This window comes from Sphaerospermopsis reniformis (assembly GCF_005402885.1).
Classification (GTDB): Bacteria; Cyanobacteriota; Cyanobacteriia; order Cyanobacteriales; family Nostocaceae; genus Sphaerospermopsis; species Sphaerospermopsis kisseleviana.
The window spans coordinates 1-42,344 of the sequence record NZ_BJCE01000016.1 but is presented as its reverse complement, the minus strand read 5'-3'; the positions used below and the strand labels follow the sequence as shown (position 1 = coordinate 42,344).

Annotated in this window: 35 protein-coding genes, 1 tRNA gene and 3 pseudogenes; 26 read left to right on the top strand and 13 right to left on the bottom strand. The window is 38.7% G+C overall.

Going from position 1 to position 42,344, the window contains the following annotated elements:
- The 4 genes from FFR48_RS04200 to FFR48_RS29260 all read left to right on the top strand — a co-directional run.
- Positions 1 to 695 (top strand): thiamine pyrophosphate-dependent enzyme (locus FFR48_RS04200; RefSeq protein ID WP_137666483.1); only part of this gene is annotated, 695 nt, incomplete at its 5' end.
- Positions 696 to 803: 108 nt separating this feature from the next.
- The gene (locus FFR48_RS04195; protein WP_137666482.1) at positions 804 to 1,673 is read left to right on the top strand and encodes an aldose epimerase family protein; all 870 of its coding nucleotides are present in this window, start codon (positions 804 to 806) and stop codon (positions 1,671 to 1,673) included.
- A 58-nt stretch (positions 1,674 to 1,731) separates the two neighbouring features.
- Positions 1,732 to 1,803, top strand: a tRNA-Lys gene (locus tag FFR48_RS04190).
- 117 nt (positions 1,804 to 1,920) lie between these two features.
- On the top strand, positions 1,921 to 2,148 hold the full coding sequence (locus tag FFR48_RS29260) for a hypothetical protein (RefSeq protein ID WP_228052002.1): 228 nt from the start codon (positions 1,921 to 1,923) through the stop codon (positions 2,146 to 2,148).
- Positions 2,149 to 2,209: 61 nt separating this feature from the next.
- Here FFR48_RS29260 and FFR48_RS04180 read toward each other — a convergent pair whose 3' ends face one another.
- Positions 2,210 to 4,585 carry a bifunctional serine/threonine-protein kinase/ABC transporter substrate-binding protein gene (locus tag FFR48_RS04180; RefSeq protein WP_137666481.1) on the bottom strand — a complete coding sequence of 792 codons (2,376 nt, stop codon included), beginning with the start codon at positions 4,583 to 4,585 and terminating at the stop codon, positions 2,210 to 2,212.
- Positions 4,586 to 4,829: 244 nt separating this feature from the next.
- Here FFR48_RS04180 and FFR48_RS04175 point away from each other — a divergent pair, with 244 nt between their 5' ends.
- The 5 genes and pseudogenes from FFR48_RS04175 to FFR48_RS04155 all read left to right on the top strand — a co-directional run bounded on the left by FFR48_RS04175 (position 4,830) and on the right by FFR48_RS04155 (position 8,611).
- Positions 4,830 to 5,282, top strand: a complete 453-nt coding sequence (locus tag FFR48_RS04175) for a tetratricopeptide repeat protein (RefSeq protein WP_137666480.1) — start codon at positions 4,830 to 4,832, stop codon at positions 5,280 to 5,282.
- 140 nt (positions 5,283 to 5,422) lie between these two features.
- A pseudogene (locus FFR48_RS04170) lies at positions 5,423 to 5,578 on the top strand (cation:dicarboxylate symporter family transporter); the annotation flags it as partial.
- 92 nt (positions 5,579 to 5,670) lie between these two features.
- Positions 5,671 to 6,321 carry a hypothetical protein gene (locus FFR48_RS04165; RefSeq protein WP_137666479.1) on the top strand — a complete coding sequence of 217 codons (651 nt, stop codon included), beginning with the start codon at positions 5,671 to 5,673 and terminating at the stop codon, positions 6,319 to 6,321.
- 48 nt (positions 6,322 to 6,369) lie between these two features.
- On the top strand, positions 6,370 to 8,115 hold the full coding sequence (locus FFR48_RS04160) for a VWA domain-containing protein (RefSeq protein WP_137666478.1): 1,746 nt from the start codon (positions 6,370 to 6,372) through the stop codon (positions 8,113 to 8,115).
- Positions 8,116 to 8,257: 142 nt separating this feature from the next.
- Complete coding sequence (locus FFR48_RS04155) at positions 8,258 to 8,611, top strand: hypothetical protein (RefSeq protein ID WP_137666477.1); 354 nt, start codon at positions 8,258 to 8,260, stop codon at positions 8,609 to 8,611.
- Here the strand turns inward: FFR48_RS04155 and FFR48_RS04150 are convergent.
- The 3 genes from FFR48_RS04150 to FFR48_RS04140 form a co-directional block, all read right to left on the bottom strand.
- Positions 8,601 to 9,797: an ATP-binding protein gene (locus tag FFR48_RS04150; RefSeq protein WP_137666476.1), complete on the bottom strand. Its 1,197-nt coding sequence runs from the start codon at positions 9,795 to 9,797 to the stop codon at positions 8,601 to 8,603. The genes FFR48_RS04155 and FFR48_RS04150 overlap by 11 nt on opposite strands.
- A gap of 105 nt (positions 9,798 to 9,902) precedes the next feature.
- Positions 9,903 to 11,954, bottom strand: coding sequence for an S-layer homology domain-containing protein (locus tag FFR48_RS04145; RefSeq protein ID WP_137666475.1), 2,052 nt, complete (start codon positions 11,952 to 11,954; stop codon positions 9,903 to 9,905).
- Positions 11,955 to 12,315: 361 nt separating this feature from the next.
- On the bottom strand, positions 12,316 to 13,671 hold the full coding sequence (locus tag FFR48_RS04140) for a UDP-N-acetylmuramoyl-tripeptide--D-alanyl-D-alanine ligase (RefSeq protein WP_137666474.1): 1,356 nt from the start codon (positions 13,669 to 13,671) through the stop codon (positions 12,316 to 12,318).
- Positions 13,672 to 14,185: 514 nt separating this feature from the next.
- Between FFR48_RS04140 and FFR48_RS04135 the strand changes: the two genes are divergently transcribed.
- The 3 genes and pseudogenes from FFR48_RS04135 to FFR48_RS04125 all read left to right on the top strand — a co-directional run.
- Positions 14,186 to 15,517 carry an ATP-binding protein gene (locus tag FFR48_RS04135; protein ID WP_137666485.1) on the top strand — a complete coding sequence of 444 codons (1,332 nt, stop codon included), beginning with the start codon at positions 14,186 to 14,188 and terminating at the stop codon, positions 15,515 to 15,517.
- 126 nt (positions 15,518 to 15,643) lie between these two features.
- Positions 15,644 to 17,035: a tetratricopeptide repeat protein gene (locus FFR48_RS04130; RefSeq protein ID WP_137666473.1), complete on the top strand. Its 1,392-nt coding sequence runs from the start codon at positions 15,644 to 15,646 to the stop codon at positions 17,033 to 17,035.
- Between the two features lie 15 nt (positions 17,036 to 17,050).
- A pseudogene (locus FFR48_RS04125) lies at positions 17,051 to 17,617 on the top strand (tetratricopeptide repeat protein); the annotation flags it as partial.
- A gap of 353 nt (positions 17,618 to 17,970) precedes the next feature.
- Here the strand turns inward: FFR48_RS04125 and FFR48_RS28885 are convergent.
- Together FFR48_RS28885 and FFR48_RS04120 are read right to left on the bottom strand one after the other, a co-directional pair.
- Entirely contained in the window at positions 17,971 to 18,108 is a 138-nt protein-coding gene (locus tag FFR48_RS28885) for a hypothetical protein (protein ID WP_187039622.1), read from the bottom strand.
- 293 nt (positions 18,109 to 18,401) lie between these two features.
- Complete coding sequence (locus tag FFR48_RS04120) at positions 18,402 to 19,313, bottom strand: histone deacetylase family protein (protein WP_137666472.1); 912 nt, start codon at positions 19,311 to 19,313, stop codon at positions 18,402 to 18,404.
- Between the two features lie 1,004 nt (positions 19,314 to 20,317).
- Here FFR48_RS04120 and gyrA point away from each other — a divergent pair.
- The 3 genes from gyrA to FFR48_RS04105 all read left to right on the top strand — a co-directional run bounded on the left by gyrA (position 20,318) and on the right by FFR48_RS04105 (position 24,783).
- Entirely contained in the window at positions 20,318 to 22,906 is a 2,589-nt protein-coding gene (gyrA, locus tag FFR48_RS04115) for a DNA topoisomerase (ATP-hydrolyzing) subunit A (protein WP_137666471.1), read from the top strand.
- A 64-nt stretch (positions 22,907 to 22,970) separates the two neighbouring features.
- Complete coding sequence (gene lnt / locus FFR48_RS04110; protein WP_137666484.1) at positions 22,971 to 24,458, top strand: apolipoprotein N-acyltransferase; 1,488 nt, start codon at positions 22,971 to 22,973, stop codon at positions 24,456 to 24,458.
- Between the two features lie 115 nt (positions 24,459 to 24,573).
- Positions 24,574 to 24,783, top strand: coding sequence for a hypothetical protein (locus tag FFR48_RS04105; RefSeq protein WP_137666470.1), 210 nt, complete (start codon positions 24,574 to 24,576; stop codon positions 24,781 to 24,783).
- A gap of 205 nt (positions 24,784 to 24,988) precedes the next feature.
- Here the strand turns inward: FFR48_RS04105 and FFR48_RS04100 are convergent, their stop codons facing one another.
- Positions 24,989 to 25,927, bottom strand: coding sequence for a phosphoribulokinase (locus tag FFR48_RS04100; RefSeq protein ID WP_137666469.1), 939 nt, complete (start codon positions 25,925 to 25,927; stop codon positions 24,989 to 24,991).
- A gap of 429 nt (positions 25,928 to 26,356) precedes the next feature.
- Between FFR48_RS04100 and FFR48_RS04095 the strand changes: the two genes are divergently transcribed.
- The 3 genes from FFR48_RS04095 to FFR48_RS04085 all read left to right on the top strand — a co-directional run bounded on the left by FFR48_RS04095 (position 26,357) and on the right by FFR48_RS04085 (position 28,782).
- The gene (locus FFR48_RS04095) at positions 26,357 to 27,019 is read left to right on the top strand and encodes a class I SAM-dependent methyltransferase (RefSeq protein ID WP_137666468.1); all 663 of its coding nucleotides are present in this window, start codon (positions 26,357 to 26,359) and stop codon (positions 27,017 to 27,019) included.
- 152 nt (positions 27,020 to 27,171) lie between these two features.
- A complete protein-coding gene (locus tag FFR48_RS04090) occupies positions 27,172 to 28,251 on the top strand; it encodes a D-alanine--D-alanine ligase family protein (protein WP_137666467.1) in 1,080 nt (359 codons plus the stop codon).
- Positions 28,252 to 28,422: 171 nt separating this feature from the next.
- Positions 28,423 to 28,782 (top strand): hypothetical protein, encoded by a 360-nt coding sequence (locus FFR48_RS04085; RefSeq protein WP_096571206.1) that lies wholly within the window; start codon positions 28,423 to 28,425, stop codon positions 28,780 to 28,782.
- Positions 28,783 to 29,335: 553 nt separating this feature from the next.
- Here the strand turns inward: FFR48_RS04085 and FFR48_RS04080 are convergent.
- The 3 genes and pseudogenes from FFR48_RS04080 to FFR48_RS04070 form a co-directional block, all read right to left on the bottom strand.
- The gene (locus FFR48_RS04080; protein ID WP_137666466.1) at positions 29,336 to 30,271 is read right to left on the bottom strand and encodes an alpha/beta fold hydrolase; all 936 of its coding nucleotides are present in this window, start codon (positions 30,269 to 30,271) and stop codon (positions 29,336 to 29,338) included.
- 266 nt (positions 30,272 to 30,537) lie between these two features.
- On the bottom strand, positions 30,538 to 31,041 hold the full coding sequence (locus FFR48_RS04075) for a DUF4112 domain-containing protein (RefSeq protein WP_137666465.1): 504 nt from the start codon (positions 31,039 to 31,041) through the stop codon (positions 30,538 to 30,540).
- A 54-nt stretch (positions 31,042 to 31,095) separates the two neighbouring features.
- Positions 31,096 to 31,581 (bottom strand): annotated as a pseudogene (locus FFR48_RS04070) (YihY/virulence factor BrkB family protein); the annotation flags it as partial.
- Between the two features lie 386 nt (positions 31,582 to 31,967).
- On the opposite strand from FFR48_RS04070, the gene FFR48_RS04065 reads away from it, so the two are divergent.
- Both FFR48_RS04065 and FFR48_RS04060 read left to right on the top strand, forming a co-directional pair.
- Positions 31,968 to 32,468 carry a hypothetical protein gene (locus tag FFR48_RS04065; RefSeq protein ID WP_137666464.1) on the top strand — a complete coding sequence of 167 codons (501 nt, stop codon included), beginning with the start codon at positions 31,968 to 31,970 and terminating at the stop codon, positions 32,466 to 32,468.
- A gap of 53 nt (positions 32,469 to 32,521) precedes the next feature.
- A complete protein-coding gene (locus FFR48_RS04060) occupies positions 32,522 to 33,106 on the top strand; it encodes a Uma2 family endonuclease (RefSeq protein ID WP_137666463.1) in 585 nt (194 codons plus the stop codon).
- A gap of 134 nt (positions 33,107 to 33,240) precedes the next feature.
- On the opposite strand, the gene thrC is transcribed toward FFR48_RS04060, so the two are convergent.
- Positions 33,241 to 34,332 (bottom strand): threonine synthase, encoded by a 1,092-nt coding sequence (thrC, locus tag FFR48_RS04055; protein ID WP_137666462.1) that lies wholly within the window; start codon positions 34,330 to 34,332, stop codon positions 33,241 to 33,243.
- 322 nt (positions 34,333 to 34,654) lie between these two features.
- On the opposite strand from thrC, the gene FFR48_RS04050 reads away from it, so the two are divergent.
- From FFR48_RS04050 to FFR48_RS04040, 3 genes are all read left to right on the top strand, one after another.
- Entirely contained in the window at positions 34,655 to 34,843 is a 189-nt protein-coding gene (locus FFR48_RS04050) for a hypothetical protein (RefSeq protein WP_096571218.1), read from the top strand.
- A gap of 654 nt (positions 34,844 to 35,497) precedes the next feature.
- The gene (locus FFR48_RS04045) at positions 35,498 to 35,815 is read left to right on the top strand and encodes a DUF2605 domain-containing protein (RefSeq protein ID WP_096571220.1); all 318 of its coding nucleotides are present in this window, start codon (positions 35,498 to 35,500) and stop codon (positions 35,813 to 35,815) included.
- Between the two features lie 227 nt (positions 35,816 to 36,042).
- Entirely contained in the window at positions 36,043 to 36,369 is a 327-nt protein-coding gene (locus FFR48_RS04040; protein WP_137666461.1) for a DUF2973 domain-containing protein, read from the top strand.
- A gap of 396 nt (positions 36,370 to 36,765) precedes the next feature.
- Here the strand turns inward: FFR48_RS04040 and FFR48_RS04035 are convergent, their stop codons facing one another.
- Both FFR48_RS04035 and FFR48_RS04030 read right to left on the bottom strand, forming a co-directional pair.
- The gene (locus FFR48_RS04035) at positions 36,766 to 36,936 is read right to left on the bottom strand and encodes a type II toxin-antitoxin system HicB family antitoxin (protein WP_137666460.1); all 171 of its coding nucleotides are present in this window, start codon (positions 36,934 to 36,936) and stop codon (positions 36,766 to 36,768) included.
- A gap of 179 nt (positions 36,937 to 37,115) precedes the next feature.
- Positions 37,116 to 39,344, bottom strand: coding sequence for an amylo-alpha-1,6-glucosidase (locus FFR48_RS04030; RefSeq protein ID WP_137666459.1), 2,229 nt, complete (start codon positions 39,342 to 39,344; stop codon positions 37,116 to 37,118).
- On the opposite strand from FFR48_RS04030, the gene FFR48_RS04025 reads away from it, so the two are divergent.
- From FFR48_RS04025 to FFR48_RS04015, 3 genes are all read left to right on the top strand, one after another.
- Positions 39,343 to 39,537: a hypothetical protein gene (locus FFR48_RS04025; protein WP_137666458.1), complete on the top strand. Its 195-nt coding sequence runs from the start codon at positions 39,343 to 39,345 to the stop codon at positions 39,535 to 39,537. The two genes, FFR48_RS04030 and FFR48_RS04025, sit on opposite strands and share 2 nt — an antisense overlap.
- A 216-nt stretch (positions 39,538 to 39,753) precedes the next feature.
- A complete protein-coding gene (locus FFR48_RS04020) occupies positions 39,754 to 41,754 on the top strand; it encodes a DICT sensory domain-containing protein (RefSeq protein WP_137666457.1) in 2,001 nt (666 codons plus the stop codon).
- A 128-nt stretch (positions 41,755 to 41,882) separates the two neighbouring features.
- Positions 41,883 to 42,344 (top strand): DMT family transporter (locus FFR48_RS04015; RefSeq protein WP_137666456.1); only part of this gene is annotated, 462 nt, incomplete at its 3' end.

Sequence of the window (42,344 nt, the reverse complement as noted above, 5' to 3'; positions counted from 1 at the left end):
CAATGCATATGTTTTCTGCTGAACATCGTTTATTAGGTGGCTATGCTTTCGTAGCTGAAGGTATTCCCGTCGCATCTGGGGCAGCTTTTCAAAGTAAATACCGTCGGGAAGTCTTGGGAGACAAAACAGCAGATCAAGTAACTGCTTGTTTCTTTGGTGACGGTGCTGCTAACAACGGGCAATTTTTCGAGACCTTAAATATGGCAGCACTTTGGAAACTGCCAATTATTTTTGTGGTAGAAAATAATAAGTGGGCGATCGGCATGGCTCACGAACGGGCAACATCAGATCCCGAAATTTACAAAAAAGCCAGTGTGTTTAACATGGTAGGCGTGGAAGTAGACGGGATGGATATTTTAGCAGTGCGCCAAGTCGCCCAAGAAGCCGTAGCCCGCGCCCGTGCAGGGGAAGGACCCACCCTCATTGAAGCCCTCACCTATCGCTTCCGTGGTCACTCTTTAGCAGATCCCGACGAACTCCGCAGCAAAGAAGAAAAAGATTTTTGGTTTTCTCGTGATCCGATTAAAAAGCTAGGTGCTTATTTGGTAGAACACAACCTAGCTACAGAAGCAGAACTCAAAGACATTGAAAAGAAAATTCAGGGTGTGATTGAGGATGCGGTGAAATTCGCAGAAAGCAGTCCCGAACCAGATGCGAGCGAATTATATCGCTTTATCTTTGCAGAAGACGAATAGGTTGGGGACTGGGGACTGGGAAAGAAGCAGGGGAGCAGGGAGCAGGGGAGCAGGGGGAAATTATTTGTATTTTCCCAATCACCAATCACCAATCACCAATCACCAAATATGTTTACCATTACTGAACAACAACAACAATACAAAACCTACATCCTCGCGGATACTACTGCTGGTTCTCATCTGGAAGTAGTACCAGAAAGAGGGGGTATTATTACTCGTTGGCGTTTGCAAGATCAGGAAATTCTCTATTTAGATACGGAAAGGTTCGCTAACCCAGAGTTAAGTATTCGCGGTGGTGTACCAATTTTGTTTCCTATCTGTGGGAATTTGCCTGATAATACTTACACCTACAACGGTAAACAATATACTCTGAAACAGCACGGCTTTGGGCGAGATTTACCTTGGGAAGTGACAAACCAAGTTACTGAAGGTAAGGTTAGTTTAAGCGTAGTTCTCAAAAGTAATGAGGTAACACGCGCTGTTTATTCTTTTGATTTTCAGCTAACTTTTACCTACACGCTACAAGGTAATTCTTTGGTCATCGATCAGGTTTATCAAAATCTGTCTAATGTGCCGATGCCGTTTTCGGCTGGGTTTCATCCCTATTTTCAGTGTGGTGATAAGTCCCAGTTAGAGTTTAATATTCCCTCTGGACAGTATCTAGACCAGAAAACCAAGGAAATGCACCCGTTTAACGGTCATTTCGATTTTGCAAGGGATGAGATAGATTTTGCTTTTGGTCATTTGCGGAGTCAGTCAGCAGCAGTTACAGATCATAGCCGCAAGTTGAAATTGACCCTTGACTATGATGATATCTATGCTATGCTGGTCTTCTGGACGTTGAAGGGTAAGGATTTTTATTGTCTTGAACCTTGGACGGCTGGACGCAACTCGCTCAATACTGGTGAAAACCTAACTGTGTTAGCGCCAGGAGCAAGCAAAACTACCTCGGTGAAATTAACTGCGGATTTTTTCTAAAAAACAGTTGACAATCTAGAGAGAGTTTGTTATATTAAAAAAGTTGCGAAACGCAAAAGGGTCGCTAACTCAACGGTAGAGTACTCGGCTTTTAACCGATTAGTTCCGGGTTCGAATCCCGGGCGACCCATAAGAAGCCAAATAATGATGATATTTTGTCTGAATCAGGATTTAAGGATTTACAGGATTTTGTATTTTGTCTGAATCAGGATTTCCAGGATTTAAGGGTTGTTGGAGATAATGAACTATGCTAAAGACTGTTCAAGGAATCTACCGGAATGGTAAAATCGAGTTAACTGAAATTCCAGCAAATATCATAGAAAGTCCAGTTTTAATAACTTTTATAGAAACTCCAACTCCAGAAAATATAACCATCAAAAGTTCCACAGAAGAATTATTTTCTCCCTTACGAGGTAAAATCAAATACTTTGAAGATATCACCACACCCACAACGGAAGAATGGGGTGAAATATGACAATTAGTCCCGACAGCTTTTAGTCTAGGGATAGGTGGCGTTGTAGTTCGCCCTGTCGGAGTTATTCCCGGCAAATGAAAGGTATGAGATCTTTGTCTATGTTTTTTGGAACTATAAATACAAAACCACTGGAATGACAATTAGGTTGTAGTTTCACCATTGTGATTTTCCCATTGTTGGGTTCGCTGTCAACAAAACGCACCACTCCAGTCGCACCTGCAACGGAAAAGTTGGAGCTAGACAACACTTGCTGAATACCCTTCCGTGTAGGGTTTTGCTCTAAAGCTTTACTTAATACCAACACAGCATCATAGCTATTGACACTGCGCCAAGTAATCTCTGTGTTGGTGGGGAAATTAGTGATTTTCCACAAAGTTTGAGCTTGCTCTGCAAACGCGGAGTTAATTTCGTTCATGGGATGCCAAGGTATTGCCCAAACTGTGCGTTTAATTCCTGGTGAAGATGTAATCTGATCTGATGTTAATAATTCAGGATTGTAGAGACTATTACCTGCAATTATCCAAGATTGGTTGACGTTTGATTGAATGACTTCTAAGGCTTTTTTAATGCTATCACGCAATCCCACACCAGCATCAGGAATCAGGACAATTGCCGTTGCTTTTTGCCTTTGGGCTTGATTTAATGCTATTTTGGCATCAAATTTATTGCTAGCGAGATTAAAAGCTGGTTGGTGGTCAATCACATGACCAGATAACGACTTTGCTGATGCTCGGAACTGACTTGCTAGAGATTCAGCATACTCACTACCTTCACTATAAAAAACCGCTGCTTTGCGTTGTTTTAGTTCGGAAAATACATAAGTTGCCATTCTTGGTCCGGCAACAGCAGTACTAGAGACGGTCCGGAAAAAAAAGGAACCTTTGAGATTATGGGAGGTTGCAGTAGGAGAAACTAACACTAATTTTGCTTTGCTATAAATAGGCAAGGTTTGTTTAGTGGTGTCGCTGGTATAGTGACCAACAACAGCTAGTAAATCACGATACTTTACCAAACGCTGGGCAACTTTGCGGGCAGTATTGAGGATTGCACCTTTAGCATTTGGACGATTACTATCATCAGCAATGATAATTCGCAGAGGCTGACCTTTTTCTAGTGCCTCAGTTTGAGCTTGAGCCGCACCCCTGAGTATTTGTAGACCCATAGCAGTAGAACGTTCTAGGGAAACTGCAACGGCAATTGTATAAATCTTATTGGCTGGGAATTGGATTTGAATTTTGGCATTATTGAGGTAGATTAAAGTTTCTGCATCTGCTTCTTGATTGAAAGCGTCTTGAAATAAAATCACAGCCTTCGCAAAATTTTGCTGGCGATATTTTTCAATAGCTAATTGTTTGGCTGGTGGAGGCTGACCATTTCCCCAAAAACTACTAGGAATCAGACTTTCTTCGCCGCAACTGAGATGATCGTATAGTATTTGGTCACAAGTGCGAGGCATAGTAATTTCTTGATATATTTGTTTACCACCAATTAGCAGCAAAACACCACAAGTTGTTGTTAATAATAATTTTTGCCATTGCAGGTGGGGATGTTTTTCAAGCTGCGTGATTTGCTCAAGAATAACTTGCGCGTTTTTTGGGCGTTGCTTATAGTCAGCAACGGTCATTGTTTGAATTAGGGTAATTAATTTTCTCGGAGTTTTTGGGTCTGTGATATATTTAGACCAATTACGTAAATCTTGATAGTTATCGCTGGCTGGGTCAATACCTGTCAGTAAATAAATCAAAGTCCGACCCAGTGCATAAAAATCTGATTGTAAAACAGCGTAACCGTCACGTTGTTCGGGAGCAGTGTAACCAATGGAATGAATAACTGTCACCTGCTTACCGTTAACAATAGTTTGGGTTAATTTCCGTGCAGTCCCAAAATCAATTAACACTAATTTGCCATCAGGACGAAGCATAATATTTGCAGGTTTAATATCCCGATGGAACAACTTCTGCTCATGAACGAATTGCAAAATCTCCGTTATTTGGATCAGCCAATTTAATGCTATTTTATAAGATGTTAAATATTTATTTTTAGATAGCCAAGTTTGTAAATCTTGTCCTGGTATTTTCTCCATGACAAAACAGCGTAATTGGCGATTTGTATTTAAAACAAGCGGAAATATCACTTCACCAACAGGTAACCCAGGATGTCGTAAACTGATCAGAATTGATGCTTCTTGCTCAAAGAGTCTCTCTAGTTCTGGTGAGACTTCCTTGAGAGATTTAAGAACTTTCGGCTTTTCTGGGTTAACTAAATCTTGAATTTCAAATACTTCTGTATACCTTGTATAGTTATCTTGTTCAGCTTGCAAGGGATGTTTGATTAAATAGCGATTTTGTAGTATCAGCGGCGTTTGACAGTTTTGACATACGGCACAATTATCAGGATTTTTGCGCCGTGAACAATCGGGATTGATGCAATAAGCCATAAACTCAGGACGATAACCAAATAATTAAGCAAATAATACAGATATTTTAAATGGAATTACGCAAAAGTACCAAAAAGCTTACGTACCGTAACGAAATCATGTCATCCTTGGCGCTCAATAATGGCTAATCAATAATTTGTCAAGCTCACTTTTATATTAGTGACTGAGTGAGCCAAAACTGGACTAGCGCACACCAACTAATTCAGCGAAATTACTAATATACCTCAGCATTAAGGAGAAATCCATGAAGCGTTTTATCTCAACTGCTGCTGCTACGGTTACGTTAGTCCTTTCGTTGTCTACACAAGCGATATCTGCTGTGGGAAAAGCCCACGATCAGATTAAAGCTTCTCCTAGTACGGCTTTAGACAGACAATCATCCATCATCATGGAGTTGAACTCTGAGCAAGATGAGGAAACATACCTCAATCTAGGTGTTTTCTGCTTGCTATTCGGAAACTGGCAAGGGGCAATTGAGAATTTCGACCAAGCTATACGTATTAATCCTAACGTTGCTGAAGCTTACGGCATCAGAGGTATTGCCCGTTTGCAATTAGGAGACGTGAAAGGTGCTACTGAGGATTTACAGAAAGCGGCTGATATCTTTCAACACAAAGGGAAAATAGCCGAGTACCAAGAGGTAATGAACATAATTAAAGAAATTAACAATAAATCAACTGATGCTGTCATCAGTTAGAGATTAAGACAATCAATCATTTGTCAAATATTAATAGTGATGAAAATCATGAGTAAATCCAAAGGTTTTATTTTCTTGAAGCAATTTCCTTTATCATTGCAAATTGCGATCGCTCTCATTCTAGCCACCATCCTGGGAATTTTACTTCGGTAGGTTTGCCAACTCAATATATTGCTTTATTGATTACGGTTGATTGGTTTCTTGATCGTTGTCGCACTGCAATTAATCTGATGGGTGATATGACTATTAGTTGTTTGTTGGATGGTCAAAAACAGCAAATTGAAATTGGTAAATAATTCTGAATATGTTCCGTATTTGGGAGATGATTTATCTCACGCAGAGGCGCAAAGACGCACAGAGAATGAGAGTTTTTAAATGCAGGGGTAAGATGAATCGCATTATTTCTGGATATTTATTGAATGTGACGCGCTACCAGCAAACTTACTGGCTTGTAGCTGGGACAATTATTGGCTATGTTTGCTTTGTGGTGATATTGGGAACGACTCGGTTAGTGATTGGTGTTGGTGGTGCGATCGCATTAGGAATGATAGCGTTTTGGTGTTGGAATGTGAACCAATCTTTGCCAAAATCAACACACAATCTATTAGAACGCGAGACTTTTCTGGCGCATTTGAAAAAACTTGAAACCCAGATAGATAAAAGTTCTCAAACTTCTCAAATAACTTGGCGACAAGCTTATCAATGGGCAGAAGCAACTCAACAATTCGCTACTCAAATTGCTCAAATAGAACCTAGTTTAATTCCCGAATTATTAGAGGCTTTGTATACCGTAATCTCTCTGACTCAGCAGGTAGTTTTCGCTTTAGTAACAGTTAATCAAGTGCAATCTTCCACCTATCGTCCCTTAGCCCAGCAACAGTTACAAATTAGTTGCGATCGCCTCCAACAAACACACGATGAATTACAACAATTACAGGATCAAATCCTACTCTCCCACCTCAATCATACTCATCCTAATATCAATCTTCCCAAAACTTTGCAATTGATAATTACAGCAAATAAAACCGCCCTCCACTAAACATATTCTCATCTTTGCGTGTTAAAATTCTATCATCTAAAAATAGCCATGAAAATTGTTAGAAAACTCCGAAAACACATCGTTGTCTGGTTTTTGTGCGGTTTAATTAGCACATCAATATTCTCTTGCACCACCCCCAAAGTAGATTCTTTTGAAAGTGCTTACCGGGTTTTAAAAGAATCTTTATTACCTCAAATCTCCATCGAAAAAGCTACAATTTCTGATGCAGTTGCCCAAGGTTACAGTATTAAAAAATTAGCAGAACCTTTACCAAATCTGGAAGATTTTCCTCTCTATGGTGCCAAGCCATCAACTGATAGTAATATTGCTTATGTTGAAATTTTTGGTTCAGCGGAAAAATCCAATGCCCAAAAGCAAGATGAACGTTGGTTGGTGGATGTTGCAGAAGCCTTTAATGCCAAGAAAATTACTAACAGTTCCGGGCAAATTCTTCAGGTAGGAATTCGCAATATTCCCTCTGGTACTGCCACAAGAATTTTAGCGGCTAAAAAAGCAAGTCCGGCTGGGTTTTCCCCTTCTAATCAGCTATTGTTAAAACTTTTGGCATCTGAAGGAGTCACAACTTCAATTATTACTCCCAAATTAGTATCTGACTTTGTTGGTTTTGTGGTGGATGGGAAAGCTAATCAAGAACTAGCAAAAAACGGTGATGTCACCTTTGAAAAACTACTAGATGCTATTTTATCGGGCAAAATCACCGTTGGCTATCCCAATCCTTACAGTAGCAGTACATCTTTAAATTTACTGTACACTTTATTTTGGCGGAGTGCGGGACATGATCAAGATGGTAAACCTCTCACTACCTCAGAATTACAATCACCACAGGTAAATTCGGTATTTGATAAATTTCAAAATCAGGTGTTAATTACAACGCTGACAACTCTTGAATTGAAAGATATTTTTATCCGCGACAACCAAAAACTACAAGCGTTTCCTCTACAATATCAAAGTTACCAAACTTTGAAGAAACTGCCAGGATTTGAAGATGTGGTGTTTATCCCCTTTGGAGTACCTAATGATAATCCTTTGGTGGGGTTTAATTGGAATACTGCGTCCCAAAATGAAGGTTTACGGCGATTTAGTGAATTTGCTTTATCTCCAGAAATGCAGCAGTTAGCCAAAGCACAAGGCTTTAATGCGGATGAACAGTTCAAAAGTCGGGTTTTACCACCCATTCCTAATGGTGCAGTTCTGAAAGCGGCGCAGTCTTATTGGAAACAGCGTAAAGACGGCGGACGGACAGTTAACTTGATGATGGTTATTGATACCAGTGGTTCAATGGAAGGCGATCGCCTACAAGCTGTCAAAAACAGTCTGCGAATTGCTGCACAGTCAATTAATCCTGGTAACTATGTGGGACTAGTTGCATTTAGCGATCGCCCTCAACAAATACTTCCCCTTGCTCCTTTTAATACACAACAACACAAACGTTTGTTAGCGGCCGCTGATTCCCTCATCGCTGATGGAGAAACAGCTATGTATGACGGGATGATAGTCGGTTTATCAGAACTAATGGAACGTCAAAAAACTGATCCTAATGGAAGATTTTATTTGCTACTGCTGAGTGATGGTGAAGTGAATACAGGATTACGGTTTAACGAAATCGCCAATGTTCTCAAATATAGTGGTGTGCGTTTCTATCCCATCGGTTATGGAGAAGTTAATCAAAATGAATTACAAGAAATTGCGAAGTTGCGAGAAACTACTGTGAAATCCAGCGATCCGCAAAAACTACAAACACTATTCACCGAACTGTTGCAAACCAACTTGTAAGGATTCAGGTAGTTTAATCAATAAGGTCGATCCCCGACTTCTTCTTTTGATAAGTCCAATAAATTATGACTAATGGACAGAAGTCGGGGATCTGATTTCTTCAGAGAAGAATTACACCAACTTGTGAATAATTTGTAAATGTATGAATCGTTCTTTGTTCAAAATTTTAGGATGGGGTTGGGGATTATTTTTGATTGCGGGAGTGGCGATCACACAAATTTCTCCACGTGCAATTTTACTTATTGATAAAAGTTACTGTCCTCCTGAACAATGGCAGAAAGTAGCACAAACCTACGCTCAAAAATATCAAACTTCCCAATTACATACAGTAATTTTATTTGATGATTTGAGCCAAGAAAAATTCTCACTTCCACCGCAACCATCAGTAATTAGCCAGTTATCCACCTACGGTCGCCCAAATTTAAAACGACAATCTCAGCTACAGAAAACTTATCCAAAAGCTCAATTATTGAGTTGTCGTTTGATTAACAATTAAATAATCGCTGTACGCATTTAAGAATCACGGGTTGTAGATAAAATCTTTCCATTGCTTCATCTTTGATTGTTTCTATCAACGCTCGTCGTTTTAAAGATAAGAGTGCTGCTAAAATATCGCCATTAGCAGCATTATTTTTGAGGTTTAAGAGTATTTCTTGACGAGTGAATCCTTGTAATTTAGTGGCTAAAAACTCCATAATCATTTTTTCTAAAGGAGAAATTTGTTCTAGCCATCGTGTTACCAGGGGAGCAAATTCACCAGAGACTAATGTTCCAGAAGCAAGAAACTCTCCCACATCTCCAGCAAATAATTCATGGATGAAATTGGCGGCCATATTCAGAAATAAGGGATTACCACCATATTGGTTAACTAGAGTAATCCACTGTTGAGCATCAAAGGTAAGTTGATGATGCTGCAAAAGTTCAATTGCACCTTCCATAAGTCCACCCAGGGGAAAAATCACCGCACCCGCAGCAGTTAAAAGATTTAATTCCTCTGGTTGTTCGCGGCTAGTGATCATCACACAACTATCATGAGACGTTTGCACAACACTGCGGAGAAAGTCTGCATATAGTTCATATCCTGCACGATATTGTCCCCCGCGGTTACCGCCTAAAATTGCATCCCAACCATCAAAAATTAGTAGGGTTTGCGGTGCTAAATCTGGTGGTTTATCTGTTGCTGGTGGGTTGTGGTGAAAGGAAAACCACAGAGTTTGTTGAAAATGCGATCGCCTATTTTCTGCTAATTTTACAGCTAAAGCTGTTTTCCCAATACCTCCTATTCCTGTGATGACAATTAGGGGTGTTCTTTGTTCTATTGCTTGGCTAAGTTTCGCTAGTTCGTAACGTCTGCCAAAGAATAAGGGAATATAGGGGATTTGGGTTGTATTAGCTATGGAAGAATTGAGAGGACGTTCCACTAAGTCTTGCCAATTTAAACCCAAAACCTGACAAAATGCTTTAAATGCTGAGGCATCAATGGCATCACCTTTAAGGAAGCGTTTCCATGTCGCTAAAGATACCCCTGCTGCAAATACTTCGGCATTTTCCCAGTTACAGTTAGGTTCAATAATTTGACTGGTTTGTTCTAACCAAAGCGGATTATCAATTGTCCAACCTTTTTCTTTACGAGCTTGTTTAGTAATTTGCAATCCAGTCTGAGAAAGTTTTAAGCTAGGCATTACACTAAGTTGGTGAGTGTTAAAAATTGTCGTTATGACAAGGCAACAAGCAAAATAGCAAGAGTTGATGAATTTTATCCTGTTCCTATTCCCTGTTACTAATAACTAAATATCTTTAACCCGTTTAATTGCCACTAATGCCTGATAAATCATAGCTGCAACTTCAGCCCGTGTGGCTTCTCTGGTGGGGGCAAGAAGTTTGGGATCTGGATAATTAACAATAATTTTGTGTTGGTTGGCGGTTGCGATCGCGGTTCTGGCATATTCAGGTACTGATTTTATATCAGTGTAGGCAGTTAATAAATTGTTATTAGCATTGTTAGCTGGTGGTAGTCCGAGTCCGTTGACTAGGGAAACTAACACCTGTATTCTTTGCACATTTTGATCTGGGCGAAAAGTGCGATCGCTAAACCCACCGACAAAACCACCTCTAGCAGCTATGTGAATGGCTTTAGCTGCCCAAAAATCAGCGGGAACATCTATAAATTCTATTCCTTGACGTTTGGGTGTAGGGTTAAAAGCAGCGGCTATTAAGGCCGCATATTGGGCGCGAGTCATGGCTTTATCTGGTTGATAACTACCATCAGCAAAACCTTGAGTTAAATTCATACTCACCAACGCCCGAATATATGCTTCTGCCCAATGTCCTACCAAATCAGAAAATGAGGGAATTTCTGTATCTGGTTTGACAATGTAGGGAGAAGAAATAACTTGTGCCTCACCTCTGGAAACTAAAGCTTGATAAATTAATGCTGCTACCTCTGCACGAGTAATTTCTCTGAGTGGTTCTAATAGTTCTATTTGGGGATAATTGACTATTAGCAGTTTTTGAGTAGCAACTGTGACTGCATTTGTAGCATAACTAGGAATTTGGGCGCGATCGCTATACACATTTAACCCGTTAGGATTACTGCCTGTAAATTTTAAACCATTAACAATTGATACTATCGCCTGTACTTTGGTTAAATTTTGTCCTGGTCTAAAAGTACCATCGGGAAAGCCACTCAAAAAACCGGCATCAGCCGCACTAGCAATAGCTGAAGCTGCCCAAAAATCAGTTCTGACATCTTTAAATCTATTGAGGTTATTACTAGCAGGTAGTTGAAAAGTCTTAGTAATTAAGGCAGCATATTGAGCGCGGGTAATAGGTGTAGCAGGTCGAAATGTGCCATCAGGGAAACCACTAATAAAACCTTTATTCACCAAAGCTTCTACAAACGCCGCTGCCCAATGTCCATCTAAGTCTGAAAAACTGGTACTAACAACTTGACTAGGAGTATCGGCTGTAGCAGCGAGAAATTTTACTACTCCCTGAACTTGGGCAGGATTTAACTGATTGCCTACAGAAATCACTTTTTGAGATGATATATTTTGAATATCAAAATCTTTGTGATCACGAAAAATATTATCAGCCGGATCTTCGGGTTTACCCAACTCAGGAACAGCATTACCATTTACCAATAAACCACCTTGGGTATTTTGGCAAATCAAATTTCGTCGTAATACGGGACTAGCATCACGAGAAAGGGCTATACCTATCGAGTTATTGGCAAGTTTGTTATTGGCCACTAGAGGGGCTGCAAAATCGCTAATAGCTATCCCTACAGGGTTATTTTCAAATACATTCCGCAACACTTCCCCTTTGCTATAACGTGCCATCATTAAACCACTGGCAGCATTTTGGACAAATACATTATCTAAAATGGCGGGTTTAGCCTTACCAGTTGCAAATATCCCTTCCCGTCCACATTTACTGAATGTATTATTAGCTAAAGTCGGTGCTGTTGATTCAATCCAAATCCCAGTACCCTTAGAAACAGGATTGATCACTGTTACCCCTAACAAACTGGCATTACCTAACAACAGCAATGTGATATCTTGCCAACCAAAGGTAGGACTTTGATACTCACCACTGCCAGAAATAATAATTCCCTGACCTTTGTTAGATTCGTTACCTACTATGAGCATTTCCCCAGGAATAATCAGCGGAAACACCTCTCCGTTAGAAGTGCTATACGTTCCTGGTGCTAACTGAATAATTCCTGGGGTTCTGGTGGCTTTTAAGGCACGGGTGATACTTTTTAACGGACTTAACCGAGAACCTGTATTAGCATCGTTACCTATGACGGGATTTACATGGAGTGTCGCAACAGCCATAATTGATAATTCAGGATTTATAATACATAATTAATAATTTATACTTTACAGCAGGAGTCAGGAGTCAGGAGGAAGAATATTTGTTTGTAGCCAGAATTTACAGGAGAAAGTTTTTTCATTAATTATCAAGAATGAATCGAAAACTCTCATTAATTCTGTATTCTGTATCCTGAATCCTTACGACAATTGTTTAATTCACTGTTTACTTCCAGGTTTACAATCTCTCCTTTCTATGAGAAAAAAAGAAAAAAAGAAACAATTTCCTATTTCCCAATCTTCTCACTTTCAGGTCAGGAGAAGTAATTGTCAGATGCTTCTAATTCTTCCTTCTGACTCCTGACTCCTGACTCCTTACAAATTATCAATTATCAATTGACAATCGAAACTGATTAACAACCTGATCTAATCCTACGGAATGGGCAGCTTTAAATAATAAGCGATCGCCCTCCTTTACATAAGTATTTAATCTGGTTACTAAATCACTATGAGTAGCAAAACATTCACAAGGAATTCCTTTTGCACTATCAGCAATAATTTCTGCATCTTGGCTATTAACTAAAATCAATAACCCATCTAAATTCAATTTCTGCACCATTTCCCCAACTTGTTGATGTAATTGTGGGGATCTGTCTCCTAATTCCTTCATTGCTCCTAATACGGCAATTTTCCGCTTTCCTGGTGTATCTGCTAATAACTGCAAAGCTGCTAACATCGCTTCTGGGGCGGCGTTATAAGTTTCATCTAAAATTACAATATCATTAGGTAATGTAAACCTTTGAGATCGCCCTCCTGGCATATTCACAATTACCCCTTTTTTTAGGGTTTGCCAATCAATTTCTAATACCTTAGCTACTGCTAATGCTGCTAAAAAATTAGTGGCATTATGACGACCTGGTAAGGGTAATGGTAAATCCATTCCTGCTACTTCTATAGTTTCATTGTCAATTAATTTCCCTTGAATATCTCCACCGGAAAAACCATAACTAATCACTTTTCCCTGCCAAAATTTCTTTGCTATCTCCATTAATAGGGGACTATCGTAATTGAGAATTGCTACACTATCATCAGACATTTCTGCTAATAACTCACATTTAGCTTCTGCGATCGCTTGTTCTGAACCTAGTAGCTCAATATGTGCTGTTCCCACATTAGTAATCACACCGATATTTGGACTAGCTATTTGTGTTAATTCCGCAATTTGTCCCCTTCCTCGCATGGCCATTTCTATGACTGCAAAATCATGTTCTGCACCCATTTCTAACAGCGTTTTAGGAACACCTATTTCATTGTTGAAATTTCCATAGGTTTTGTGAACTTGTCCTCTAGTTCCTAAAACTGCGGCGATCAGTTCCTTGGTTGTGGTTTTACCTACTGAACCTGTTACCCCAATGACAGGAATAGTAAAAGAATCCCGCCACCATCTAGCAATTTGCTGATATGCCTTCAGGGTGTTGGGAACTTGTAATACAGGTATGTCAGGGTTTTCATCAGTATACTCTACAATGGCGGCAATTGCACCCTTGGCGATCGCCATTTTTACAAACTTGTGTCCATCGAATTTTTCGCCGCGTAAAGCTAAAAACACTTCACCCGGTTGTAAAATCCTGGTGTCTGTTTGGATACCCTTGCTTACTTGAGCTAATGCAGATGCAGATAAATTTACAGGATGGGCTGATAGAACTTCAACCAATTGGGATAAAGTAGCCGAAACAGACATACTGATCATCAATAAAAGTTAATTACCAAATCCTACAATCTTTGAGGACAGAATTGACACTCCCTACATTGTTGAGGCGAAACCTAAATAGGGGTTGCTGAGAAAGTCTTTCCGTGAGGGCATAGGAGTCAGGAGTCAGAAGTGGTAGGGGCGAAGCATTAGGGCGACTAATTATCAATTTTTGTCCAAGCCTATTTTCCGAATGCTGATGCTTCCAGCACGCTTCGCGAACGCCCGTACAGGAGTCAGGAGGAGATTTGAAAATTCCTTTGCCATCTCTTGAAATCCCCAAAAATGCACACTTTTTCCGGTATACCCTTCAAAACCCTTGCACTAATTTCTGTGTTTATCAGCCTCTAACCTTTGATATATCAAGGTTTTAGGTTTATTCAGCAAACCCTAAATCAAAATGTGGTTTATTTACCTGAAAATAGCTGTAATTCAAAATATGAATCTCAGTATTTTCGTGTTAAAATACCGCCAAGTGGTGAGATTTTCTACTAAAATGATTAAAATGACATCAGATTTTAACTTTCTTAAACAGCTATATAACGCTTTTGATCCCTTTCAACCTTTACCTGCGGGAGATCCTGCTTATGTTGACTGTCAGGAAGTGCGGGGAGATGGGGATATATTGGAAGCATTAGGAAAGGAAATTTTATATTCTGATAGAAATACCTGTCAACTGTATGCAGGTCATCGTGGTGCAGGAAAATCTACAGAATTATTAAGACTACAACAATATTTAGATGAAAAAAGGTTTTTTGTCGTCTATTTTCCGGCAGATGAAAAAGATATTGATCCAGAGGATGTTCAATATACAGATATTCTTTTAGCTTGCACTCGCAATATTTTAGCAGCATTTAAAGATAAAACTAATTCACCAGCTATATTAAATTGGTTAAAAGGACGATTTGAGGATTTAAAAGATTTCTTACAAACAGAAATTTCCCTAGATGAATTATCAATTGAACTACAGCTTTTACTACTTGCCAAAATCACTACAAAAATCCGCAGTGAACCCAATGAACGCCGCAAAATTCGCGATTTAATTAATCCCCATACGACTACTTTAACTCAGGCATTAAATGAATTTATTCAAGATGTCAAAAAAAATCTACCTTCAGGATATGACGAATTAGTTTTAATTGCTGATAATTTAGATAGAATTGTTCCTGTTATCCAAGGACAAGACCGCAGCAACCATGATCAAATTTTTATAGATCGCAATGAACAACTGAAAGCTTTAGATTGTCATTTAGTTTATACAGTACCAATTTCTTTAATTTATTCTGATAGGTCAGCATCATTAACAGATATCTATGGTACTCCTCAAGTATTACCAATGATTATGGTACAAACTCCTAAAAATGAACCCTATCCACCAGGAATTAATAAAGTTATTGAAGTTCTCCAAAAACGACTCACTACCATAGACCCTAGTAAATCTATTGTGCATTTATTTGACAACAGGGAATCTTTAGAAAATTTATGTTTAATGAGTGGTGGTCATGTGCGAAATTTATTATTATTAATGAAGGAAGCTCTCAAATACACCAATACTTTACCGATTTCTAAAAAGGCTTTACAACGGTCAATTAGCGAGTTAAGAAATACCTATAAAAATACCATTTACTTTAATGAATGGGAAGCACTGGCAAAGGTTCATAAATCTAAAGAAATAGTCAATGATCAACTTTATCGGGGTTTATTATTTAATCGCTGTATTTTAGAATATCGTTATCAAGAACCTGATGGAGAAACTAAATTTTGGTATGATATTCATCCTCTGATTAAAGGGATCAAAGAATTTCAGGATGCCTATAATCAATTATATCCTGAATAAAAAATTGTAGGTTGGGTAGAACAAAGTGAAACCCAACAGAATAACAGCAGTTTTGGAAATGTTGGGTTTACTCAACCCAACCTATATTTATGATTCTTATTTATCTAAAACTATGCCTCTAAAACTATGCCTCTAAAACTAAGTGAATGGGATAATGATTTACCCATAGAACAAGACGAAGAATATCAAGTCTTTCTGCGGACACTGCGGTTTACAGAAGGTTTTGCTTTATTATTTGTCCGCTGTTCTCCTGCTAGTGGTGAACAATTAATTAGTAAAGTTAAAGCAGATATTCATGATCAAAAGATAGAAATTCTCAAATTAAATAAAAATGTTACTAATTTATATGTAGAAGTTGATCAATTACCTAACAAAAATCATATCAATATTTTATTCATTACAGGTTTAGAATCTGCATTGTATAAATATGAAGAAGCCAAAACTTTAGCAGGTTGGAGTAGTCGAAAAACCCATCATTATAGCTGGGAAGGTGTACCACCAATTTTAATTAACATTAACCAGCAGCGAGAAAGATTTAGAGATCAATTTAAAATTTGTTTTGTATTCTTATTACCACAGTTTGCAATTAAATATTTTATTCACCGCGCCCCTGATTTTTTTGATTGGCGTTCTGGTTTATTTAATTTTCCCCTAGACTCCACAACCCTAGAACAAGAATCAAATCGCATTATTCAGGAAGGAACTTATGAAAAGTATGTCAATTTAACTCCTGAAGAAACCAATGAGAAAATTCTAGAAATTATAGAAATTATTGAACATGATCAAATAGAGAGTGTTCAAAAAGCTAAATTGTTTTTTGAATTAGGTTATTTACAAAATATTAAACAAGATTATCAAGCTGCAATTTCTTCTTTCGACAAAGCACTGGAATTTAAACCTGATAAACATGAAGCTTGGTACAAACGTGGCATTTCCCTACACAATTTAGGCAGCCATGAAGAAGCCATATCTTCTTATGATAAAGCACTGGAAATAAAACCTGATAAACATGAAGCTTGGAACAACCGGGGCATTTCCCTAGATGATTTAGGCAGGTATGAAGAAGCCATATCTTCTTATGATAAAGCACTGGCAATTAAACCTGATTTGCATCAAGCTTGGTATAATCGGGGCATTTCCCTAGATGATTTAGGCAGGTATGAAGAAGCCATATCTTCTTATGATAAAGCACTGGAAATAAAACCTGATAAACATAAAGCTTGGTACAAACGTGGCATTTCCCTACACAATTTAGGCAGTCATGAAGAAGCCATATCTTCTTATGATAAAGCACTGGAAATAAAACCTGATAAACATGAAGCTTGGTACAAACGTGGCATTTCTTTAGATAATTTAGGCAGGCATGAAGAAGCCATATCCTCCTATGATAAAGCACTGGCAATTAAACCTGATTTGCATCAAGCTTGGTATAACCGGGGCATTTCTTTAGATGATTTAGGCAGGCATGAAGAAGCCATATCCTCCTACGAAAAAGCACTGGAAATAAAACCTGGTTAACATCAAGCTTGGAACAACCGGGGTAATTCCCTAGATAATTTAGGAAGGTATGAAGAGGCGATCGCATCCTACGACAAAGCACTGGAATTTAAACCTGATGATCATGATGCTTGGAACAACCGGGGTATTTCCCTAGATAATTTAGGAAGGTATGAAGAGGCGATCGCATCCTACGACAAAGCACTGGAATTTAAACCTGATAAACATGAAGCTTGGTACAACCGGGGTAATTCCCTACGGAATTTAGGTAGGTATGAAGAGGCGATCGCATCCTACGACAAAGCACTGGAATTTAAACCTGATAAACATGAAGCTTGGTACAACCGGGGTATTTCCCTAGATAATTTAGGAAGGTATGAAGAGGCGATCGCATCCTACGACAAAGCACTGGAATTTAAACCTGATAAATATGATGCTTGGTACAACAAAGCTTGTAGTTATGCTCTACAAGGTAATATTAATCAAGCAATTGCAAATCTGCAAACAGCAATTAATTTGCGTCCTGAGACAGTTAAGGAATGGGTAAAAACTGACTCAGATTTTGATGCTATTCGGGAGGATGTACGTTTTCAATCTTTATAAATCAAAGGTTAGAGGCTCATAAGAAAGACAGTAGGTGCAAGGTTATAGCGTCTTGAGTCTGAAAACCGTATGGCTGATGCTCACGGCAAAACTTTGCACTTTTGTAGGTAGCCAGAGATGAAAAAATGTTTTTAACTCTCCTCCTGACTCCTCTACGGGCGTTCGCGAAGCGTGCTGGAAGCATCAGCATTCGGAAAATAGGCTTGGACAAAAATTGATAATTAGTCGCCCTAATGCTTCGCCCCTACCACTTCTGACTCCTGACTCCTAGCCCTAACGAAAGGACTTTTTCAGCAAACCCGAATTAAAAATTAAAACTTTTGCTTTGGTGAAAGACACCCAAAGGTGTGAATTTAGTGTTCTCCTGTTTTTTCAATTGTTTCAATAACTGCTAAACCTATACCAGAAGCTGCAATTAACAGGACTGCTGAGATCAGATAGGCACTGGTCAGCATTCGGAGGGCTTCGTCAAAAAAAATGTAGGTGGTCATCTGTTCACCTTCTGAACTTTAAGCGGCTACTAGTGTTATTTAGTGTAATTTCTTTCTTCACACCCTGATAAGTCAATTTCGGTGATTAATTCCTAGCAATACCATCTTAACAAAACTTTAGCTATTTCAAAACCCCATGACAAAATTTTCTAGCTAAAGATTTGAGGAAATTAACCCAGATTTAGTAAAAACCTATATGACAAGGGAATAGGGAACAGGGAATAGGGAATAGGGAATAGGTTTTTGGATATTTTACTTTTCGTTACATAGTTCGGTTTTTTCTGTTTACCTACTTACAAACAAGCTTGAACTGTAGAAATTACTGATTTTGATAATGATAGTAATTCATAACCTCCTTCTAAACCAAATAAGATTTTTCTAGTTACGCCTAAACAATATTGAGTAAATAAACCAAAATCTTCGGGTTGCAAAAAGATACTTGCTAAAGGATCGGCTTCTAGAGCATCATAACCAGCACTAACAATTAATAAATCTGCATGAAAGTTGTTTAAAAACGGTAGTATTTTGTATTGCCACAAAGGTTGATAGACGCTGATATCACTGCCAGGGGGTAGAGGTAAATTTAAAACATTTTTGTAAAAGCCTTGTTCGGAAGCTCTTCCCGTACCAGGATAAGCTGGGTATTGATGTAAAGAACAATAGGCAATTTCTGGGTAACTTTCTACTATGGCTTGAGTACCATTTCCGTGATGTACATCCCAGTCTAAGATGGCGACACGGTTAATACCTGGTTGTTGTAAGGCATATAAAGCGGCGATCGCTGCATTAGAAAATAAGCAAAACCCCATTCCTGTATTACTTTCGGCATGGTGTCCAGGGGGACGTGCTAACACAAAGGCGGGATTTTCTCTACTTAAAACCTCATTCACCCCATCTAACCAAGCACTTACAGCTAACAAAGCTACATCATAACTGCGGGGGGAAACTGGGGTATCTCCATCTAAATAACCACCACCAGTAGTTGCAATATGTTTCAGTTTTTCAATGTATATTGCAGTGTGGGCGGTTTCTATCCAAGACATTAACTCCTGTTTAACTGGTGTGGGGGTTAACCAGTGGATTTTTTGGGCAAAGTCAGCAGTTTTTAAAGCCGTGACAACAGCACTTAAACGTTCTGGTTTTTCTGGGTGGTAGCGTCCGGTTTGGTGTTCGAGAAATTCATCGGAATAAATAATTGGTAGCATGGGCGGGAATAGCAAAATACTGAATGCAATTCTAGCCTGACTGTTCCTTGCTGTAACCAGTTATGATTTTTTCTGTACTTCAATCTAAACTTCAATCTAATGCTAACAAGCGAGGAATTGTTTCTAATTTAGCTTTAAGTTCTCTTTCTTCTCTACCTTCTTCTAACGCTTCTTGATCAAATCGTGTTTGTTTTAAAGCTGTTACACAGCTAAATTGTATAATCCTAATATGAATAAATCCGAAAAATTTACAGGTAAAGGTTTTTAGCTATTTTTACTTGTACTGAGCGACTTGTACTGAGCCTGTCCTGAGCCTGTCCTGAGCCTGTCCTGAGCAGTGTCGAAGGGCGGTGTCGAAGGTCGCAGTCGAAGGTCGCAGTCGAAGTAAGTCGAAGTAAGCCGAAGTGCTTTCAAAAAGTGCCAACTTTTATGAGGTGGCAAGTGAAAAACCCTGCACTTACAGCAGTTTTCATGTCTTTAGACTACAGTAAGGGCGAAGCATTCGGACAATTAATTATCGGTTTTTACCTAAGACTATCATCCGAATGCTTCGCCCCTACATTGTTGACGCGAAACCTAAATCAAAATATGGTTTATTTACCTGAAAATAGCTGTAATTCCTAATTAAAGAAAAAATCGTTCCTATCCAACTCTTGAAACTGTCACCTGTCACCGTGGTGTAGGCTATCAAACATCAAACTGATTTTATTCCTCAATCCTCAATCTTGAATTTTTAATTCTGAATCCTCAATTATTAGCTGCATTTTTTTAATAAAATCTTGAATTTGTGAATTTATGATTTGATAATTATTCTGACTCTTGACTCCTAAATTCTTACTTTTCTCTGATATGATCTTTTTGTTTGACTGTCTTTACCACAAACGGGGTCTATATATGTTAGAATTGTAGGAAAATATGACAATTTTTCAAGATTAATTTGACATAATTTTGTATTTTGTCAAGTACAAAGGCTAAAATCTACGTTTTTTGGAGTTTTGCAGGTTATGACAACCTCACAGGAGAGGATTATCCCGACGGATTTACGACAAGAGATGTCACAATCTTATCTGGAATACGCTATGAGCGTAATTGTCGGTCGGGCGCTACCAGATGCTAGGGATGGTCTAAAACCTGTGCATCGTCGCATCCTCTATGCTATGCACGAGTTAGGGCTGTTGCACGATCGCCCGTTTAGAAAGTGCGCCCGTGTGGTGGGGGAAGTTTTGGGTAAATATCACCCCCACGGTGACACGGCGGTATATGATGCTTTGGTACGGATGGCGCAGGACTTTTCCATGCGATCGCCTTTAATCAACGGTCATGGTAATTTTGGTTCTATTGACAATGACCCACCGGCGGCGATGCGTTATACAGAATGTCGTCTACAAGCATTAACTAGTCATTCCTTATTGCAAGATATTGAAGCTGAAACTGTAGACTTTATTGATAATTTTGATGGTTCTCAACAAGAACCCACAGTATTACCTTCCCGTATTCCCCAACTATTACTTAATGGTTCTTCGGGAATTGCGGTAGGCATGGCTACTAACATTCCTCCGCATAATTTGGGAGAATTAATTGATGGGTTAGTGGCATTAATTCACAACCCAGAAATAACCGACACTCAATTAATGCAGTATGTTCACGGTCCTGACTTCCCCACAGGGGCGCAAATTCTAGGAACATCAGCCATTAAAGAAGCGTACACCAGCGGACGGGGTTCAATTACCATGCGGGGTGTGGCAACTATTGAAACCGTTGAACAACGCAACCGCCCAGCTAGAGAAGCAATAATTGTTACCGAGTTACCCTACCAAACCAACAAAGCGGCCTTGATTGAAAAAATTGCCGAGTTGGTGAATGATAAGAAAATTGATGGTATTGCAGATATCCGAGATGAAAGCGATCGCGACGGGATGCGAATCGTCATAGAATTAAAACGTGATGCCTATCCCCGTGTTGTTTTAAATAACCTTTATAAACAAACCCCACTTCAGTCCAACTTTGGCGCGAATATGTTGGCTTTGGTGAACGGGGAACCACAAATACTCACCCTGAAAAACTTCCTCAGCGTCTTTTTAGATTTTCGCATTGAAACCATTAACAGACGTACTCGTTACCAACTGAAAAAAGCAGAGGAAAGAGATCATCTATTACAAGGTTTATTAATTGCCCTCTCTCATTTAGATGCAATTATCAACCTGATTAGAAACGCCCCCGACGCACCCTCAGCCAAAGGTGAATTAATTAGCAATTATGGACTTTCCGAAGTGCAAGCTGATGCCATTTTGCAAATGCAATTGCGGCGGTTAACAGCCTTAGAAGCGGATAAAATTCGCTTAGAACATGAAGAATTGCAAGTACAAATTGCAGACTTGCGGGATATTCTGGATAGACGGGAAAGGGTACTGGAAATTATCGAAACCGAAGTTACCCAAATTAAAACCCAGTTTGCCACACCGCGACGCACAGCTATTACCCATGCCGAAGGGGAAATAGATGATATAGACTTGATCGCTAACGAGAAAGTTTTAATTTTGGTGACACAACAAGGTTACATCAAACGGATGCCCGTGAATACCTTTGAAGCTCAAAACCGGGCTACCAGAGGAAAAGCCGGTGCTAAAGTCAAAGAAGATGATACCATCGAGCATTTTTTAACCTGCTGTGATCATGATAGCGTCTTATTTTTTAGCGATCGCGGCGTAGTTTACAGCCTCAAAGCTTATCAAATACCAGAAGGTTCACGCACCAGTCGGGGTACACCCATTGTCCAGATGTTACCCATACCCAAAGAAGAAAAAATCACTTCCATTGTACCTGTAGACGAATTTAGCAGCGAAGAATATTTAGTCATGCTCACCAAAGGCGGTAACATCAAAAAAACCGCATTAGAAGCATTTAGCAACATTCGCGCTAACGGGTTAATAGCCATATCCTTAGAAGAAGGCGATCATTTGCGTTGGGTGAGACGTGCCAAAGTAGAAGATAGTATCATCATCGGTTCACGTCATGGTATGGCCATACACTTCCGTTGTACCCATGATCAACTGCGTCCTCTGGGAAGGGCGACTCGTGGGGTAAAATCAATGAAACTCAAAGCTGGTGATGAACTGGTAGGAATGGATATTCTTCCTGCGGCCATTCTCGACACCTTAAACACAGAAACAGAAGCGGAACTAGAAGAAGAAACCATCGAAATTGAAGAAACCGCAGAAAATAGCGAAGAAACCACCGAAACACCAAACAGCACAGGACCCTGGGTATTAATCATCACGATGGGAGGCTATGGAAAGCGTGTACCCGTAGGACAATTTAGACTACAAAACCGCGCTGGACAAGGTATCACCGCTACCAAATTTAAAAACCGCAAAACCAAGGATCAACTAGCAACCCTGCGAATAGTCAACCCCGACGAAGAGATCATGATGGCGACAAACAGAGGTATTATTATTCGCCAATCTGTTAACGCCATTTCTGTACAATCACGGACAGCAACCGGGGTAAGAGTACAGAAACTCGATGAAGATGATGCCATTACTGGAGTAGCAGTAGTTCCCCCCGATGCTGGAGATGCTGAAGACTCTGAGTAAAAGAACAAGGCAGAAGTTAAAATACTTACTTCCTTACCTAGTAGCTTTAACTAGTGGGGCATTGATGGGGGTGACAGTCGCCCCTGTCGGTGCTTGGTTTTTCGCTTGGGTTGCCCTTGCACCCCCTTGGGTGATAGTTGTTAAATATACTAATAAATTCCTGTCCTCTGCCTTTATTTGGGCGATCGCCTATCATGGAATAGCCCTATCATGGATCACAGGTATTCACCCCATGAAATGGTTAGGTGTACCCTGGTGGCCAAGTTTATTTATTACCATCTTTTGCTGGTCATTTATTAGCCTGTGGGGAGGTTTGTTAGTCTCTCTTTGGGCGTTTTTGATGGTGCGGTTAGATAAGCAACAGTCTTGGTTAAGGGTGTTAATTGGTACAGCTATATGGTGTGGTTTGGAAAGTTTGTGGAGTTCTGGATCTTTGTGGTGGAGTTCTTTATCTTACACTCAGTCACCGCATAATTTGGTAATTTTGCATTTGGGGCAATTTTCTGGACCGAATACGGTAACGGCGGTTATTGTGGCGGTTAATGGGTTGGTTGCGGAGTCTTGGATTTATTTTTGCACGCAGAGACGCAGAGACGCAGAGGAGAAAAAGAGTTTAAGGAAGGGGTTTTTTAATGGTTATTTGGTTTGTGCTGTTTTACTGTTAATTATCTCCCATGTTTTAGGCTTTGTTCTTTATTCCCAACCTTTGAATAATCGTGAAAATTCAGGTTTAAAAATAGGTATTGTTCAAGGTAATATTCCTAATGAAATTAAGTTGCTTCCTCAAGGATTTAGACGAGCAATTACAAACTATACTAATGGATATTTAACATTAGTAAATCAAGGTGTTGATGGGGTGTTAACTCCTGAAGGTGCTTTACCTTTATATGAACGTAATTTTCAAAATACTCCTTTGTTAGATGCGGTGAAGGATAAAGGGGTTGTAGTTTGGATCGGTGGTTTTGGGGAAAGGGGAAGAAGTTATACTAATAGTTTATTTGGGGTAAATGGTAAAGGGGAAGTTACTAGCAGATATGATAAGTCAAAGCTTGTACCTTTGGGGGAATTTGTTCCTTTTGAAGAAGTTATTGGGGCGTTAGTTCAACGGTTATCTCCTTTGGATGAACATCAAGTACATGGGGCAAAAAATCAAGTTTTTGATACTCCTTTGGGGCGGGTTATTGTGGGTATTTGTTATGAGTCTGCTTTTTCGGAAATCTTTAGATATCAGGCTGTTAATGGTGGGGAATTTATTTTGAGTTCTTCTAATGATGCCCATTATACGGCAGCAATGGCAGATCAACATCATGCCCAGGATATCATGCGAGCAATTGAAACTGATCGATGGGCTGTGAGGGCAACAAATACCGGTTATTCTGCTTTTGTCGATCCGCATGGGAGAACTTTGTGGAAATCAGGGTATAATATTTATGAAACCCACGCTGAAACTATTTATACTCGGAAAACTCAGACTTTATACGTGCGTTGGGGTGATTGGTTGATGCCTTTGTTGTTGGTTTTGGGGTTTTTGGGGTGGTTTATGACTAAATAGCCGGGAATTTTGGTAAGTAGGACTTGCTGGATATAAGATATCCTTATTTGACAAGTAGCTATTTTGTAACACCTACTTTTAAAGTATCCTTTTTTTAAATTAAAGAGTTGTCACCATGCAACTGAAAACCTTTTTGACCAGTGTTGCCGTAACCGCTTTGGTTATTCCCAGTGTATTAGCAAATACATCAAAAGTTTTGGCTGAAGACATTACCATTTTGTTAGAAAATAAAACAAGGGCAAATATGACAGAATTTTACGCTTCTCCTAGTGGGGTTAAAAATTGGGAAAACGATATTTTAGGTGATAATGTTTTACGATCTTGAAAGACGATAGAAATTAATTTCAATGACGAGCGCACAACTTGTATCTATGACTTTCTAGCCAAATTTGCTGATGGTGATGTAGTGGAAAAATATGATATCAATATTTGTAAATTGGCAGGTGGTAGTTACGAATTTTATGATTAAGTTTAATACTTATCATGTCTGCTTAGTCTGCTAACCACCAGTCACCAATCAGCAGTCCTATTTACTGATGAATCTGCGTTGCTTTGAGCATATGATAGGTAATAATCAACTGTGTCAAAGCTAGGGGGTAACTTTGCAATGTTTCCCCTGTTGTGCCAGCGATTTTACCAAGTTCAGGATTGATTTCGCGATCGCAAATATTCTTTAAATAAGGCAGATCATTACACATGATATGCTCTATCTTATTCACCTGTTCCAAGGTAGCGTGTCCATCAACTTCCAACACATCCACCGGTTTACCCATATCCCTACCTAGTCCCAAACGCACCGCTGATTCAGAATCATCATTATCTGGGTGAATAATCTGAGTAAAATCAGGATGGGGAATAGTTGGACGCAGTACCAAACGTACATTTAAATGTCCATTGCTTTCATCCTCATTTTCATTGGGAGGATAGAAACTCACCACAATATCAGACCATTGACGTTGGGGACGAATAAACGCTTCTGAGTCAGGTTCCCGTTTTTCTAACTCTGCTAATACTTGTTCTTCACTATAACCGCGTTTTTCTGTATCCCGTTTAACCTTCCATTTTGCCCGTAGTGATTCAGGAGGAGCAAGATAAACCTTAACATCATAAGCATCACGAGCAGCACGGGTAGAGTAACCCAGTAAACCTTCAATAATGACAAACTTATTCGGTTTAATGTACTGTGGAGGCTCAAATTTACCCGTTTTGTGGCTATAAACAGGCTTTAGAATTGTTTGACCTGTCCGTAGCAGCGATAGATGCTGCTGCATAATATCTAAGTAATTACAGTCAGGATGCAAGGCTGTAATACCGATTTCCGCCCGTTGTTGACGATCATAACGGTGGTAATCATCGGTACAGATGAGTGTAACATTCTCCGATCCAAGTACCTGAGCAATACCCCTAGTTAGCGTAGTCTTTCCTGCTGCGCTATCACCAACAATACCAAGAATGATTGGACGACTCATCTTACCCCCTTGAATACAAGCTGGTTACTTAATGCTGGTTACTTAATAATGTTGCTGGAGAACATTTAGTTTATTCATTCTAGTGGCAAATTAGTTAAAAAATTCCAGCTTTCTCTTTTCTCGCAACATCTCTCAACATAATCCTGCTCTTATCCTGATTCAAAAACTGTAAAATTCGCATTTATAATTGTGATAAGGAAAAAATATGTTAAGTTAAATAGAAATCTCCACAATAGAATGTATTAATTTGTCATAAGTTGTAGGGGCGAAGCTTATGGGCGATAATTTAACGGAAAAATCAGACATCTAGATATCCCATAAGCTTCGCCCTGCCCCCATAAATAGGTTCCATAATTTCTTTTCTGGAGATGTCTAATAAAAAATACTGAGATACAGATATATTAGTTCAATAAATTTAGCATCACAGTCATGGCAAAACAAACTATAGGCTTAGAACAGAACCTGTATGATTATTTACTTTCTGTTTCTGTACGTGAACCAGAAATTTTAACCCAACTACGTCAAGAAACCGCCCAGCTACCAATGTCTATAATGCAAATTTCCCCAGAACAGGGACAATTTATGGCATTGTTGGTTAAATTGATAGGAGCAAAAAAAACATTAGACATAGGAGTATTTACGGGTTATAGTTCCTTAGTGGTAGCGTTGGCTTTACCAGCAGATGGTAAAATTATTGCCTGTGATGTCAGTGAAGAATATACCAGCATAGCTAGGCGATATTGGGAAAAAGCAGGAATAGCAGATAAAGTTGACTTGCATATTGCCCCAGCTTTGGAAACTTTGGATAACTTGTTAGCAGCAGGAGAAGCAGAAAGTTTTGATTTTGCCTTTATTGACGCTGATAAAGGAAACTATGAAAATTATTATGAGCGATCGCTGCAATTAATTCGACCCGGTGGACTAATTGCCATTGATAATGTTTTATGGTCTGGGAAAGTAGCAGATCCAGAAATACAAGATAATCAAACTAAAAAAATTCGCGCCTTTAATCAAAAATTATATCAAGACTCAAGAATTACCTTGAGTTTAGTTCCCATAGCTGATGGTTTGACATTAGCTAATAAAAATTGAAGTACAGGGAACGGGGAACGGGGAAGAGGGAACAGGGGAGGTAAATAACCCAATTAATTACCAATTACCAATTACCAATTACCAATTACCAATTACCTAATAACATTCCTTGTGGTACGCTATCACCTTTAGATAGTGTCGAGGTAAGGAAGATGTCTAAACTGCGGGTGGGGTTGCTGTTTGGTGGACGTTCTGGAGAACATGAAGTATCAATAATTTCTGCAAGGGCGATCGCAAATGCTTTGAGTGCAGAAGCAAATAGTCAGAAATATGAAATTGTGCCTTTTTACATCCAAAAAAATGGTGTTTGGCAAGGGGGAGAAACTGCACAACAAGTTTTAAAATCTAGTGAAGCCACAGAAAATCCCGCTATAACCCCTAATTTATGGCAATTTCCCGCAGAAACAGCAGAAATTGATTTGTGGTTTCCCATACTCCACGGACCCAATGGCGAAGATGGAACAATTCAAGGTTTACTAACATTAATGCAAGTTCCCTTTGTTGGTTCTGGGGTGTTAGGTTCAGCCGCCGGGATGGATAAAATTGCTATGAAAACCGCTTTTGCCCAAGCAGGTTTATCCCAGGTAAAATACAAAGCAATAACGAGAGCGCAAATTTGGTCAAACCCTTGTATATTTCCTAAATTGTGTGATGAAATAGAAGCAACATTAGGCTATCCTTGTTTTGTCAAACCTGCTAATCTGGGTTCATCCGTAGGAATAGCCAAAGTGCGATCGCGTCAAGAATTAGAAGCGGCTTTAGATAACGCTGCAACTTATGATAGACGCATCATAGTCGAAGCCGGAGTAGTTGCCAGAGAAGTAGAATGTGCGGTTTTAGGCAACGACAACCCCAAAGCCTCCGTTATTGGTGAAATTACCTTTGATAGCGATTTTTACGATTATGAAACCAAGTATACTGAGGGTAAAGCAGACTTATTAATTCCTGCACCTTTACCAGAAACAGTAGTTCAACAAATTCAAGAAATGGCATTACAAGCCTTTGCAGCAGTTGATGGTGCAGGTTTAGCGCGAGTAGACTTTTTCTATGTAGAAGCTACTGGAGAAATTTTGATTAACGAAATTAACACCTTACCAGGGTTTACATCTACAAGTATGTATCCGCAACTTTGGGCAAATACTGGTATTTCTTTTACAGAATTAGTAGATAAATTAATTCAACTTGCCATTGAAAGACATACCAATTCTAAATTAGAAGATTCAGTAAAGTAATTTGCAGATAATGGGGAAAAAGTAGCATAATATCCAATTTTTTTGGAAATTTTTGGTAAAAAACCGCTATTTTGCCAAAAAACTACTTTCAACCCCCTTTATCCTACTGTTAAATAACACTTGTATCTTATAGTATAATAAACTACTAGAGGATGCAAGTGGAAATGAATCATGAACAGTCACAATGCAAAACCAGAACTAACCACAACTGTAAACAGCACTTCAGAAGAATTAAAAAATACATCTCTAATTAAGAAACGGTGCCTAAAGTATCCTTGGTTATGGTTTGTGGGGTTGTTAGTTATTCCCCTGGGAGTGGGAATATTTGGCTATTTCCAGCTAATTTATATTGGCTACGTTCCCAAAATAGAACCAGAAAAAACCATAGAAGTAGTCAGTAAAAAAGAAAACGTACTATCTTCTAATATCAGTAATCCTACACCTTTATGGTTAATGTTGGCGATCGCCCTCAGTTGTGCATCTGGTTGTTGGGTTATTTATCGCATACTCAAACTTCCACAACGTATTTAAGAAAGGGTGTCGAGGAATAGGTGAAAGGTGACAGGTGACAGTGAAGAAGCAGGGGAGAAGATTTTCCCCAATGACTAATGGCTAAAAACAAATAATAAAAAGTGCCAACTTGGCAACCAATCAGTAAACAACCCAGTTAAATTATTAAAAGATAAACGACTTCAATAATGTTGTTATCTGGGGTTACTACATAAAATAGCTTCTGCTTAAAAAGGCTGTTTCACAAGTTTGAATTATGAACAAACAAAGCAATCTACTAATATTTTGTTGGGCTATTAGTTCAGCAAAAAATAATAAAAAATCAAAGAAATCAAAAAGAAATCAGGTTTAACATTTGCTGCAACAGGAATACTCACATCATCTAGACACTATCGTTGAAATACATAGCCCCCTAAATAACGGATAGCGTCTATTAAAACATATTCCTGAACGCCCCAGCAGCAAATGTAGAGTGGGAGAAAAAAGGCGCTTGGTATGCCTTCTCCCACTCTTCTTTTATCAATTAATAATTGATAATTGATGATTGACAATTGATAATGGCTTAAATTACAGTTTAACAGAAATTCGTATCTTGCAAAAATTTCATAATTTCTCTATTCACTACATCATTAGCACCTGTGGATGCGTCATGATAACAATTTTCTATAATTTTTAACTGTGAATGAGGAATATAATGATGTAATTTTTCACCGTGACTCACAGGAAACCAACTATCTTGATCACCCCATAAAATTAAAGTTGGACATTCAATAGCAGTGAGACTATTTTGAATTTCAGTTAACATATTTGGTTTTTTAGCTTGTAAATTCTCAATTTCTCTAGCTGCTATTTGTAATTCTTCCGCAACTTTCACTAAAGTTCCGGGAATTTCAATAAAAGGATAAGTTATCCAATAAACATCTTCCTCTGTGAGAATAGCAGGATTAAATAACACTTTTCGTCTTTCCATACCCATGACTTCCCTAACTAGAGGTGCAAACACAAAAGCAAGACGTAAAAAATCAATTGTGTGGATAATTTCTAATGGTGTTTGTGCTAATAAACCCATTGCCCAATGAGGTAAGGTTTCGGTAAAAATGGGCGCATTCATAACCACTAAACTCCCAATTAATTGAGGATTTTTAGCCGCTAATGCTAAAGAAACTAACGCACCTAAAGACTCAGCGACAATGACGGGAGGTTCATCACATAAAGATTGAATAATCCGTTCTAATTCAATTATTTGATGACCACTCTTTTCTCTACGGTAAATAGCTTTTTCCGAAAAACCATAACCTTTAGCATCAAAACAAATTACCCGAAAATATTTAGATAATGGTTCAATACTGTATCGCCAATTATAACTCCAACTGCCCAAACCATGTAATAAAATTAATGGTTTACCTGTACCTTTTTCACCATAAGCAATTTTTACAGGATAGCCATACGCATCAGTAATAATTATATTTTGTTGACCTTGAGGAAAATGAAATTGCCACCAGTTTTTCATATTATTAGTTAGGGAATAGGGAATAGGGAATAGGGAATAGGGAATAGGGAATAGGGAATAGGGAATAGGGAATAGGGAATAGGGAATAGGGAATAGGGAATAGGGAATAGGGAATAGGGAATAGGGAATAGGGAATAGGATATTTTGAGTTAAGCTGTTACACAACTAAATTGTATAATCCTAATATTCTGAACTCTTGTTTAACAGGCAAGATGCCTGTTCCACTTATACAAATTAAATGCATAACAGCTTAGTTAATGATTAATTTACCCACCATTTAAAGCTTTCCATAGCATTCCTATAAAAATAACAGGTAATGCAATTAAAACAATACCAAGTACAACCAACACTGCAAAAAGAGCAATAATAAAACCTTGATCGGCCTTCTTTTTTTCACCAGGAGATTTTAAGTAATCTTCCAATAAAATCAGGTTGTAATTATTTGCTCTCCAAGCAAAATCAAATAAATCTCCCAACATCGGAATAGCACCGACTAAAGCATCAATGATAATATTTACAATCATTCTGCCTAAAGTTGCTTTTGATATACCTAACTTTGCCGATTCAATGATAATATAAAGAGAAAATATCAATCCCAAAACATCACCACCAACAGGTATTAATCCCAAAATTGGATCTAAACCAATACCTACTGGAGTTCCCGGAATGGTAATAGCATTATCTAACAGTTTACTAATTTGTTGTAAACGTTTTAATGTTGGTGCATAACCATCAGATTCAATGTAAATTTTATTGTGAGAGTTAGACATTTTATATAATTGGTAATTGGTAATTGGTAATTGGTAATTGGGTTATTTACCTTCCTAGTTTCCTGTTTTCACTGTCATAGAGTCACCAACAATTACATTTAATTGGTTGCAAACAAGGAGAACAAAGGCACTCATCCATAACCATAACATTAATACTATAAAAGTTCCCACTGTACCATAAACTTTATTATAATTTCCAAAGTTGGTAACATAAAGGCGAAATAATGCCGAAACCAGCGCCCAAAAGATAGCTGCTAAAACTGCTCCTGGCATTAATGGTGTACCTGGTTTCCACACACTTGGTCCATAACGATAGACTAAGCTAAATGTAGCAGCAACAATCATTAAAGCTAAAGGCCAAAGTAACAATTTCCAAAGAGGTAATAAGAATCCCAAATAAGGATTACCACGCACCAGCATACCCAAAAGTAAATCACTAATAAATACCAGAAAAGAAGCCAGCATTAAAAGTAAGATAGTACCAATTGTTAATCCTAAAGAAATGAGTTTAGCTTTCCAAAAAGGGCGCGTATCTTGTGGGGAAACTTCTGTTCCTATTTGGGTGCTGATCCGAGCATCACTGACTTGCCATTTTAATTGTAGGTATTCTGTAATAGCTTGCGATCGCTTCTGAATTATATCTTGTGCTTCGGTAACTTCCTGGTTAACTAGAATACTCCCCATCAATGGAGAAATCAACATTGCCGCAATAATTGATGAGAGTCCAGTTTTACTGTCAATATATAGCAGGGAACAGGGAACAGGGAACAGATTTTATGTCAAAATTTATACATAAAAGCTACTATGATATAATGTCCGCCCAATCACTTACGATATAGCTGTTTCATGAGAAATTACCAATTACCAATTACCAATTACCAATTACCAGCCTCAACAGATATGATAATTGTGCAACCGGACATGATATGACTCAAGATTTAACACAAAAATGGTTATCCGAAATTCAAAGCCTCAAACAGCAGATGGCTCAACTGCAACAAAAACGTGATGAAGCTTGGGAAAGTTCACAAAAATGGCGACAACTCTATAACACTGAATCAGAACAACGTCGCACCGATGCCAAGATGTATCAACAAGAAATTGCATCTTTAAAAGCTGAACTTTGGAAACTTCAAGGTATTAACACTGATACAATTACAGAAACGACCACAACGGCTATTGAGTCAGAACTAACTGAAGACACATCTATAGAGGAATTAAAAGCTAAATTGATCGCTGTGACTCAAGAACGCGATCGCCTCATTCAAGCATTCAAAACAGAACAGGAAAACCACGAGCAAACCCGTAAAAATCTCACTACAGCTTTAGGTGATGCTATTGATAGTTTGACACAGTTGAGAGCAGCCACAAAGGCAACAGGGGAGACAGAGGAAGCAGGGGAGGTGGGAGATAACGTAAGTACCTAGTTATCAACTTGGGTTAATATGTACTAAGCGAATGGAATTATGGAATTATATTTATGGTTCAAACTCCTCAAGCACCAATCAATTATTTTTCCTTTGAAGATTACTATGCCTATGATGATGGCACTGGAAATCGCTATGAATTAGTAGATGGAGAATTAGTTTTAATGCCACCAGAATCAATTTTTAATTCTGATATATCAATGCGATTATTGTTGGAATTGTCTAAAATAGTCCCTCTTCATTTATTAAAATATAAAGAAATTATGATTGAAGTAAGTGGACGTAGAGCTAAGGTAAGAATCCCTGATTTACTAATCTTGGGTGAAGAATGTCGCGCCGCTTTAGAAGCGACAAAAAGAGGAACTATTACCCATGAAATGCCACCACCATTAATAGCTATAGAAGTGGTATCACCTGGTACTGAAAATGAAGTTAGAGACTATCGCTTCAAGCGTTCTGAGTATGCAGCTAGGGGAATTTCTGAATATTGGATTGTTGATCCTGCACAAAACAAAATTACGGTTTTATCTTTAGTAGAAGGATTGTATGAAGAATTTATTTATACAGGTGATGAATTAATTAAAAGTGAAGTATTGCCAGAAATTAAGATTAAGGTCAGTGATATTCTCGTTTCATAGATAGCTATTAAAATCAGAGGAAGCAGGGGAGGTATCAAGTCAAAATTCAAAATTCAAAATTCAAAATTAAGAAACTTTTGCCTCTTGCCTCTTGCCTTTTGCCTGATTTCCCAGTCACCAGTCCCCAGCATTATTTAAAAACCCATAGCCTCAGCTACCGCTTGCAAATCTGCGGGAATACCTTGTTTAAACTGAGCATGACTGTGTTTAATGGCTGTATCTGGATCTTTCAAACCATTACCAGTTAAAATGCAAACTATCGTCGCACCAGCAGGAACTTGATCTTTCACTTTTAATAACCCAGCTACGGAAGCAGCACTGGCAGGTTCACAGAAAATACCTTCAGAAGACGCTAACAACCGATAAGCGTCCAAAATTTCCTCATCTGTAACAGAGTTAAAACTACCCATACTGGCAGTTTGGGCAGCGATCGCCTTATCCCAACTCGCAGGATTACCAATTCTAATCGCCGTCGCTATAGTTTCAGGATGTAGCACTGGTTGACCATTTACCAACGGTGCAGCCCCAGCAGCTTGAAAACCCATCATTTTTGGCAAGCGATCGCATTTTCCCGCTTGATGGTATTGACAAAAACCCATCCAATATGCTGTGATATTTCCCGCATTTCCCACCGGAATACACAACCATTCAGGAGCATTACCCAACGCATCCACCACTTCAAAAGCCCCTGTTTTCTGACCTTCCAAGCGGTAAGGATTGACAGAATTTACCAAAGTAATCGGATAATGATCCGCCATTTCCCGGACAATTTCTAAAGCCCGGTCAAAATTACCTTTAATAGCTAAAACTTCCGCCCCATATAACAAAGCTTGAGCCAGCTTACCCAAAGCCACATAACCATCAGGAATCAATACAAAGGGGCGCATTCCTCCGCGTTTAGCATAGGCAGCAGCAGCAGCGGAAGTATTGCCTGTACTAGCACAAATCACCGCCTTAGCACCAGCTTCCTTAGCCTTGGTAATAGCCATAGTCATACCCCGGTCTTTAAAACTGCCAGTAGGGTTCAGACCATCATATTTAACAAATACTTGCACCTGCTTACCAATACGTTCAGCGATCGCTGGTACAGGAATCAAAGGAGTATTACCCTCCAACAAAGTCACCACAGGGGTACTTTCGCTCACAGGCAAGTATTCACGGTAGGCTTCTATTAGCCCCGGCCAAGGTTGGCGATGAGATTTAGCAACAGACAAGCTCAAAGTCACAGGATTCTAAACTTCTTAACTAGGGATTAGGAGATGAGAAAAATAGATTTTTTTGATAGTGTCAATCACTTTACCATGCAAATGGCGATATCTAGCAACAGATCAGGCAGGGAGCAGGGGAGGAAAGATTTTTCCTAGTCACCAATCACCAGTCACCAATCACCACCGAGGAACACACTCACTATTATCGCAGTCACTTATGATTTAGCAGGAAACCTATTAGAGTATGTAATTAAAAGTATACTTGATTTTAAGAAAGGTTAAGATAGCTTTATTATAATATCTCTAATGGTGTGAGTTTAGTTTCGGAAAGAACATAACTATGTCAACTTTATCATCCAGTGTTGCCAGCTGCGAATCTCATAGTGAATTGGTAAAGAAGCTCACCAAGGCTTACTACCAAGACGAACAACAAGAAAAATTTATTGACCTGCAAGCAGAAGTAGATTCCCTGCTGCAACAGTTACAGAACCTCAAAAGCCAAAGACTAGAAACTTCTAGCCACGAATAATAAATTAACCAGCGAGGTCATCATTCCAGGCGCTGATTAATTTTCGACCAGCGCCTCAAGCTATATATATCAGCAGTTTCCACCAGCAAAGCTAGAGATTGGTCACTGTGGAGTTGAGCGATCGCTGTCAGATTTTGTGGTGATTTATCAGTAAAATTCAGTATAGATAACCTGACAATTAGCAGAAAAAATCATGGTTCGGACGGAAAAAATCATGGTTCGGGGAAGTTTCTGCTCTTATTCATTTACTAAATTTTCATTTCCATCTGGAGTCAAAGAAGCAATAGCTGAACCAGAAATAGTCAAAACCACATCATAGTTACCATCATTGGTAAGATCAATCATCTGTACAGGTCAGTCACTCATTTTGATCTGGGAGTAATGCAATTTTGTGGGATGACCCCACAAAACTGCATTGCCCCCTAACAATTGTTTGTAATTATTATCTCTAAATGTTCACAATAGATACTCCTTTAGACAGATCAAAAAATAGTCGCAAGGAACTGTACAAACCTCTTGCCAAAATTATACAATTGTGTATTGTATAACAAATTACAAATTTTGGTTGTTTTGGCAGGTAAGTTATGAGGCGATTGTTAAGTTTCGTAAATAGCGTTAATATCAAGAAGACATTAGGAAATATGCTTCTTATATATGGGTGACTCAAATTCACCAAGTGCTGAGTTGCTAAAGTCAGTCTTGGAGCCGCTGTTAGAGGATTTTGAATATTGGTTTGCGCGATCACGTCAATTATTAGAAAATGAGAAAATCTCATTTATGAGTGAACAGGAACAATCTGATTTACTCAACCGAGTTACGCAAGCACAAGCAGAATTAAATACTTCCAAAATGCTATTTGCTGTAACTGGTAAAAAAGTGGGACTGGATATGGCTACATTAATGCCTTGGCATCAATTATTAGGCGAATGTTGGAAAGTTGGTATGCGTTACCGTCAATCACAGCATGAGTGATCTTTATGGTCATAAATCCCAACATTAGGACAAAGACCTTAACATTATTTTCATAAAAAAATAATGTATACCATGTTACGTTAATCTGAATAAGATTACAAAATATCACAACACAAATAAATAACTTAACTTTTGTTTTCCTTGTAAATTGCAGGTAAAGAAAAGTTGAGGACTACGATATAAAACTTTAGATTTTGTAAAATTTGTTGCCCCTGGAGGATAATTTTATGTTACACCTGCTCTACGTTTTAGCTTTTACCGTTTTAGCGTTTATTGCTGTCAGTAATTTAATTCGTAACCTAGTCATGTTCAGTTTTGATCGGGAGCGACCTTATCCAAATACATCCTCTGCGGGGAATAAAGGTAGCTTTGGTTATTATCGAGCAACAAGACAATCTGTACCTCATCCAGAATTATTAGATAATTCCGGTAATTTAATTAAAGAACCGCTTTTGGTAATGCGTTCTATTAATGTGGATGATGCGCGTCAACAGTTGGATGCTTTATATGAATCTTCTCCTGGTCAAAAAATTGAACGTTCAGAAGATGCTTAATTACAGCAGGAGTCAGGAGTCAGGGGTCAGGAGTAAAACTGGCTTGGTGTATAGGTTTCAATTTAGATTCTGTACCTCACTTATCTGCAATCTGCTGTAATTCAATAATTATTTTTATAATTTGGGAATCTGTAGGGGTTTAGCAATGTGCTTTACCCCTACTTTTGTTATAATAAAAATATTAATTATTGACAAATAAGCTGTTACACAGCTAAATTGTATAATCCTAATATTCTGAACTCTTATTTAACAGGCAAGATGCCTGTTCCACTTATACAAATTAAATGCACAACAGCTTAATGCACTCAAAAAAAGGGTGAATTAAAACAAGATTCTCAAGTTATGGTTTCCACTTCAGAAGATGAAATAGAAAAAATATCAGGTGATTTTCAGTGGTTAGTTGCTGATATAGGTATAGGCAATAATCATTTCTTTGAGAGCATCTTGTAACATATCTCTACATTCTTCTAATGTTTCTCCTTCTGTAATGACTTCTTGCCATTCAATTAGTTGTCCCATATATCCGCTATTGGTTTTAGTATATTTTGCAGTGTATGTAGTTAGCATAAGGCTTTAATTATGAAGTCTTTGATAGATTATTATAACTTATTTTTTTGTCAGAATCAGGATGTCCAGGATTAAAGGATTAACAGGATGTTTATCAAAAAAATCTGCGTTTATCTGTGTTCATCTGATTATACCCAGATCCCGGACTTCTTCAAGAAGTCGGGGATCTATGAACTAATCTAAGCTTCAATTACAACTCTTAAATTCCCCCTTTTATTCGCAACTCTACAGGAAGTTGTACTCCCCACCCGCTCAAATTCTAAGTCAAGAATCGTCGCACCAACACGCAAATTATGCAACGATAAACGATTAATTGATTCCGGCAAAGCAGGGTCAATAATTCGTAAACAATTATTCTGTGCGTCTGGTACTAAATTCACTATCATTTGCAATAATTGAAATATACTACCTGTAGCCCAAGCTTGGGGACTACAAGCAACAGGATATTGCACAGGTGCATTATCTCCATTCATTTCATAACCACAAAATAATTCTGGTGGACGTTGATAAGATTGCTGAGAAGTCATATTAAACAAACCTTGAAATAATTCCAAAGCTTGATCAATTAAACCCAAAGAACGCAGTCCCATCGCAATTAAAGAATTATCATGTGGCCACACTGAACCAATGTGATAACCCATTGGATTATAAGCAGGTGACAAACTACTTAAAGTTCTAATTCCCCAACCATTAAACATATCCGGCGCTCGCAATCTTTCTGCTACACTGTAGGCTTTTTCTGGGGTAAAAATTCCCAAAGATAAACAATGTCCAGGATTAGAACTAATACTATCTACTTGATTTCCTTCCCCATCTAAAGCTAAAGCACAAAAATCTTGATCTTCTATCCAAAAATCTTTGTTAAATCTAACTCTGAGATTTTTAGCTTCTTCTAACCAAGTTTCAGCTAAATCTAGCCGCTTTTTCATCTTCGCTATTTCTGCTAATTTGATTTTTGCAGCATAGACATAAGCTTGCACTTCACATAAAGAAATCGCCCCTTTAGCTAACTCACCTTTTCTATTCACAATACAATCACCAGAGTCTTTCCAACCTTGGTTAACTAAACCACCTTTTGATTTACGATTGTAGCTAAGATAGCCTGTTTCTTGAATATTTCTATCAATCCAATCCATGGCGGATAAAGCATTTCTCCACAATGTTTCTAGGGTTTCTTGATCATGAGTCCAAGCATAGTAATCAGCATACAACATCAACCATAAAGGCGTTGCATCTACTGTTCCGTAATAAGGTGTATGGGGAATTTCTTGACACCTTGCTAGTTCTCCAAACCGTAACTCATGTAAAATTTTCCCTGGTTTTTCTTCTCGCCAAATATCTTCTTTTTTACCTTGATATTCTGCCAAGATCATTAAAGTTTCTTTAGCAATTTGGGGATTTAACATCAAAGTTTGGGAAGCGGTAATAATAGAATCCCGTCCAAACAAAGTGGAAAACCAAGGAACACCTGCGGAAACAGTTTTATATTTGCCAAAAGATTGGCGCAATAAATACAAATCTTGTTCTGCTCTTTCAATCACTCTATTAAAAAGACTTTTATCTGAGTGAATGCGGGTAATTTGTTGTACCCAGTTTTGCTCCTCCATTAATTCAGAAGCTTTTGCTTGTGCCAAAGTTGTGGCAGCATTGACATTAGAAATCGGTTGATTATTAGTTAAACTCTGCAACCGATAACCGAGTTTTTTGGTTTCGTGAGAAGCTAATTCTAAACGCCAAATTGCGGTATAACCTTGAAAATAATCTGGTAGTTGATGTTGGAATTGTATCCGGGATTCCATCACTGCACCATCTAAACCTTGATAGGCAAGGCTGAGGTTTTCTGAACAGTTTTTTAGTTCTGATAATCGTAATAATTTACCCCGGTTTCCTCGATAAAAACCACGAACTTCAAATAAATCTGCAAAGTCAGCATCAAAGCTAAGACTAATTTCAAAAGTAATGCTAGAAGTGCTGTAGTTAGAAATTTCTATTTCTTCAAATAATGCACCATTAAGGACAATTTCCCGATGAATACCAATAGTATCAGCATTTAAGTGATCATCAATTTTGGGGTTAGTGCATAAAACAGAGAGAGCAAAACCTTTATCAGCAGTGCTGCTTAATAAAACAGGCGATCGCCCATTAATTTGTAACTCTAAACGACTCAAAAATCGGGTATCAGCGCAAAATAAACCCACACTGGGATTCCCATCTTCTAGGGAACAACCGGAAATGTTCCCCATTGTATCTGTCACCAAAAATAAATCATCATCTTTAACCGTTAAAGTGGGTTGTGGTCTTTCACTGACAACGCAAGGCCATTCTGGAATGGGTACTTGTTCAGCAGGAATAAAAATTTTGCCATCGAGGACGATTTTCTCTGGGGTCATCAACATATCCGGTGTCATGAGCCAAATTTCCCTATACTGGACGCGGGACTGGGGAAGAGGCAGGGAAGCACAGGGCAAGGGAGCAGGGGGCAGGGGAAGATTAATAACCCAATCACCAGTCACCAATCACCAGTCACCAATCACCAATCACCAGTCACCAGTCACCAATAAATCTATACCTTTTACATCTGAAGTCAAGGCTGAAAACTGAGGATTTTCTAGGGTTTTATTCTTTGATCAGCAATGAGAGATACTAGAACTAGAAAATACTCATAAATATGTTTAGTTAATGTTTAGTTAATGTTTATTTAAAAAAATTTTGAGTTTTGTCAATGGTCAACAGTCATCAAACTTACCAAGGTAGTTTTTGGGTTAATATCTGGACAGGTGCTTTCTAAAGGTCTAGATTGGGCGTTTAAAGATATTCATGAGCATTTCGACTTCTGTGCTGAGTGATTTGCTACAGTCACTACCTTACTTGCGGACTCAGTTGTATTTCAAGGCTTCCCTAACTGCGCTCTCCCATGCAATGGAAGATCAGGTTTTGGCGACTTCCTTGGATCAACCGCTTATTATTGCTAGTTTTCAGCGAGAGCGATTTTATCGTCAAGAAGCTCATCGCTATCAACGCCTTGCCGAGAGAAGTGACCAAATATACGTATTATCTGCACCAGAAACAGAGTTTGCTAATAGTTCGGATGACTATGAAAAGGTAGCTTTTGAACCGGATGATGCTTTAAGTAAAGAATGGCATTTAGTTGTAATCGCGGATAATTATGCTACTTGTTTAGTATGTCGAGAAAGTGTGAGGTCAATTGCTAAAAATCAGCAGTTACCAGAAATGACCTCTAGTCTGGATATAGACACAGCGCGGAGATTTGAGGGAATTTGGACTTCTGACAGAGGAGTTAGTCTCAAGGCCGCAGAATTGATATTGCAAAGAATAGAAGTTTATAGACCCGATTTAGCGGGCAAAATTAACCAGGCACGTCAGAGGTTTGGTATCGGTTCAGTACCACTCAAGTCCCAACCAAAATCAATTAATGAATCCGCTTTTAGTATTGATACTGACCCTTTTGTACAGCGATTAGTAACTTATTTGCAAGCTAGTCAATATAAGCTGCATAAAGCTTATCGTTCTATTGCTGCTCAAGCTAGAAAAGAAAAGTTGATCAATTCTATTAGTATGGCAATTAGGCGATCGCTTGATCCACAGGCAGTTTTGCAAGTAGCTGCTCAAGAGTTAGGTCAACATCTAGAAGCTGATCGTTGTCTGATTTACCGCGCTCAATCTACTGATGACCAAGCAATAATTGAACATGAGTTTTTAAGTCCTGATGTTGTCTCAGTACGGGGACAAACCTGGAATTTGGCACAAAATCCTTTATTTCACGAAATTACCCAACTGGGTGAAGGTATATGTATTACTGATACACTTACAGATTGTCGTGTTACTAGTTCTACCGCACTTTCTTTAATTGTTAAAAGGTTTACTATTCATTCGTGGTTGATAGAACCTGTATTTTCCCAGGGACGACTACTGGGAATGGTAGAGTTACATTTTTGTCATTTACCTGCCCATGAATGGCAAGCTGGAGAATTGGATTTAGTTAAGGCGATCGCTACTCAAGTAGGTGCAGCTTTGATTCAAGCTGAAGCTTTTGCCAATTTAGAAGAACTAAACAAACAATTAGAAGCCCTTGACCGTACCCGCAGTAATTTAATTGCTATCACCGGTCATGAACTGCGAACCCCCCTCTCCACCATTCAAGTGTGTTTAGAAAGTCTGGCCAGTGAACCGGATATGCCTTTAGAGTTGCAACAGGTAATGCTAACTACAGCACTTTCTGATTCAGAAAGAATGCGGAAACTGGTACAGGATTTTCTCACTCTTTCTAACTTAGAAAGCGGGCGTGTGGAATGGCATCCCGAATCTTTGACTTTACAAGAATGTGTAGATTTAGCCCTTAGTCGCCTACGTACACGCTCCACGGCAGAAAAACCACCAACCATCAAAACACAAATTGCCGAAAGTTTACCTTTAGTTAGGGCTGATGGTGATTGGCTTGTGGAAGTATTAGCAAAAATTATAGATAATGCTTGTAAGTTCACACCCACATCAGGGCAAATAACAATTAAAGCTCATCAAAATAGTAATTATGAGGTAGAAGTGATTGTAGCTGATACTGGTAGGGGAATTGAACCCAACCGCTTAGAAGTAGTATTTGATCGTTTTTATCAAGAAGAGGGAGCTTTAAGACGGACTGCGGGAGGTACGGGACTGGGTTTAGCCATTTGTAGGCAAATAGTCAACGGTTGGAGTGGGAAAATTTGGGCTGAGTCCCAAGGTAAGAACCAGGGAAGTCAGTTTCATTTCACTATTCCCATTGTTCAGAGTAGTCAGGAGCTAGAGAAGATCAAAAGATGAGGAGACAGGTGACAGTAATAATGCAAAAAAGATCGGTAACAATGTTACATAAACAGAAAAACCAATGTTTCTGTAAAATTAGGTAAAGTAATATTTACACTTAATTTAACAAAAATCCAATACAACTGATGCAACTGCAACTGAGAGGATCAAAATCTACCCTAGCTTCCCTATTATTAATTGCTCCCTTTTTCCTCTGGGGTACAGCAATGGTAGCAATGAAAGGAGTCATACCTCATACCACACCATTATTTATGGCAGGAGTACGTTTACTACCTGCGGGGGTATTAATTCTCATCGCTGCTGCTTTCATGGGTAGACCCCAACCCAAAGGATGGTTAGCATGGTTATGGATTATCATCTTTGCTTTAGTTGATGCTACCCTGTTTCAAGGTTTTTTAGCAGAAGGTTTAGTGAGAACCAGTGCGGGTTTAGGTTCTGTAATGATTGACTCCCAACCTTTAGCAGTAGCTTTATTGTCCCTGTGGTTATTTCAAGAACATATTGGTCTTTGGGGATGGTTAGGGTTAGGATTGGGAGTTACTGGTATTAGTTTAATTGGCCTACAAGAAGAATGGATTTTTCACCTT

Coding starts and splice junctions, on each gene's coding strand:
- FFR48_RS04150 (WP_137666476.1), bottom strand. CDS start 9,797: ATGCCTAGCTTAAAACTTTCTCAGACTGGATTGCAAATTACTAAACAA.
- FFR48_RS04175 (WP_137666480.1), top strand. CDS start 4,830: ATGAAGCGTTTTATCTCAACTGCTGCTGCTACGGTTACGTTAGTCCTT.
- FFR48_RS04025 (WP_137666458.1), top strand. CDS start 39,343: ATGAGCCAAATTTCCCTATACTGGACGCGGGACTGGGGAAGAGGCAGG.
- FFR48_RS04075 (WP_137666465.1), bottom strand. CDS start 31,041: ATGTCTAACTCTCACAATAAAATTTACATTGAATCTGATGGTTATGCA.
- FFR48_RS04045 (WP_096571220.1), top strand. CDS start 35,498: ATGGGTGACTCAAATTCACCAAGTGCTGAGTTGCTAAAGTCAGTCTTG.
- FFR48_RS04195 (WP_137666482.1), top strand. CDS start 804: ATGTTTACCATTACTGAACAACAACAACAATACAAAACCTACATCCTC.
- FFR48_RS04140 (WP_137666474.1), bottom strand. CDS start 13,671: ATGTCTGTTTCGGCTACTTTATCCCAATTGGTTGAAGTTCTATCAGCC.
- FFR48_RS04145 (WP_137666475.1), bottom strand. CDS start 11,954: ATGGCTGTTGCGACACTCCATGTAAATCCCGTCATAGGTAACGATGCT.
- FFR48_RS04050 (WP_096571218.1), top strand. CDS start 34,655: ATGTCAACTTTATCATCCAGTGTTGCCAGCTGCGAATCTCATAGTGAA.
- FFR48_RS04130 (WP_137666473.1), top strand. CDS start 15,644: ATGCCTCTAAAACTAAGTGAATGGGATAATGATTTACCCATAGAACAA.
- FFR48_RS04100 (WP_137666469.1), bottom strand. CDS start 25,927: ATGAGTCGTCCAATCATTCTTGGTATTGTTGGTGATAGCGCAGCAGGA.
- FFR48_RS04030 (WP_137666459.1), bottom strand. CDS start 39,344: ATGACACCGGATATGTTGATGACCCCAGAGAAAATCGTCCTCGATGGC.
- FFR48_RS04165 (WP_137666479.1), top strand. CDS start 5,671: ATGAATCGCATTATTTCTGGATATTTATTGAATGTGACGCGCTACCAG.
- FFR48_RS04155 (WP_137666477.1), top strand. CDS start 8,258: ATGAATCGTTCTTTGTTCAAAATTTTAGGATGGGGTTGGGGATTATTT.
- FFR48_RS04085 (WP_096571206.1), top strand. CDS start 28,423: ATGAACAGTCACAATGCAAAACCAGAACTAACCACAACTGTAAACAGC.
- gyrA (WP_137666471.1), top strand. CDS start 20,318: ATGACAACCTCACAGGAGAGGATTATCCCGACGGATTTACGACAAGAG.
- FFR48_RS04035 (WP_137666460.1), bottom strand. CDS start 36,936: ATGCTAACTACATACACTGCAAAATATACTAAAACCAATAGCGGATAT.
- FFR48_RS04090 (WP_137666467.1), top strand. CDS start 27,172: ATGTCTAAACTGCGGGTGGGGTTGCTGTTTGGTGGACGTTCTGGAGAA.
- FFR48_RS04160 (WP_137666478.1), top strand. CDS start 6,370: ATGAAAATTGTTAGAAAACTCCGAAAACACATCGTTGTCTGGTTTTTG.
- FFR48_RS04095 (WP_137666468.1), top strand. CDS start 26,357: ATGGCAAAACAAACTATAGGCTTAGAACAGAACCTGTATGATTATTTA.
- FFR48_RS04120 (WP_137666472.1), bottom strand. CDS start 19,313: ATGCTACCAATTATTTATTCCGATGAATTTCTCGAACACCAAACCGGA.
- FFR48_RS04180 (WP_137666481.1), bottom strand. CDS start 4,585: ATGGCTTATTGCATCAATCCCGATTGTTCACGGCGCAAAAATCCTGAT.
- lnt (WP_137666484.1), top strand. CDS start 22,971: ATGGGGGTGACAGTCGCCCCTGTCGGTGCTTGGTTTTTCGCTTGGGTT.
- FFR48_RS04105 (WP_137666470.1), top strand. CDS start 24,574: ATGCAACTGAAAACCTTTTTGACCAGTGTTGCCGTAACCGCTTTGGTT.
- FFR48_RS04020 (WP_137666457.1), top strand. CDS start 39,754: ATGAGCATTTCGACTTCTGTGCTGAGTGATTTGCTACAGTCACTACCT.
- FFR48_RS04080 (WP_137666466.1), bottom strand. CDS start 30,271: ATGAAAAACTGGTGGCAATTTCATTTTCCTCAAGGTCAACAAAATATA.
- FFR48_RS04065 (WP_137666464.1), top strand. CDS start 31,968: ATGACTCAAGATTTAACACAAAAATGGTTATCCGAAATTCAAAGCCTC.
- FFR48_RS29260 (WP_228052002.1), top strand. CDS start 1,921: ATGCTAAAGACTGTTCAAGGAATCTACCGGAATGGTAAAATCGAGTTA.
- FFR48_RS04040 (WP_137666461.1), top strand. CDS start 36,043: ATGTTACACCTGCTCTACGTTTTAGCTTTTACCGTTTTAGCGTTTATT.
- FFR48_RS04135 (WP_137666485.1), top strand. CDS start 14,186: ATGACATCAGATTTTAACTTTCTTAAACAGCTATATAACGCTTTTGAT.
- FFR48_RS04060 (WP_137666463.1), top strand. CDS start 32,522: ATGGTTCAAACTCCTCAAGCACCAATCAATTATTTTTCCTTTGAAGAT.
- FFR48_RS28885 (WP_187039622.1), bottom strand. CDS start 18,108: ATGACCACCTACATTTTTTTTGACGAAGCCCTCCGAATGCTGACCAGT.